The sequence below is a fragment of the Brevibacillus sp. FIR094 genome, from assembly GCF_050477165.1.
Lineage (GTDB): Bacteria > Bacillota > Bacilli > Brevibacillales > Brevibacillaceae > Brevibacillus.
In genome coordinates this window covers 1-57,671 of the sequence record NZ_JBEAES010000027.1, presented here as the reverse complement: position 1 = coordinate 57,671, position 57,671 = coordinate 1, and the positions used below count along the sequence as shown (strand labels likewise).

General features: G+C 45.7%; 56 protein-coding genes, 2 pseudogenes and 1 riboswitch (1 of these 59 running past the window's edge). Of the genes and pseudogenes, 42 read left to right on the top strand and 16 right to left on the bottom strand.

Annotated elements, in window-relative coordinates; translation table 11 throughout:
* On the top strand, positions 1-407 hold the 3' end of the coding sequence (locus ACQ5DJ_RS21695) for a LysR family transcriptional regulator (RefSeq protein ID WP_429844269.1). It extends 472 nt beyond the left edge of the window; 407 of the gene's 879 nt are visible here — the last part of the coding sequence; its start codon lies off the left edge, out of view; the stop codon is at positions 405-407.
* 1 nt (position 408) lies between these two features.
* Here the strand turns inward: ACQ5DJ_RS21695 and ACQ5DJ_RS21690 are convergent, their stop codons facing one another.
* Both ACQ5DJ_RS21690 and ACQ5DJ_RS21685 read right to left on the bottom strand, forming a co-directional pair.
* Positions 409-1,155: a TIGR02206 family membrane protein gene (locus tag ACQ5DJ_RS21690; protein WP_429844268.1), complete on the bottom strand. Its 747-nt coding sequence runs from the start codon at positions 1,153-1,155 to the stop codon at positions 409-411.
* A 362-nt stretch (positions 1,156-1,517) separates the two neighbouring features.
* On the bottom strand, positions 1,518-2,027 hold the full coding sequence (locus ACQ5DJ_RS21685; protein WP_429844267.1) for a Gmad2 immunoglobulin-like domain-containing protein: 510 nt from the start codon (positions 2,025-2,027) through the stop codon (positions 1,518-1,520).
* Positions 2,028-2,186: 159 nt separating this feature from the next.
* Here ACQ5DJ_RS21685 and aspA point away from each other — a divergent pair, with 159 nt between their 5' ends.
* A complete protein-coding gene (aspA, locus tag ACQ5DJ_RS21680) occupies positions 2,187-3,611 on the top strand; it encodes an aspartate ammonia-lyase (RefSeq protein ID WP_429844266.1) in 1,425 nt (474 codons plus the stop codon).
* A gap of 70 nt (positions 3,612-3,681) precedes the next feature.
* Here the strand turns inward: aspA and pdaA are convergent, their stop codons facing one another.
* Positions 3,682-4,467, bottom strand: coding sequence for a delta-lactam-biosynthetic de-N-acetylase (gene pdaA, locus ACQ5DJ_RS21675; RefSeq protein WP_429844265.1), 786 nt, complete (start codon positions 4,465-4,467; stop codon positions 3,682-3,684).
* Positions 4,468-4,746: 279 nt separating this feature from the next.
* Between pdaA and ACQ5DJ_RS21670 the strand changes: the two genes are divergently transcribed.
* From ACQ5DJ_RS21670 to ACQ5DJ_RS21655, 4 genes are all read left to right on the top strand, one after another.
* Complete coding sequence (locus ACQ5DJ_RS21670) at positions 4,747-4,998, top strand: DNA primase (RefSeq protein ID WP_429844264.1); 252 nt, start codon at positions 4,747-4,749, stop codon at positions 4,996-4,998.
* A 100-nt stretch (positions 4,999-5,098) separates the two neighbouring features.
* Positions 5,099-8,371: an SNF2 helicase associated domain-containing protein gene (locus tag ACQ5DJ_RS21665; protein ID WP_429844263.1), complete on the top strand. Its 3,273-nt coding sequence runs from the start codon at positions 5,099-5,101 to the stop codon at positions 8,369-8,371.
* Between the two features lie 183 nt (positions 8,372-8,554).
* Positions 8,555-10,354 carry a CotS family spore coat protein gene (locus tag ACQ5DJ_RS21660; RefSeq protein ID WP_429844262.1) on the top strand — a complete coding sequence of 600 codons (1,800 nt, stop codon included), beginning with the start codon at positions 8,555-8,557 and terminating at the stop codon, positions 10,352-10,354.
* A 33-nt stretch (positions 10,355-10,387) separates the two neighbouring features.
* Positions 10,388-11,536 (top strand): glycosyltransferase family 4 protein, encoded by a 1,149-nt coding sequence (locus ACQ5DJ_RS21655; RefSeq protein ID WP_429844261.1) that lies wholly within the window; start codon positions 10,388-10,390, stop codon positions 11,534-11,536.
* A 244-nt stretch (positions 11,537-11,780) separates the two neighbouring features.
* Here the strand turns inward: ACQ5DJ_RS21655 and ACQ5DJ_RS21650 are convergent, their stop codons facing one another.
* Positions 11,781-12,383 carry a hypothetical protein gene (locus ACQ5DJ_RS21650; protein WP_429844260.1) on the bottom strand — a complete coding sequence of 201 codons (603 nt, stop codon included), beginning with the start codon at positions 12,381-12,383 and terminating at the stop codon, positions 11,781-11,783.
* Positions 12,384-12,556: 173 nt separating this feature from the next.
* Between ACQ5DJ_RS21650 and ACQ5DJ_RS21645 the strand changes: the two genes are divergently transcribed.
* The 5 genes from ACQ5DJ_RS21645 to ACQ5DJ_RS21625 are packed head-to-tail and all read left to right on the top strand — an operon-like array spanning position 12,557 to position 17,580.
* Positions 12,557-13,594, top strand: a complete 1,038-nt coding sequence (locus tag ACQ5DJ_RS21645) for an ABC transporter ATP-binding protein (RefSeq protein WP_429844259.1) — start codon at positions 12,557-12,559, stop codon at positions 13,592-13,594.
* Positions 13,587-14,213, top strand: a complete 627-nt coding sequence (locus ACQ5DJ_RS21640) for a DUF4129 domain-containing protein (RefSeq protein WP_429844258.1) — start codon at positions 13,587-13,589, stop codon at positions 14,211-14,213. Before ACQ5DJ_RS21645 ends, ACQ5DJ_RS21640 begins: the two co-directional genes overlap by 8 nt.
* Entirely contained in the window at positions 14,206-15,330 is a 1,125-nt protein-coding gene (locus ACQ5DJ_RS21635; protein WP_429844257.1) for a DUF4350 domain-containing protein, read from the top strand. The genes ACQ5DJ_RS21640 and ACQ5DJ_RS21635 overlap by 8 nt, the downstream gene beginning before the upstream one ends.
* Positions 15,331-15,338: 8 nt before the next feature.
* On the top strand, positions 15,339-16,259 hold the full coding sequence (locus tag ACQ5DJ_RS21630; protein WP_429844256.1) for an AAA family ATPase: 921 nt from the start codon (positions 15,339-15,341) through the stop codon (positions 16,257-16,259).
* The gene (locus ACQ5DJ_RS21625; RefSeq protein ID WP_429844255.1) at positions 16,210-17,580 is read left to right on the top strand and encodes a DUF58 domain-containing protein; all 1,371 of its coding nucleotides are present in this window, start codon (positions 16,210-16,212) and stop codon (positions 17,578-17,580) included. The genes ACQ5DJ_RS21630 and ACQ5DJ_RS21625 overlap by 50 nt, the downstream gene beginning before the upstream one ends.
* Here ACQ5DJ_RS21625 and ACQ5DJ_RS21620 read toward each other — a convergent pair.
* A complete protein-coding gene (locus ACQ5DJ_RS21620; RefSeq protein ID WP_429844254.1) occupies positions 17,547-18,527 on the bottom strand; it encodes a stage II sporulation protein M in 981 nt (326 codons plus the stop codon). The two genes, ACQ5DJ_RS21625 and ACQ5DJ_RS21620, sit on opposite strands and share 34 nt — an antisense overlap.
* A gap of 80 nt (positions 18,528-18,607) precedes the next feature.
* Between ACQ5DJ_RS21620 and ACQ5DJ_RS21615 the strand changes: the two genes are divergently transcribed.
* From ACQ5DJ_RS21615 to ACQ5DJ_RS21585, 7 genes are all read left to right on the top strand, one after another.
* Positions 18,608-19,177: an RDD family protein gene (locus ACQ5DJ_RS21615; RefSeq protein WP_429844253.1), complete on the top strand. Its 570-nt coding sequence runs from the start codon at positions 18,608-18,610 to the stop codon at positions 19,175-19,177.
* Positions 19,174-19,431, top strand: coding sequence for a hypothetical protein (locus tag ACQ5DJ_RS21610; RefSeq protein WP_429844252.1), 258 nt, complete (start codon positions 19,174-19,176; stop codon positions 19,429-19,431). The genes ACQ5DJ_RS21615 and ACQ5DJ_RS21610 overlap by 4 nt, the downstream gene beginning before the upstream one ends.
* Positions 19,432-19,568: 137 nt before the next feature.
* Entirely contained in the window at positions 19,569-20,075 is a 507-nt protein-coding gene (locus ACQ5DJ_RS21605; RefSeq protein WP_429844251.1) for a hypothetical protein, read from the top strand.
* The gene (locus ACQ5DJ_RS21600; protein ID WP_429844250.1) at positions 20,056-21,135 is read left to right on the top strand and encodes a phosphodiester glycosidase family protein; all 1,080 of its coding nucleotides are present in this window, start codon (positions 20,056-20,058) and stop codon (positions 21,133-21,135) included. Before ACQ5DJ_RS21605 ends, ACQ5DJ_RS21600 begins: the two co-directional genes overlap by 20 nt.
* Positions 21,136-21,303: 168 nt before the next feature.
* Entirely contained in the window at positions 21,304-23,337 is a 2,034-nt protein-coding gene (gene ggt, locus ACQ5DJ_RS21595; protein ID WP_429844249.1) for a gamma-glutamyltransferase, read from the top strand.
* Positions 23,338-23,364: 27 nt separating this feature from the next.
* Complete coding sequence (locus ACQ5DJ_RS21590; RefSeq protein WP_429844248.1) at positions 23,365-24,255, top strand: NAD-dependent epimerase/dehydratase family protein; 891 nt, start codon at positions 23,365-23,367, stop codon at positions 24,253-24,255.
* A gap of 82 nt (positions 24,256-24,337) precedes the next feature.
* Entirely contained in the window at positions 24,338-25,159 is an 822-nt protein-coding gene (locus ACQ5DJ_RS21585; protein ID WP_429844247.1) for a M15 family metallopeptidase, read from the top strand.
* A gap of 62 nt (positions 25,160-25,221) precedes the next feature.
* Here ACQ5DJ_RS21585 and lepB read toward each other — a convergent pair whose 3' ends face one another.
* Complete coding sequence (lepB, locus tag ACQ5DJ_RS21580; protein ID WP_429844246.1) at positions 25,222-25,782, bottom strand: signal peptidase I; 561 nt, start codon at positions 25,780-25,782, stop codon at positions 25,222-25,224.
* Positions 25,783-26,171: 389 nt separating this feature from the next.
* On the opposite strand from lepB, the gene ACQ5DJ_RS21575 reads away from it, so the two are divergent.
* The 4 genes from ACQ5DJ_RS21575 (at position 26,172) to ACQ5DJ_RS21560 (ending at position 28,721) form a co-directional block, all read left to right on the top strand.
* The gene (locus ACQ5DJ_RS21575) at positions 26,172-26,597 is read left to right on the top strand and encodes a MarR family winged helix-turn-helix transcriptional regulator (protein ID WP_137028269.1); all 426 of its coding nucleotides are present in this window, start codon (positions 26,172-26,174) and stop codon (positions 26,595-26,597) included.
* Between the two features lie 75 nt (positions 26,598-26,672).
* Positions 26,673-27,155 (top strand): hypothetical protein, encoded by a 483-nt coding sequence (locus ACQ5DJ_RS21570; RefSeq protein ID WP_429844245.1) that lies wholly within the window; start codon positions 26,673-26,675, stop codon positions 27,153-27,155.
* 122 nt (positions 27,156-27,277) lie between these two features.
* Positions 27,278-27,460 carry a DUF4025 domain-containing protein gene (locus tag ACQ5DJ_RS21565; RefSeq protein WP_429844244.1) on the top strand — a complete coding sequence of 61 codons (183 nt, stop codon included), beginning with the start codon at positions 27,278-27,280 and terminating at the stop codon, positions 27,458-27,460.
* Between the two features lie 145 nt (positions 27,461-27,605).
* Positions 27,606-28,721, top strand: a complete 1,116-nt coding sequence (locus ACQ5DJ_RS21560; RefSeq protein WP_429844243.1) for an aminopeptidase — start codon at positions 27,606-27,608, stop codon at positions 28,719-28,721.
* 17 nt (positions 28,722-28,738) lie between these two features.
* On the opposite strand, the gene ACQ5DJ_RS21555 is transcribed toward ACQ5DJ_RS21560, so the two are convergent.
* The 3 genes from ACQ5DJ_RS21555 to ACQ5DJ_RS21545 all read right to left on the bottom strand — a co-directional run bounded on the left by ACQ5DJ_RS21555 (position 28,739) and on the right by ACQ5DJ_RS21545 (position 30,774).
* Entirely contained in the window at positions 28,739-29,059 is a 321-nt protein-coding gene (locus tag ACQ5DJ_RS21555) for a hypothetical protein (protein ID WP_429844242.1), read from the bottom strand.
* 120 nt (positions 29,060-29,179) lie between these two features.
* Positions 29,180-29,707: an isoprenylcysteine carboxyl methyltransferase family protein gene (locus ACQ5DJ_RS21550; RefSeq protein WP_429844241.1), complete on the bottom strand. Its 528-nt coding sequence runs from the start codon at positions 29,705-29,707 to the stop codon at positions 29,180-29,182.
* Positions 29,708-29,709: 2 nt separating this feature from the next.
* Positions 29,710-30,774 carry a type III polyketide synthase gene (locus ACQ5DJ_RS21545; RefSeq protein WP_429844240.1) on the bottom strand — a complete coding sequence of 355 codons (1,065 nt, stop codon included), beginning with the start codon at positions 30,772-30,774 and terminating at the stop codon, positions 29,710-29,712.
* A gap of 218 nt (positions 30,775-30,992) precedes the next feature.
* Here ACQ5DJ_RS21545 and ACQ5DJ_RS21540 point away from each other — a divergent pair, with 218 nt between their 5' ends.
* From ACQ5DJ_RS21540 to ACQ5DJ_RS21530, 3 genes are all read left to right on the top strand, one after another.
* The gene (locus tag ACQ5DJ_RS21540; RefSeq protein ID WP_429844239.1) at positions 30,993-31,679 is read left to right on the top strand and encodes a GGDEF domain-containing protein; all 687 of its coding nucleotides are present in this window, start codon (positions 30,993-30,995) and stop codon (positions 31,677-31,679) included.
* Positions 31,680-31,838: 159 nt separating this feature from the next.
* Positions 31,839-32,456, top strand: a complete 618-nt coding sequence (locus ACQ5DJ_RS21535) for a DUF47 domain-containing protein (RefSeq protein ID WP_144614368.1) — start codon at positions 31,839-31,841, stop codon at positions 32,454-32,456.
* Positions 32,449-33,468 (top strand): inorganic phosphate transporter, encoded by a 1,020-nt coding sequence (locus tag ACQ5DJ_RS21530; RefSeq protein WP_429844238.1) that lies wholly within the window; start codon positions 32,449-32,451, stop codon positions 33,466-33,468. Before ACQ5DJ_RS21535 ends, ACQ5DJ_RS21530 begins: the two co-directional genes overlap by 8 nt.
* Positions 33,469-33,537: 69 nt before the next feature.
* Here the strand turns inward: ACQ5DJ_RS21530 and ACQ5DJ_RS21525 are convergent, their stop codons facing one another.
* The 3 genes from ACQ5DJ_RS21525 to ligD form a co-directional block, all read right to left on the bottom strand.
* Complete coding sequence (locus ACQ5DJ_RS21525) at positions 33,538-33,777, bottom strand: hypothetical protein (protein ID WP_088908244.1); 240 nt, start codon at positions 33,775-33,777, stop codon at positions 33,538-33,540.
* Between the two features lie 125 nt (positions 33,778-33,902).
* Entirely contained in the window at positions 33,903-34,700 is a 798-nt protein-coding gene (lgt, locus tag ACQ5DJ_RS21520; RefSeq protein ID WP_429844237.1) for a prolipoprotein diacylglyceryl transferase, read from the bottom strand.
* A gap of 73 nt (positions 34,701-34,773) precedes the next feature.
* Positions 34,774-35,676 carry a non-homologous end-joining DNA ligase gene (gene ligD / locus ACQ5DJ_RS21515; RefSeq protein ID WP_429844236.1) on the bottom strand — a complete coding sequence of 301 codons (903 nt, stop codon included), beginning with the start codon at positions 35,674-35,676 and terminating at the stop codon, positions 34,774-34,776.
* A 149-nt stretch (positions 35,677-35,825) separates the two neighbouring features.
* Between ligD and ACQ5DJ_RS21510 the strand changes: the two genes are divergently transcribed.
* The 4 genes from ACQ5DJ_RS21510 to ACQ5DJ_RS21495 are packed head-to-tail and all read left to right on the top strand — an operon-like array spanning position 35,826 to position 40,193.
* Complete coding sequence (locus ACQ5DJ_RS21510) at positions 35,826-37,430, top strand: spore germination protein (RefSeq protein ID WP_429844235.1); 1,605 nt, start codon at positions 35,826-35,828, stop codon at positions 37,428-37,430.
* Positions 37,427-38,593 carry a Ger(x)C family spore germination protein gene (locus ACQ5DJ_RS21505; RefSeq protein ID WP_429844234.1) on the top strand — a complete coding sequence of 389 codons (1,167 nt, stop codon included), beginning with the start codon at positions 37,427-37,429 and terminating at the stop codon, positions 38,591-38,593. Before ACQ5DJ_RS21510 ends, ACQ5DJ_RS21505 begins: the two co-directional genes overlap by 4 nt.
* Before the next feature lie 55 nt (positions 38,594-38,648).
* Positions 38,649-38,822 carry a hypothetical protein gene (locus ACQ5DJ_RS21500; protein WP_429844233.1) on the top strand — a complete coding sequence of 58 codons (174 nt, stop codon included), beginning with the start codon at positions 38,649-38,651 and terminating at the stop codon, positions 38,820-38,822.
* A 12-nt stretch (positions 38,823-38,834) separates the two neighbouring features.
* The gene (locus tag ACQ5DJ_RS21495; protein WP_429844232.1) at positions 38,835-40,193 is read left to right on the top strand and encodes a GerAB/ArcD/ProY family transporter; all 1,359 of its coding nucleotides are present in this window, start codon (positions 38,835-38,837) and stop codon (positions 40,191-40,193) included.
* A 19-nt stretch (positions 40,194-40,212) separates the two neighbouring features.
* Here ACQ5DJ_RS21495 and ACQ5DJ_RS21490 read toward each other — a convergent pair.
* Both ACQ5DJ_RS21490 and ACQ5DJ_RS21485 read right to left on the bottom strand, forming a co-directional pair.
* Positions 40,213-40,347 (bottom strand): annotated as a pseudogene (locus tag ACQ5DJ_RS21490) (DNA ligase); the annotation flags it as partial.
* 303 nt (positions 40,348-40,650) lie between these two features.
* Positions 40,651-41,112 (bottom strand): GNAT family N-acetyltransferase, encoded by a 462-nt coding sequence (locus ACQ5DJ_RS21485; RefSeq protein ID WP_429844231.1) that lies wholly within the window; start codon positions 41,110-41,112, stop codon positions 40,651-40,653.
* Positions 41,113-41,380: 268 nt separating this feature from the next.
* Between ACQ5DJ_RS21485 and ACQ5DJ_RS21480 the strand changes: the two genes are divergently transcribed.
* From ACQ5DJ_RS21480 to ACQ5DJ_RS21425, 12 genes and pseudogenes are all read left to right on the top strand, one after another.
* On the top strand, positions 41,381-41,872 hold the full coding sequence (locus tag ACQ5DJ_RS21480; protein ID WP_429844230.1) for a hypothetical protein: 492 nt from the start codon (positions 41,381-41,383) through the stop codon (positions 41,870-41,872).
* Between the two features lie 474 nt (positions 41,873-42,346).
* The gene (locus tag ACQ5DJ_RS21475) at positions 42,347-43,054 is read left to right on the top strand and encodes a response regulator transcription factor (protein ID WP_429844229.1); all 708 of its coding nucleotides are present in this window, start codon (positions 42,347-42,349) and stop codon (positions 43,052-43,054) included.
* Between the two features lies 1 nt (position 43,055).
* Positions 43,056-43,991 (top strand): sensor histidine kinase, encoded by a 936-nt coding sequence (locus tag ACQ5DJ_RS21470; RefSeq protein WP_429844228.1) that lies wholly within the window; start codon positions 43,056-43,058, stop codon positions 43,989-43,991.
* Positions 43,992-44,146: 155 nt separating this feature from the next.
* Positions 44,147-45,070, top strand: a complete 924-nt coding sequence (locus ACQ5DJ_RS21465; RefSeq protein WP_429844227.1) for an ABC transporter ATP-binding protein — start codon at positions 44,147-44,149, stop codon at positions 45,068-45,070.
* Positions 45,063-45,755, top strand: a complete 693-nt coding sequence (locus ACQ5DJ_RS21460; protein WP_429844226.1) for an ABC transporter permease — start codon at positions 45,063-45,065, stop codon at positions 45,753-45,755. The genes ACQ5DJ_RS21465 and ACQ5DJ_RS21460 overlap by 8 nt, the downstream gene beginning before the upstream one ends.
* 111 nt (positions 45,756-45,866) lie before the next feature.
* Positions 45,867-46,091: pseudogene (locus ACQ5DJ_RS21455) on the top strand (DUF4097 family beta strand repeat-containing protein); the annotation flags it as partial.
* A 34-nt stretch (positions 46,092-46,125) separates the two neighbouring features.
* Positions 46,126-48,465, top strand: coding sequence for a prolyl oligopeptidase family serine peptidase (locus tag ACQ5DJ_RS21450; RefSeq protein ID WP_429844225.1), 2,340 nt, complete (start codon positions 46,126-46,128; stop codon positions 48,463-48,465).
* Positions 48,466-48,533: 68 nt separating this feature from the next.
* Positions 48,534-49,268: a DUF4097 family beta strand repeat-containing protein gene (locus ACQ5DJ_RS21445; RefSeq protein WP_429844224.1), complete on the top strand. Its 735-nt coding sequence runs from the start codon at positions 48,534-48,536 to the stop codon at positions 49,266-49,268.
* Positions 49,269-49,501: 233 nt separating this feature from the next.
* Positions 49,502-50,410 (top strand): VanZ family protein, encoded by a 909-nt coding sequence (locus ACQ5DJ_RS21440; RefSeq protein ID WP_429844223.1) that lies wholly within the window; start codon positions 49,502-49,504, stop codon positions 50,408-50,410.
* A 396-nt stretch (positions 50,411-50,806) separates the two neighbouring features.
* Complete coding sequence (locus tag ACQ5DJ_RS21435; protein ID WP_429844222.1) at positions 50,807-51,979, top strand: serine hydrolase domain-containing protein; 1,173 nt, start codon at positions 50,807-50,809, stop codon at positions 51,977-51,979.
* Positions 51,980-52,456: 477 nt separating this feature from the next.
* Positions 52,457-53,392, top strand: coding sequence for a DNA ligase (locus ACQ5DJ_RS21430; RefSeq protein WP_429844221.1), 936 nt, complete (start codon positions 52,457-52,459; stop codon positions 53,390-53,392).
* A 473-nt stretch (positions 53,393-53,865) separates the two neighbouring features.
* Entirely contained in the window at positions 53,866-54,195 is a 330-nt protein-coding gene (locus ACQ5DJ_RS21425) for a DUF1904 family protein (protein WP_429844220.1), read from the top strand.
* Between the two features lie 48 nt (positions 54,196-54,243).
* Here ACQ5DJ_RS21425 and ACQ5DJ_RS21420 read toward each other — a convergent pair whose 3' ends face one another.
* Both ACQ5DJ_RS21420 and thiC read right to left on the bottom strand, forming a co-directional pair.
* Positions 54,244-54,414, bottom strand: coding sequence for a hypothetical protein (locus ACQ5DJ_RS21420; RefSeq protein WP_429844219.1), 171 nt, complete (start codon positions 54,412-54,414; stop codon positions 54,244-54,246).
* A gap of 15 nt (positions 54,415-54,429) precedes the next feature.
* The gene (thiC, locus tag ACQ5DJ_RS21415) at positions 54,430-56,184 is read right to left on the bottom strand and encodes a phosphomethylpyrimidine synthase ThiC (RefSeq protein ID WP_429844218.1); all 1,755 of its coding nucleotides are present in this window, start codon (positions 56,182-56,184) and stop codon (positions 54,430-54,432) included.
* Between the two features lie 152 nt (positions 56,185-56,336).
* Positions 56,337-56,449, bottom strand: a riboswitch (TPP riboswitch).
* 250 nt (positions 56,450-56,699) lie between these two features.
* On the opposite strand from thiC, the gene ACQ5DJ_RS21410 reads away from it, so the two are divergent.
* Positions 56,700-57,581, top strand: a complete 882-nt coding sequence (locus ACQ5DJ_RS21410; protein ID WP_429844217.1) for a cation diffusion facilitator family transporter — start codon at positions 56,700-56,702, stop codon at positions 57,579-57,581.
* Positions 57,582-57,671 lie beyond the last annotated feature (90 nt).

Below are 57,671 nucleotides of genomic sequence, written 5' to 3'. Positions count from 1 at the left end.
CTTTGAAAAAGGATCAGATGTATTTGCTGGTGACAGAGGAGCACCCGCTCTACGGAGAGGAGCGGGTGCATGTGAGCCGATTGGCCGAAGAGACGTTTATCATGCCGAAGACGGGCTGTGACAATGATATACAGCGCTTGCTGGCCCAGTATCAGATCGAGCCGCGAATCAAATATGAAGTGGGAGATGATCACGCGATTATTGCCATGGTGCAAAATGGGCTCGGGATCAGCATCCTTCCGGAAATGATTTTGTTCCGCTTGCCTGCAAATATCCGGATGATCCCGCTTGAAGGGGAGCATTACCGTTCGCTGGGGGTGGCAGCAACCTCTTTTTCCAAGCAGTCACCGGCTGCCAAACGCTTCTTGCAATTTGTAACCGATTGGGTAAACGAGCAGCAGGTGTAATTCAGACAGACAAATCGCTCCTGACTTCCTTCGCCAACGACTGCTTTCGGATGAAGGGCAGGTACAACAAGAAAAACAATGCGAGCGCTACTCCTTCCAACGAAACAATGTACCACGGATACGGGCCCAAGAAATCAATCAGACTGGGATTGTCCGGTTTGCGCGAGACAAATAAGTAATTTCCGCCGGTCCAATGGTTGACGAAGGTTGCGACGAGCAAAAGCAGGTTTAAAAAGCCCATCGTTTTCCAAATCGAACGGATAGTCGGACGGTAGCCTTCTATCCACGTCATGTACAGACAAGCAAGGACGATTCCCGCATGGGCTACAAAAAAATGCACAAAGCGAAAATGCGGAAATGGATAAAACAACTCGGGTGTAAGCAATGCCTGCATGGCTCCGCCAATCCCGGCAAAAAACGTAATCTCATACAGCCCGTAGCTTCTCGTCATCAGCATCATGGCAGAAAGGAGGAGGGTCACGCTACACAACTGCAAGGGCAATGTATAAGCAGCCGTCCAGCTCTCGGTATAAACATGCCAAAGCTGATAACAAACCTCTGACAAGAGCAAGACACCCGCAAGTACGTAACGTGTGGTGAGTCGATTTGTCGGGGCTCGGAGCTTTTGCCGAAATAAATAGGTGAGCACGACCAGACAGAGTACTAGAATCAAGGTGATAACGTGAGAAGTGGAAAATAGCTGAAACGGCTCGCCTGGCAGAAAAAGTGAAAAATAGGGTGAGGTCATGATGATCTCCTCTTTGTTTATTATTTTTTATATTTGAAAATTCACGAAATTTTAACAGATAGCTATTTGTCTGATATAAATCTTTGGTTATAATATAAATAGACTACGTTACATCATTGAGAGGAGTTATAGTCTTGAACTTAGTGCTCACGGAAAAACAATGCAAGTCTTGCCAGGCTCGCTTAACAGAGTATGAAATCGAGAACAATGGTGCGCTCTGCATGGAATGCTTCAAGGAAGAACAAGGCGAGTAAAAGTAACAGCAAGGCATACGGCAACTGACTGTCTACTGCTACCTAATAATAGACCCTTTCAATCAGGCCCTCTCTTTTCATAGAGAGGGTCTGATTTTTTTTTAGGCCTTATTCCGGGAGCGGAATGATGAGTTCCATTCTTCGGCTGCCGTCTTTCATGCTTGTTTCAAACAAGATGAGTGTCAGTGTGCTGTTCGGCTCCGCTTTTTTCACTTTTAGTGTATGGGTAAAATCTCCCCAATCCGGAGCAGCGGTCGTAGCCTGCACGGAACCTTGCGTCAGCTCGTTATGTCCATCTTCTACGACATAATTGAATACTGCTTCGAACACACTCGCCTGTCCTTTGATTTCAAACGTGTCTTGGGCGGTTTTCTTTACAGTGACATTGCGGAAAATGTCATTGGCATACACAGTCTCCTGTTGAGCTGGTTGTTCCGTTGGTGGCTTCTCAGGCGTTGTAGGTGGTTGTGTAGTTGCAGGTGTCTCAGAAGCAGGTGTCTCGGGCTCTGCTGCAACGGGTGGCTTCTGTTGTTCTGTTGGAGTGGAAGGGCTATCTGTGCCACTCGTGCATCCGTGTAGCAAGCCAATCGTCAACAGCAGCAAAAGCAGTTTTTTCATGGTATCCCTCGATTCTGTCTGGTATGAAATGGTACCTACAAATAGTAAGACGTAAAAACAAATAATAGTGTTTCAGGTGGATGAGTCTTCCTGCATCAAACTATGATAGAATGGAGAGGAAGTAGCAACCATTATTCCTAGAAGGCTGGTCTGATAAGAATGGAACAACAGACGTTTCGAGTGGAAAAAGACTTTCTTGGCGAGAAGCAAATTCCAGTAAATGCTTATTATGGCGTGCAAACGATGCGAGCAACGGAAAACTTCCCAATCACCGGGTATCGTCTTCATTTTTCCCTCATCAATGCAATGGCAATGGTAAAAAAAGCAGCTGCGATGGCCAATATGGAAGTTTCCAGATTGAATCCGCGGTTAGGAAATGCGATTGTCGCTGCGGCGGAAGAAATCATGCAAGGAAAATGGCATGACCAATTTATCGTCGATCCGATCCAGGGTGGAGCAGGTACTTCGATCAATATGAATGCCAACGAAGTGATCGCAAACCGCGGTCTTGAGATGCTTGGTGAGAAAAAAGGAGATTATTTCCACCTAAGCCCAAATACACATGTCAACATGTCTCAGTCTACCAATGATGCTTTCCCGACAGCGATTCATATTTCAACACTCACCCTGTTGGAAAAGCTGCTCGTGACGATGGATAAGATGCATGATGCATTTGACCAAAAAGCAAAAGAATTCGATGATGTCATTAAAATGGGCAGAACGCATTTGCAGGATGCGGTTCCGATTCGCTTGGGCCAAGAATTCGAAGCATACCGTCGAGTGCTTGAGCGCGACATCAAGCGTATCAAGCAATCTCGTCAGCATTTGTACGAAGTGAATATGGGAGCGACTGCGGTAGGAACAGGTTTGAATGCTGACCCTCGCTACATTACAACAGTCGTCAAGCATCTTGCCGATATCACAGGCTTCCCGCTGACAGGTGCAGAGCATCTCGTGGATGCTACACAAAACACAGATGCGTACACAGAAGTATCAGCAGCACTGAAAGTTTGCATGATGAATATGTCTAAAATTGCGAATGACTTACGTTTGATGGCATCAGGACCTCGAGCTGGACTGGGAGAAATCTCCTTGCCAGCACGTCAGCCAGGTTCCTCGATTATGCCAGGAAAAGTCAATCCTGTTATGGCAGAGCTCATCAACCAAGTAGCGTTTCAGGTCATCGGAAATGACCATACGATTTGTTTGGCATCTGAGGCAGGTCAGCTAGAACTGAACGTTATGGAGCCTGTGCTTGTCTTCAACTTGCTGCAATCGATCAGCATTATGGACAATGCGTTCGATGTCTTTACGCGTCACTGCTTGGAAGGAATCGAAGCAAACCGCGAGCGCATGAAAGAATACGTGGAAAAAAGCGTAGGCGTCATCACTGCGGTGAATCCTCATCTTGGATATGAGACTGCTGCACGCATTGCCCGCGAAGCTATTTTGACAGGAAAGTCTGTACGTGAGCTATGCTTGCAACACAATGTCCTGACAGAAGAGGAACTGGATCTGATTCTCGATCCATTTGAAATGACTCATCCAGGTATTGCTGGAGCATCCTTGCTGGATCGCGATTAAACCAAAAAACTCCCGCGCTTTGCACATGCGAAGCAGCGGGAGTTTTTGCTTGCAAAAGGAAGGGCTTGCACTACTTTTTCGGAAGTTGATCCAAGCTCTTGAATTCATAGCCTTGCTTGCGTGCTTCATCGATCACCATCCCGAGTGCCTCTGCATTGTCTTTGGAGACAGAATGGAGCAGAATAACAGCGCCGGGATGCAATTGGGCCATCACGCTATCATAGGCATATTTTGCCCCACGCTGAACTTTGGTATCCCAATCCTTATAGGCGACCGACCAAAAGACATTGATATAGCCTAAATCTTTGGTTACAGCAAGTGTGCGATCGCTGAAAATTCCTCTTGGAGGTCGCAGGTAACGCATGTTAGCTTGTCCGGTCACTTGCTTGACTGCATCGTTTACTTTCGTCAGTTCGTCTTTGATTTTCTGATTCGATACGGTTGTCATATCGGGATGGCTCCAGGAATGGTTGCCGATCAGATGTCCCTCTTGCGCCATTCGCTTTATCAATTCGGGCTGTTCCTTCACAAAGTGCCCTGTCACAAAGAAAATGGCAGGGACTTTTTTCGCGACAAGTGTATCTAAAATCTTAGGCGTAAATCCATTTTCATAACCGTTATCAAACGTCAAGTAAACCTCTTTTTTCGTAGTATCCCCTAAAAAAACCGCACCGTGACGATCCACAATGCCTTTAAAGCCTTCCTCGTTGATAGAGGGTAATTGACCATTCTTGCTCTTTTTAAATCCAAAATGGTACGGGTGATCTGGTGAGGCCATAATCGAGTCAACTGGCAAGGCACTTGTAAGCAACAAGCTAATTCCGATCAACAAGCTTTTGATCAATCGTCTTTTCAATAATGAGTTCTCCCTTCTGTAGCGAAGTCATGATGTATTTAAGTCGATTCCATCAAAAGTTTGTCCAGTCTACTTCCAAATATGTAAATGGACATTTGCAACAGCAACTACGTAGAAGGGCAAGTGAAGCGGTATTCCAAGTTGTGTAAAAATCTTCTCAGGGTAAGGAGACAACTGTCCATACAAGAAAAAGGAACTCGTCATATAGTATCAAAGTCGACAGAAAACTGTTGGCGAATGCTACCAGATAATCATCTATAGCCAGGAGGTGTGTTTAACATGGAAGAATGGTTGGAGCAATTACGTGAAGCCATCGGTGAAGGTGCAGAAGAATTAGAAGTAAAAATCGAATACGAAGATGGTACCACGAAAAAATTGTATTTCGGCAATAATGATGAAGAAGATGAAGATGAAGATGACGACGAAGAATCTGATGACGAAGAATCCGATGAGGAAGAATCCGATGACGAGGAATCTGATGACGAAGAATCCGATGACGAGGAATCTGAAGAGGAAGACGAAGACGACTAATCGTTTATATTTGTTGAAAAAAGATACGCGTACATGCGTATCTTTTTTCTGTTGCATTCTGTAATATTAAACATATTTCATGATGAGGATGGAACAGAAAATGAGCTTTCAAGTGAGTCATCAAACGATAAAAGAATGGTGCGGTCGCCTTTCTTATGAAAGAGGAAAGACGTTTTACCGTTCTGGGAACGTGCTTGTGGAGCATTTTCAACAGGAGCCTGCTTGGATCAAAACGACAGTGAACGCAGGAAAAAATAATTATCAGGTCACCATTGAACTGGACGAGTCAGGTATGGCAGCAGTGTGTAGTTGTCCTACTTTAGCGTCGTACGATCATTACTGCCAACATATCGCAGCCTCGTTGTTAACCATGCGCGATCTGCAAGTAGACGAGCTTTCTGGCAGCTACTCCACTTCCTTTACAGCCAGACAAGCAGGCATGACAACCCAGCCTGATTCCCAACTAACAGAGGGACTGTTCGGTTTGTTCGTGGACCGGCCGATTCGGACAAGCCATAATCGCGTGTTGCTGGATTCGCGATCAACGCTTGCCTTGGAAATCATCTGTAAAATCGTACCGTACAGCTTTCGCAAGAGCATGATCGGAATAGAGCTGAAGCTAGGGCCAAAGAGGTTGTACATCGTAAAGGACATTCGCGCGTTTTTAGATCGGGTGGATAAGCAGCAAGTGTATCGTTTCTCTAGCCAATTTACCTATGATCCGAATTTGCATCGCTTTTTTCCAGAGCATGAAGCCATCCTCCGTGAACTCCTGCAAATTTATCGCACAGAAAAAATATATCGAGAGACAGCAAGCTACCATTATCAGGAACAGAAGCATGTGGGTGGGGAACGGGTTCTTCTTGTTCCACCATTTACCTGGGAGCGATTATTTGCTTTGCTACTTACCGCACCGTCTGTTCACATTCAGCATCATGACCAAATGTATCCAACGTTTGCATGTATAGATGAGCCGCCGCCACTTCACTTTGAATTCGACCAGACCAAAACCGAGCAATATCAGTTGGAAGTCCAAGGATTCAAGCAAATCACGGTCTTGGAAGCTTACGGATTGTTGCTCGTAGATGGCATATGGCACAGACTGCCAAAGGAACAATGCCACAGTTTGGCAGAGCTAAAGCACTTGTTAGAATCTCATAGCAGTGAGCGGATTCACATTCCCGCGGAAAAAATCGAGCTATTCATGGTGCAGGTTGTCCCGGCCTTGATGAAGCTGGGGAACGTGCAAATTGCAAAGGCCGTCTCGGATCGAGTCGTGCAATTCCAGTTAAAAGCTAAGCTGTATTTGGACAGGGTAAGAGACCGGCTGCTGGGGGGACTTGAGTTTCAATATGGCGATATTGTCATCAATCCGCTGGAAGGGTATGAAGGAGAAGGGCAACGTGGCAGTGAGCTGATTTTGATGCGTGACGGGGAGAAGGAGCGGCAGATTTTAGAGCTAATGGAGGAAAGTGCCTTTACCCGTACGGAAGGAGGGTATTTTCTAGATGACGAGGAAGCTGAGTACGACTTCCTTTACCACGTCGTCCCTAAGCTGGAAAAGCTGTTAAAGGTATACGCGACAACTTCCGTAAAAATCAGGATTCAACCTCTCCACCTACCACCAAAAGTAAAAGTGGATGTCGATGAGCGAACAAATTGGCTGGATTTTCGCTTTGATATGGATGGGATACCTGAGTCCGAAATCCGAAGTGTTATCCAATCGGTAGATGAAAAGCGCAGATATCATCGGCTGTCGAATGGAGCGCTTCTACCGCTTGAGACAAAGGAATTTGAGCAAATCAATCGTTTCCTGGATGAGATGGGCATGCAATATGCTGAGCAAATGGGGAGTGGTTTTCAACTGCCTGCATTTCGCGGGCTGCGCTTGCTCGATATACCGATCCAGGGACAGTCTGTTCAGCTAGGCAAATCGTTGCGCCAGTTTTTGGAGAATATGCGTAACCCTGATAATCTGGACTTTCCAGTACCCGAATCTTTGCAGGCGACACTTCGAGATTATCAGAAGTTTGGCTATCAATGGATGAAAACACTGGCACACTACGGCTTTGGGGGGATTCTAGCAGACGATATGGGCCTAGGGAAGACCTTGCAAAGTATTACCTTTCTTCTCTCTGTACTGCCCGAAATCCGAGAACAAAAGCTCCCGGCGATTATCGTGGCTCCTGCCTCTCTTTTATACAATTGGCACAATGAAATCAAAAAGTTCGCGCCAAATATCCGTAGCGTTATTGTGGATGGAACGAAGGAAGAGCGGTATCAAATCGTAAACGAGATGTCAGAAATGGATGTGCTCATTACTTCTTATCCGCTCTTGCGTCGTGATCATGCCCAGTTCGAGGAGCATTCCTTCCACACCTTGATCTTGGATGAAGCGCAAACCTTCAAAAACTATGTGACCCAAACAGCTCAGACAGTAAAACGAATAAAAGCTAAGCAGCGCTTTGCTCTTACGGGAACGCCTGTGGAAAACAGGATAGAGGAGCTGTGGTCCATCTACGATGCTGTTTTCCCTGAGCTTTTTCCGGCGCGAAAGGAATTCCTCGACTTGCCGCGAGATACGATTGCGAAGCGGACGCGTCCATTTTTATTACGCAGGCTCAAGACTGAGGTACTGAAGGAATTACCGGCCAAAATTGAAACACTGCAAAGCGCAAGGCTGTTGCCAGAACAGAAAAAGCTGTATGTCGCTTATTTGGCGCAGCTCCAACAGGAAACGGTGAAGCATCTGTACAATAAAGGCTTTCAAAAAAATCGGATCAAAATCCTCGCAGGCTTGACGAGACTCCGTCAGATATGTTGTCATCCCGCGTTGTTCGTCAAAGAGTATGACGGAGGGTCAGCAAAGCTCGAACAGCTATTCGAGATCATTGGTGAATGCAAAAACGCTGGGAAGCGCGTTTTGCTCTTTTCTCAATTTACGGAGATGCTAGGGATAATCGGACGCGAGCTGGGGTATCATGGTGTCCCGTTTTTTTATCTGGATGGGCAGACACCAGTAGCAGAGAGACTAGATTTGTGCAACCGATTTAACGAGGGAGAGCGGGATTTGTTTCTCATGTCATTGAAAGCTGGGGGAACCGGATTGAATGTGACGGGTGCGGACACCGTAATCTTGTATGATCTGTGGTGGAATCCCGCCGTAGAACAACAGGCAGCCGATCGCGCCCATCGTATCGGGCAAAAGAAAGTCGTTCAAGTGATCAGGCTTGTTGCAGAGGGAACGGTCGAAGAGAGGATGTACGAGCTGCAACAAAAAAAGAAAAACTTGATCGAGGAAATCATTATACCGGGGCAAGCGGCTATCTCTTCTTTAACCGAGCAAGAAATACGCGAATTGCTAATGATTTAACATGAACAGCTTGACTATCGCTACCATGCGAAGGGTCAAGTTGTTTTTTTGCGAGACTTTATCCCTGTGCGAATAACGAATTGGCAGACTCCCAATGATATTTGTCCGGTTCGAGATAAGAACATAGCGAATAGCTTATGGAGAAGGACGAAGGCATCACCACAGTAGTGTGGGGGGAATGGAATGGAACAATATGTGATTAAGCCATGGGATACCCGAGAAGGGAATGTGGAAACGCCGGCTAACTGGGATTTGACAGTGCCACCGGAAGTAGATGCGATCGCAGATGAAGTGATCAAAGAGTATGACATGTCGGTGAAGAGTCGTACGCTCATTACTTCCAAGCCAGATAAAGGCGGGGCTATTTGGCGCATCGAAACAGATAAAGGTCCGCGTAGCCTAAAGGTACTGCACCGTACGCCTGAACGCAGTCTCTATAGTGTGGCTTTCCAAGAATACGTCGTCAAACAGGGGGCAAGAGTACCAGCACTGATTCCTGCCCGAAATGGCAGTCTTTTTGTAGAAAAAGGCGGGAAGCTCTGGATTGTTACCGATTGGATTGCTTTGCAACCGGCAACAAAAGTAGATTTGGTAGGCGCGCAAGAGCTTTGTTATGGTCTTGGTGAATTCCATCGTCATTCGAAAGGCTATATTCCGCCCGCAGGAGCCAAAAACTCTTCCCGTTTATATCGTTGGCCCAATCATTATCAAAAGATTGCCAAAAAAATCGGGTGGATGCGGGAAGTAGCTAAAGCCTACAGTGAAATCCCAACAAGTAACTCCATTTTGGCCGTCGTTGATCACTATGAACAGCAAGCATGGGCAGCCTTAGAGAAACTAAAAACATCTGCCTATCCGAAAATGATCAAAATGGGAGAGGCGCATTGGGGATTGGTGCACCAAGATTACGGCTGGTCAAATGGTCAAAATGGTCCGGGGGGGCTTTGGGTCATCGACCTGGATGGCGTGTCGTACGATTTGCCATTTCGGGATTTGCGCAAGCTCATTACCAGTACGATGGATGATATGGGCGTCTGGGATGTTACCTGGATGCGCGGCATGATCGAAGCCTATCATAAGGCGAATCCACTGGATCGCGAATCGTTTGAAGTGCTCTTAAATGACATGGCAGTGCCAAACGAATTTTATAAGCACCTCAAAGAGATGTTTTATGATCCCGAAATCTTTCTGTCGACGGAAGCGGAAGGCATTCTGCAGCGAGTTTTGACGGGGGATACAACGAAAGATGCGGCATTGGCAGAACTCGCAAAAGACATTAGCAACTACGAACCGGGCAACTATGACCAAATAACGGAAGTAGTTGAACCGCAAAGGGTAGCATCAGGTATCAAGGAATTCATACCTGTTGCGGTATCCATTCCAACGACAGAGACTTTGGTAGAGGAGCCGAAAGACAAAGAGTCCAAGGTCAAGGTGTCTAAGGATAAAGAGTCTAAGGTCAAGGGATCCAAAGACAAAGCGTCCAAAGTCAAGGAGCCTGCAAGGGATCAGGTAGCCAGTTCGCTTCCGACTTCCGAACAAACGCCAGTTTTACCGGAAGAAGGCCAGCAGGAAGGGGGAGAGGTAGGACAAAGCAGCACTCCCCGAAAAACTGCAATCTCATTTTCGGGAAATGTTCCTTTTACGCCATCAGCCCCACACGATACAAGCGAAGTAAGAAAACTCGTTCGTCGAAACAAAAAGCGGGGAATGAGCTCTGTTGTTTCAAAAAGCAGCAGCAAAAAGTCAAGCAAGCCTCAAAGGAGAGTAAAGGTCTCTATCGATGTAAAAGGCAAATCAAAACCCACAAGTCAAGCAGGGAAAAACAAAAAAAGAACTGTGTGGACATCTAAACAGCAGTCCCGGACCGTCACTTCCAACAAGAGCAAGAAGGTTGCCAAGACGGCGAAACCAAGCCGTAAATTCATCAATAATCAGATGAAGAAACAGCGACATAAATCAAAGAAGACGAGAGGCAACTAATGTAAGAAGTCGGAACGGGAAAGGAGAATACGGATGAAAGTTATCATGGTCTGTACAGAGAAATTGCCAGTCCCTCCTATACGAGGGGGAGCGATTCAGACTTATATTGCAGGGATTGCAGATATTCTAGGGAGGCATCACGAGTTGACTATCCTGGGAACGTCGGATCCCACGCTACCGATGGATGAAAAAGTTCGCAATGCGCGTTATGTGCGAGTAAATGGTCAAGGTGTTTTCGAGATCTATGCACGCGAAGTAGCCGCTTTCCTGAGTGCGAACAACTATGATGTCATCCATGTTTTTAACCGACCGCGGATGGTTCCTATCATTCGTGAAGTATGCCCGAACGCACGTATTATTCTAAGTATGCACAATGATATGTTTGATCCGGTAAAAATAGGGCAGGTAGACGCTGCTAGAGCTGTTGCTGAAACAGAACGCATCATCACCATCAGTGATTATGTCGGCCGAGTCATTGCCTCGCTGTATCCAGAAGCAGCAAATAAACTCCGCACGATTTATTCAGGTGTGAACTTGGAAACATTCGTTCCGGTGGAAGGATCCAATATGGCGCAAAAGATTCGTCAGGAACTACGGGCGACGCACAATCTTGGCAACAAACAAGTGATCTTGTTTGTTGGACGATTGACGCCGAAAAAAGGGGCCGACATTCTAGTTCGCGCGATGAATGAACTCCGCTCCTACCATTCCAATATCGCTCTCGTCTTGGTTGGAGGGTCCTGGTACGGAGAAAATAAAATCAGTGACTATGCAGCATATGTACGCTCACTAGCGAATCGTTCGCCTGTTCCGGTTATTACAACGGGATTTGTTCCGGCAGATCAGATTCACCACTGGTTCTGGGCGGGAGACGTTTTTGTCTGTCCTTCGCAATGGGAGGAACCACTGGCACGTGTTCATTATGAAGCGATGGCTGCTGGTCTTCCATTTGTCACGACAAAGCGGGGTGGAAATGCTGAGGTGATCATTGGAGGCAATGGACTGTTGGTCGAGCAGCCCGAGGACCCTCAAGCGTTTGCTGTACAGCTGAAACAACTATTGTCCAGCCGCGATCTCCAACGTCAAATGGGGAGAAGCGGACGCCAGCTTGCTGAACAAAGATTTACATGGGATCGAGTCGCAAGAGATGTGTTAGACGTATGGAACAACAGGGGTAGGTAAAACCAAAAAGTGAATGCTATCAGCCCACTTCTCTGAGAAAGAGCGGAGAAGTGGGCGTTTATTCATACCTTCGGGACGAAAGAGTCGTGCAATGCCCTGCTAGAGTGGACAGGCTAGTCTGAACAAAAGGGCTTGTCCCACATGAGTTTGTACAAAATGGAGGGAAGAAGATGCGGGGAATCTACTACGCACAGACTCCCCGCATCACCAGATAATCCTGAAGCTTTGCAAAATATCAGCTTGTTCAATTCGGTTCTGCATTTGGAATAATTGCGACGATGTGGGTGATAGGAATAAGAATAGAGGCTCCGTTTGTACGTGAGGAGATTAAGGTCTGTAATTCAATGATTCCTTCGTCTACTCTAAGAAGCTTTCCGACTCGGTAAGAACGACTCTCAGGTCCCCAATCCGTCGTCAGTAAGACCTCCACAAGTTGATCCCTTCTCATGCAATTGCTGAGTTCTTGACGAAGCCCTTCTATACATGCTTGATCCGCTGATTCTTCCGTTTCGACATCTACCTTCACTAATGGTGCAGGGATGACGATTGGCTTCGGAGCTTCTACTTGTACATAAGGTGCATCTACTTGTACAACAGGCCGTTCTACTTGTACAACAGGCGCTTCTACATGTACAACAGGTGCTTCTACATGTACAACAGGTGCTTCTACTTGTGGAATGGGGGTGGTCACATTCACTTGAGGTGCGCGAACGTGGATACGGACAAAACGGCGTAGTTGCCTGAGCAGACTTTTGGATTTGCGTTTGGTAGATCGCTTCTTGCAGCGGCATAAGCGGGCTTGCTTTGCTTTTAGCTTCTTCTTTCTCAATGCTTTCAAAGGCAACACTCTCCTTACTATGCATGCAATATCATATTCAGCAGGATGGCAACGGCATTGGACTAACACCTGATTTGACAAAATCAGGCAGGAAAACATTAGCAAAATTAGATGATTTTTTAAAAATAGGAAAATCGTGTATACTTATCAGGTAATCTCAAAAAGAAAGATGGAGGTTTCTCATGAATCGTACGCCGATTGCCCCCATGGGAGTGGGGAAGCTGTTGGACAAGAGCTTTTCTGTGTATCGCCAGCATTTTGGAGCATTCTTTTTGTTGGCTTTAATTTGGTTCGGTCCATTGTTACTCCTGCAGCAACTGCTTTTGGTTGATCTGACCAGAGTGCCTTTGCTCGCACAAGATACAGAAGGTATGGACTTTGCAGAATCGTTAGGCGCAAGATTTGCCGGACAAGAAGAATTTATGACACAAAGCCTTCCGATGCTGCTCATATTCATATTCCTTGTCGCACCAATCCTTTTGATCATCGCCTATCCGCAAATGATTTCCGGTTCGATTTTGCTGACGAAGGCTGCTCTCGAGGGAGAGACCTTGAGCTTAAAAGATGCCTTGAAGGGGGCACTTCGTCGATTTTGGCCGCTCGCGGGCAGTACTTTCCTATATGGAGTAATCGCGTTTGCAGTGTCGACAGCATTTGTCATCGTATATGGATTGATTTTCGTCATGATCGCCTTCGCCGGTGGAATGACATTAGAAACCATATTTGATCCGTCAGATGAAGGCAGCATTGTTCTTATGATCGTTTTAGTTTTATTTGGCTATTTATTCTTAATTGCTGGGATGATGCTCGTACCAGGCTTTTTCTTAATTCGTTGGGGTTTCTATATGCCGCTCGTTCTGTTCGAACGCGATGGTGTCGGAATCGGTCAGAGCTGGAATATGACAAAAGGAAACTTTTGGCGTTTATTTGGTCTTTTTGTTGTTCTCAGTGTGATCTACTCGATGTTCTCTAGCGGCATGCAATTAGTACTCACTAGCGTCTTAGGTACATCTATCCTCGCGCAAATGATTCTGGTTGCACTTACCTGCCTCTTGACCCCTTGGATGGCCATTGTTTACGCGTTGGCTTACTTTGATCTCCGCGTGAGAAAAGAAGGGACAGATTTACAAGAGCTAGTAAGCCGTCAGCTTGCCACATCTGCACCAGTAGAACCAGCAACTCCTACCCCTGCACAAGAGCCGGGAGTTACTCATGATTAGCACGAGTCCTTGGGTAGATGACAAGGAGCATTTACAAGAGATTCTAGCCAGAGACGAGTTCAATTTGCCCCAAGGCAGTGGCGAGAACTGGATTCAAAGAGCGGTGGAGTTTCTGATCGAGTTGATCGCTGATCTTTTTCAGTGGACCCATATTCCAACTGGTGCGGCTAATACCGTATCTACACTCGTGCTCATTATGGCAGTGCTGGGACTGGTCGGCATCATTTACTGGTTATTCCGCAGAATGATTTGGGAACAGAAGAAGCATCGACCGCTGTTTATGGACGGTGAAAAAATACGTTCTCATGCAGACTATTTGCGTGATGCGAAAGAAAAAGCAGCGCGAGGAGAATGGCGGGAAGGAGAACGCTCGTTGTTTTTGGCGTTGTTGGTTTATTTGCAAATGAAGTCATGGGTTCGTGTGGAGAAATGGAAAACGAATTGGGAATACGCAGAAGAAATTGAGGCAAATCAACCGAGCTTACGTGATGTGTTCGGCAGCTTCGCACGAGAATTCGACGCTGTTTGGTACGGGCAAGCACTGGTTGATGAAGGGTCGTTCTGGCAGCGTGTAAACGAACTGGAAGGCATCTGGCGCGAGGAGGGACAGCATGGATAGTTTGCGCACCTATCGTGTCGGAATAGTTGTGGCTACCTTGTTGCTCGTCATCGTGGGCTGGTTGATTGTCAAGCCTACAGCTGAGCCTCTCCCTCCGTACTTGGCTTCGTCTGCACAGCCGAGCGGAATCAAGGCTGTGCTCGTACTACTGGAGGAAAAAGGCAAGCAGGTAAAGGAATGGCGGCAGCCTATGCGTTTTTTACCAACAGCAACTGGGCAGGCCATGCTCGTAGTAGAGCCGGAAAGACTGATGCCAGAGGAACAGATAGACACTCTGGATTGGGTCAGTGAAGGCAATGACCTGATTCTCTTTCAGTCGAGTCCAGCGTGGGAAGACCTTCCCTTTTATACGGAGTACATCCGGGATAAGGAAAATCAGGAGCGAAACATTCAGGGACCGCTCGTCCAGGGCAGGTTCATAGGCAAAGCAGAGACCTCATTTAGATTTTTAGAAGATGAGGACATGGAGCCACTTCTCTACGACGATCAGGGGATACTCGGAGGAAGAACAGAAGTGGGAGATGGCAGTGTCACGTTTTTTCTCGTACCTGAATGGCTAACCAATCAAAAAATTGATCGACTGTCCCACTTTGAAGCGATCTGGCCGTATGTACAAGGAGATTGGTCTGTCCTTTGGGTAGACGAATACCATCACGGCTTGCAGGAAAAACCAGGTTTTTTGGCGATCTACCCGGGCTGGCTCATAGTTGCCTGCATTCAACTTGGTATCCTGCTTTTGCTATATGTGTGGTGGAGAGGAAAACGTTTCGGACCAGTCTATACGCTTAGGGAATGGACGGTGCGACGTGGTGATGAGACGTTGCTCGCCGTGTCTAGCTGGTATGAGCGAAGAGGGCTGGCACAGGATGCGTTGCGCCATCGAGAAGCGTACATGCGACAGCTGTTGTACGATCGGTGGGGAGTGCACCAACGGGCTGATCGTTTGGAAATCATGCGATATGCCAAAACAAGATGGACAAATCAAGAGGTAGAGAAATTTGCTCATCTGCTGGAACGATTGGAACAGGCAAAAAACGAAGGGCGATACTCGCCGAAGAGCTTGCTTGCAGACAGTCTCTTGTTGGATGAGATTACGAAGCGTCTGGAGAAGGAGTGACAACTACCGTGGAGCAATTGTTGCAACAAATGGAAAAAGAGCTGGTTGGTCAGCGGCAAAATGTTCGGCTACTGCTAACAGCTTTGGTTGCCGGCGGACACGTTTTGCTAGAAGGTGTACCCGGTATCGGAAAGACGAAAATGGTTAGGACCTTATCAGAGCTGATGGGGGGCGTGAGCAAGCGCGTCCAGTTTACGCCTGACATGATGCCATCAGACATCATTGGTCATGTGGTGTTCAATATGCAGCAGAACCAGTTTGAGACAATCAGAGGTCCTGTTTTCGCTAACTTATTGCTGGCGGACGAGATCAACCGGACTCCTCCGAAAACCCAGGCGGCCCTTTTAGAAGCAATGGAGGAAGGGCAAGTGACGATTCATGGTGTCACCTATCCTTTGCCAGATCCGTTTTTCGTCGTCGCTACGCAAAACCCTGTGGAGTACGAGGGAACGTATGTGTTGCCGGAGGCTCAACTTGATCGCTTTTTGTTCAAGCTGACAATGTCGTATCCTTCCCATGAAAATGAAAAGCAAATCCTCGCCAAACATATTCCCAACAAGCGCAGCCACGAGCGTAATCAAGAGCCGCTCTTTACATGGGAGGCGATTTTGGAGAAGCGACGCCAATTAGAAGAAGTGGTTGTGGATGATTCGATTCTGGAGTACATAACGACACTGATTCGCAATACTCGCGAAACGAAACGATTGCTCTTAGGTGCCAGCTCTCGTGCCGGAATCGCCGTGTTGATGGCGAGTAAAGCCTGGGCACTTTTGGACAATCGCAAGTTTGTGACGCCTGATGACGTGAAGATGGTGGCCCGCCCTGCATTGCGGCACCGACTCATTCTGTCACCGCAGGTAGAATTGGAGGGGGGTACCGGTGACCACATCATCGAAGAGACGCTGGCGGCTATTCCAGTTCCTCGCTGATTTTTTGGCAGACCGTTTTGTCTTGCCATCCAAGCGACTGCTTGTGGCAGTTTTGCTAGGCACACCCATCGCGATCGTCGGATTTCTACTGGGGATTGGCTATTCGACATTCTTTTTGTACAACGGTTTACTCCTGATAGCTAGTGCCTTGGATTGGGTTACCATCCCTAAACGCCGAGACTTGTCGATCCAGCGAATCTTGCCTGAGCAGACGGATATCGGACAATCGTTTTCGATCGAGCTTGAGTTGGCGAACAGAAGCGGGCAATCCGTTGCGTACTCTATCGTAGATGATCTACCGCTGCCATTTGAAGAAGCTGGACCGATCACAGGTGTGATGGAGCAACCCTACACCAACATAAGTTTTGAAACAAGAGGAAAAGAACGCGGAGAGTACGTGTTCCGCTGGCTTTACATGCGGTGGCATGGCAAGTTCGGCTTGTGGTATCGCCAAAGCCGCTTTGCGTGTGAACAAACGATCAAGGTATACCCTGACCTTTCAGCCGTTCGTGGCTATTTGGCTTCATTGCAGGAGAGCTTGATCGTCGACGGGAAAAAAATCATGCGCAGGGCGAAAGCGGGTACGGAATTCCATGCGATCCGCGATTACGTGCCTGACGATGATCCTCGAATGATTAACTGGTCTGCTTCAGCACGCTCACGACGTCTGATGACGAATCAATATCGACCAGAGCATGGCAAGGTGATAACCATTTTGATCGATTGCGGCAGGTTGATGGGCGTCGAGCTGGATAACCAGACGAGACTGGATCGATCGCTGGAGTCTGCCCTCACGTTAGCGGCAGTGGCATTGCGTCAAGGAGATCAGGTAGCTTTACTAGCTTACTCGCATGAGATCAAGACGTACATACCTCCAGGCAGAGGGCTGCGCCACTTGCACACCCTTTTGGAGGCAACCTACAACCTGACGAGTGATTTTGTAGAGGCCGATCCGGCGAAGGCGCTTGAATTTTTGAATCGCCAGCAGAAGAGAAGGAGCTTGGTGGTTCTTTTTTCAGATATGGAAAACTACCTCGTCGAAGATCAGTTGAGCAATTATTTGTGGCGGATGCGCCGTTCGCATTTGATCTTGCTGCTGTCTTTGGCAGATCCGCTTCTGCATGAATGGAGTCATATAGACACGAGCAACAGCAGCTTGGCGTTTACGAAGGCGGTAGCTCAGCGGTTCCAGCTCGATCGCAGGGCGTTTCAACAAAAAATGATCGGCGCGGGTATCCAGGTACTGGACGTTCCGGCCGATCAATTGACGCTGACGGTTATCAATACTTATTTGGACATCAAATCAAGAGAAGCTTTGTGAGAATCGGGTTTGTATCCGAGGAGGTACCAGGCAATTAGCAAAAGCAATGTGCCGACAGCTACGATGTACTTGGCTTCGAGAGAGAGACTCGATGGAGTAATATAGCCCTCGATGATTCCCGCGATGAACAAGAGTGGGATAGTCGCCAAGAGTAGATGCGCAGATTCTTTTGCCGCCTCCAAAAATTGATGTTTTCGAGCGTAGCGGCCGGGCACAAGTAGGCGGTACCCCATGTGAAGACCTGCTCCACCAGCAATGAAGATGGCAGTCAGCTCGATCACGCCGTGTGGCAAAATGTAGGCCCAAAACGCATAGCTGCTATCTGCTTGATAGTAGACGGCTGCCAAAGCTCCAACCAGAAGGCCATTGAACAAGAGTAGGTAGATGGGGACGATTCCGAATGTAATTCCACTGACAAAGGCCAGCATCGCAACTTTGATGTTGTTGGTCATGATCATCGTGGAGATGACCGGACTGTCGAGGGATTCGTGCCCTTCTCCCAGCCTGGATGGATCGATCTGCTCAGCCATCCCTTGTGGCAATACATAATACAGGTTGAGTGGATCGACCATAACGGCGGCAAAGCCAGAAATACCACCAATGATGAAGAGAAGCGCTGCCACACCAATAAAGCTCATTCGCTTATGTACGAGACCCATCAGGTAGCTGCCGAAGAAATGCTTGAGCTGCTGCCAGCTGCCTATTCGCTGCTTGTAAGCTAAATTATGTGCACGTAAAACGAGTTGATTTAAATAGAGTGTGATCTCGTCTGCAGGATGGTAGGAGCGCACATAGGCCAAATGAGCAGATGTTTTCTTATATAGTTGTGTCAGGCGATCAATATCGGTAGCACTGATGTGCCGAGGTTGTCGGGTAAAACGCTCCACTAATTGTTCCAGTTCGGCCCAAGAGGCTTTATGCTTGTGCCAAAACGAGGTAATATCCATGTATAATGCCTCCTTACATTAACGCGTGTTTCAAAAACTCGAAAAAACCTCAAAGTTTCGAGGGGGGGAAGAAAACCATCATGAATGAACCGACATACGTCAGTGGGTCAAATCGAGAAGCTTCTGTCGTGACACCCGAGCATGTTATGCTACGATTTCAGACGGCAGGTCTAGGCAGTCGAGCCACTGCGATGCTGATTGATACAGGAATCTTGCTCCTGGTTAATCTTACTGTATTTATTTTGTTTGGTATAGTTTTATTTGGAAATGAAGATGATTTTTTCCTGGATTCTGGCAACTACACGTTGGCCATCGTCCTCCTGGTTATCTTCGTAGCGAATTTTGGTTACTTTTGGTTACAGGAAGCATTCTGGGGCGGACAGACCGTTGGCAAAAGGCTGGTCGGAATCCGGGTCATCCGTGATAATGGACAGCCTGCGACGTTTGTTTCCTCGACGATCCGGAATCTGTTTCGAATCATTGACGCAATGCCAACTGGTTATTTTCTCGGGGCGCTCGTATGCTTTTTCCACCCCCGTGATAAGCGAATTGGCGATTTGGTAGCGGGCACAATTGTCGTGGTAGAGTCAGGACAGCGATCGCCTCTTTTTCAGAAAAGAAAGACAAACAGCCAAACGGCTTTGATTTGAATCATGCGCTACTCGTGCTTGAAGAGCGCCAAAAACAGGCGATTACCCGAGAGGACTGGCAGTTGCTGTCCTCCTTCATCAGCAGATCATCTTCTTTATCTCAAGCGAAAAAATATGAACTCGGGAATCAAATTGCCAGCATCATGCGCAAAAAATTAGAGCTTGTTGAAGAACAGACCAACAAGGAAGACCCAATCCTGTTTTTGCAAAGACTGCACAATCAGCTGCAAAGCGAATTTCAACTCCGAAAATAAAGCGAGATACCGCCAAATAAATGGCGGTATTTTCTTTTTTTTACTTGTTTTTCCATTATTCAGCAAAATGCTGCTTCAAAAACTTTCTATGTTATAATGAAACCTCACTCTATGTCACAGAAAGGAGGAGGGAGCCGATGGACGACAAATACATGGGAGCGTCATCGACTTCGTCACCAACACTGCCACTCCCGGCAAACGGGAAGCAGAAAGGAAGACGCAGAAGAGGCAGCCTTTTTCAGGCATTGAATCCCTCCCAGACAGAAGGTAAGCGTCCTTTACTACCGATCGTTTTGGCCGTTCTGGTCTGGGTAGGACTCGCCTACGCTGGATATGCCTTTGCTGTTTATACGTTGGACAAGCAACAGCAATTTGTGAACCAACGAATTGATCAAATTCAAGAAGATAATCAAAAGCAGATGAAGGCATTGGGAGATCAAATGACTCTGGTGCAGGAAGAAATGCAAAATGTCCAGAAGGGTCTGGGAAATCTGGAAGAAGATTTGGCATTGACGGGTGAAACCATTGGTGGCACGAACAAAACCAAAGAAGCTCTGCAGGATCGGGTTGACCAGCTCAACAAACAGCTGGTTGATTTGAAAGCATCTCTGAAAAAATTGGAGGATGCTGCCCGTGCTTGGTAAGATAAACCGTTTCTTTCTCTTTCTGTTGGCGCCTGCTCTTGGTTTTTTGGTCGCTTTTGCGCTGGACAATCCAGTGGACAAGCTCCAGACAGAAGGCCTGAAGCTTCCTTCTGCCGCAGCGAAGAGCCAAGCAGATGAGCTGGGGGAACGGCTCAACGACACCAAGGTGCAGCTTCGAAATGTAGAAGTCGTCATCGAAGACATCCAGGATCGCTCGAAAAAGGAACAGAAAGAATACGAGCAACAAAACAAGAACATCAGCAGCGCACTTGAAGCGAGCAAATCCCAGACGCAAAAATCTGCGGATGTATTGGACACGATTTTGTCCAACATGCTTGGCAAGCCTATCGGTCAACACTTCGGGAAAAACTCGACAGTGAAAGTCTATTCCCTGCAAGAAGGCGGATACCGCGGTTATATGGCCAAAGTTCGCCTCAATGATCCGAACGCGTTGAAAATGGTGTTGGCCAGTAACTCCGTGAAAAGTAAGGGAGAAACGACGAGTCAAGCAGGTAAACGAACAGGAGCCATTCTTGCGATCAATGCAGGTGGCTTTATGGCGGACAAGCAGGGCAATCTGACTCCGTTAGGTATTACTGTTGTTGACGGCAAGATTCGAACCTTTTCCAATAATGCGAAGCTGAGCTTTGTCGGCTTTAACAACAAAGGTCATCTGGTCGGAACAAACATCAAGACGCAGGCGCAAATTACGCAACAAGGGATATTGCAGGGAGCGAGCTTTTTGCCGCGTCTCTTGCAGGACGGAAAGCGATTGCCTATCCCTCATGAATGGGCGAATGCGCGTCAACCGCGAACACTGATCGGCCATTTCGACAACGGCGATTTGCTGCTGATTGTCATTGATGGAAGACGAGATGGCTGGAGTAATGGTGTTACGCTGGAGGAAGCACAAAGAAAGCTGCAAGAGTGGCATGTCGTGGATGCGTATAACCTCGACGGCGGCGGCTCCAGTGCGTTTTATTACAATGGCAAGCTGTTGAACAAGCCATCTGGCGGCAAAGAACGACGCGTGGTGAGCAATTTGGTCATCATGCCATAAACAAAAATCGCAACACTCTTCTGTGAAGACGACAAGTCTTGCTGCAGAAGAGTGTTTTTTTCTGTAGAGAAATGTTTGCCTAAGCAACTGTGAATGTGGGTTGACCTGAAAAAATGCTGAAAATTATAATAAAAGATAGAAGTAATGAAATGGAATAGGAGGGATCGCATGAAAAAAGGGATGTTGGTTGCCCTCTCAATTGTTTCCGTGCTTTCGTTTCCTCATTTTGCTGTAGGAAAAGTCCCAGGTGTGCCAGCAGGTGTGCAAGGAGCTACAAAAGGAATTGTCGCGGTCTCACATCCAGCAGCGGCTCAGGTCGGTAGAGATATCTTGGCAAAGGGCGGTAATGCGATTGACGCTGCGGCTGGGATCCAATTTGCTCTGAATGTGGCAGAACCGTATATGTCCGGTATCGGCGGCGGTGGATTCATGATGATTTATGTGAAGGATCAGAACAAAGTGACGGTGATAGATAGTCGGGAAGTGGCGCCTGCTAAGGTGACTCCCACTATGTTTTTGCGGGCAGATGGTACGCCGATCCCATTTGAGGAGCGACATACGAGCGGTCAGGCTGTAGGTGTCCCAGGGACATTGCTGGGTGTAGAGCAGGCGCTGGAATCGTATGGGACATGGGACTTGGGAAAAGTGATAGAACCGTCGATTGAACTGGCGGAAAAAGGAGTTCGCGTCAACTGGGTGTCCGCACAATTTATTGCCAATTCCATGGAAAAGCTGAAAAAGCACGGTACTGCTGCACAGGTGTTTGCGCCAAATGGTGTTCCACTCAAAGAAGGTGAGATGCTGCTTCAGCCCCAATTGGCGAAAACGTTGAAGATCATCCGCGACAAAGGCTCAGATGCCCTGTATGAAGGTGAAATTGGCAAGGCCCTCGTTGAAGAGATACAAAGAACGGGTGGCACCATGACACTCGATGATTTGCAGGCGTATCAAGTAAAAGAGCGTGAACCGGTCCACGGCATGTATCGCGGATATGAAGTGATTTCGATGGCACCACCCAGCTCTGGCGGCTTGACACTCATTCAGATTTTGAAGCTGATGGAAGGTTACGATAACCAAAAAGACGGAATCGGGTCGGTAGCTTATTTGCATCATCTGATCGAAGCCAACCATCTCGCCTACGCAGATCGGGCGGCTTACATGGCGGACGAAGACGTTTATCCGGTACCGAAAAAGGGGCTGATTGCAGATGAATACATCAAGGAACGGCGTCAGCTCATTCGTGAAGAGACAGCGAATGCCACTGTAGTGGCAGGAGACCCGTGGAAGTACGATCCTGGGAAAAAGCCAGAGGTGTCCATGACACTGAGAGATCAATCTCCGGTCAAGCAGACCACGCACTTCTCTGTGATGGATAAATGGGGGAATATCGTTGCGTATACGACCACCATTGAAGATATTTTTGGCAGCGGTGTGATGGTTCCTGGTTACGGCTTCATGCTCAATAATGAGCTTACAGATTTTGACGCGATTCCTGGCGGTGTCAATCAGGTCGAGCCCGGCAAGCGTCCACGTTCGAGCATGACGCCAACCATGGTGTTAAAAGACGGGAAGCCTTTTTTAGCAATTGGCTCACCTGGTGGCTCCACGATTATCGCCTCCGTATCGCAGACGATTCTCAATGTGATCGATCATGGAATGGAAATTGAGGATGCGATCCGTGCACCACGCATTTTTTCTAGCAGCTATCCGAAAGTGACGTGGGAAGCGGGCATTGACCAAGATGTCATCCTGCAATTGGTGGCAAAAGGTCACGTCTTTGCTGAGGAACCGACGAACATTGGCAACGTCCAAGCGATTGTGTACGATTTTGAAACGGGAAAAATGTACGGCGGAGCGGATAACACACGCGAGGGTACTGTACTCGGGGTCGATGCCATTGCGTATACGGCTGCTCAGCCAATCCAGTCGCCAAAAGATAAAGAAGGCCCCTTTGATTTACGAGTAAATGGCAATGTCTACCCATATACAGCAGAGCAAAAAGTGATGATAGATGGAGTAGCGTATGTTCACGCCAAAAAGTTGCTGTTAGGGTTGGGACAAAAAGTGACGTCCTTCCAGTCTGATGTAGTCATGGTGAAGGGAATTCCTTACTTGCCAGTCAAAAAAGTTGGCGAGAAGCTGGGCTATACGGTCATGTGGAAGGAAGGAGAGCGCTCCATCGAGTTGAATAGCAAAAAGTAGGCTGATCAAGGAAAGGATGTAGAAAAAATGAAGAAAGTACTTGTACTCGGAGGAACGCGATTTTTTGGAAAGCGATTGGTCCAGCTTCTCGTTGAAGCTGGAGCAGACGTTACGGTGGCAACAAGGGGCCTGACCCAAGTGGAGTTGCCTGCCTCTGTCAAAAGAATGACGATTGATCGCGATGACGTCCATTCACTAGCGATTGCAGGAGAAGAGCAGTGGGACGTGGTTTACGATAACATCTGTTATTCCTCCCAAAATGCAATGGATGCGTGTAAGGTCTTTCGCGGGAAAGTGGGTACGTACGTTTTGACCTCTACCTTGTCCGTCTACGATTTTGCAGAGGAACCACTACAGGAAGAAGCATTTGATCCATACACGTATGAAATCAACCGAAAAACGAGAGACGAGACAACGTATCAAGAGGGGAAGCGTCAAGCGGAAGCGGTCTTTTTTCAGGAAAAGGCGTTCCCTGTCGTAGCCGTTCGTTTTCCAATCGTACTGGCGGAAGACGATTACACACGTCGGCTATGGTTTCATATGGAGCATGTGCAAGAGGAGCGGCCGATTGGTATCACGAATCCCGCTGCCCGGATGTGCTTCATACATGCACAGGAAGCAGCTCAATTTTTGGCATGGGTGGCGAGAACATCTATCACAGGGCCAGTGAATGCGTGCTCGGATGGGACTGTTTCGCTTGCTGACCTGATGGAGATGATTGCGCAAACAGTCGGAAAATCTGCCCGAATCGAGCCAACGACAGATGCTTCTGATGCGTCTCCCTATGGATTTGTAGCATCCTTTTACATGGATAACGGTAAGGCTAAGGCTGTGGGCTTCCCATTTTGGTCGCTGGATGAATGGTTGCCGACGCTTGTCAAAAACCTTAACGAGGAATATACCTCCGAAAAAGCGTGACCTATCTACCTTTTCTTTCGTAGTACTCCATGGTAAGGTAGAGCAGAACATATGTGTCTGTAAGGAACCAGGAGGATCGATCATGAACAAAAATCGCACCAGCAGCCTTGCGATCGTCGCAGCACTATCAGTAGCACTACTCAGTGGATGCGAACCTCCCTCATTAAGTGGAATGTTATCCAGCGAGTCGAATGGACAGTCCACGGGTGAGGGAACGCAGTCAACGACAGTTGAACCAAATAAAGAGGAGACAGCACGTCTCCAACGGGCATCTCTTACAGAGACGATAAAAGATGTGGATGGAGTGCCAACCGTTACGAACGCAACAGATCTCTCGGTTGTCGTAAATAAACAGCGGGCATTGCCAGGAGATTATATTCCACCGGATTTGGTAGAGCCGAATGTGCCGTTTCCTTTTGATGAAAAAGTGGAGAAGCGATTGCTGAGAGCAGAAGCCGCGCAAGCATTAGAAGAACTGTTTGCCAAAGCAAAGACAGAAGGTATTGAACTGTATGCGGTTTCTGGCTACCGCTCGTATAAGACCCAAAAATCGCTGTACGAAACGTATGTAAGGACACAAGGTGCTGAACATGCTGCTGCCTACAGTGCCGTACCTGGAAAGAGCGAGCATCAGACTGGCTTGGCTATGGATGTGTCCGGATATGATGCAAGTACACGCTTGGAAGAGTCATTTAGTGAGACACCTGAAGGAATATGGCTGGCAGCCAACTGTGCAGACTTTGGGTTCGTCATTCGTTATTTAAAGGGCAAGGAAGATACGACTGGATATGCGTATGAGCCTTGGCATTTGCGTTATGTAGGGAAGGAGATGGCGAAAGAAATTATGGCAGGTGGCCTTACTTTGGAGGATTATTTTTCTGAAGCGGCAATTGCCCACAAATAACGCCATCGAAAACGAAAAGAGCCGCCCCGATAAGGAGCGGCTTTTTACTGTCTGGATAAATGTTAACGTGGGAGACGGACTTGGGACAGCGGCCAGTATACGGCTTCTGCACGACCTACTACATGATCCAGTTGAACAGGACCAATGACGCGGCTATCCATACTGTTGTTGCGATTATCCCCCATGACAAACACGCTGCCCTCAGGAATCTTCACAGGATCAAAATCTTCGGTTAACGTCACACCTGCTGTAGAGGTTTTAAGCTTGTTTTCGACTAAATACTCTTCGCTGAGCGGTTGGCCATTGACATACACTTGATCATTTTTGGCTTCAACGGTGTCTCCAGCTACTGCTACCACGCGCTTGATCCAGTTGTCGCCAGTTGCATCTGGATGAACGATGACGATATCGCCAGGCTGCGGTTCTTTGAGGTAGTAAATCGCTTTGTTAACGATGACACGCTCGCGGTCATGCAACGTACTTTCCATGGAACGCCCTTGGACGACGTAGGGAGCCATGACAAATACGTAGATAAACGCAGTCAATCCGCCAATCAAGGCAAACGATTTTAACCAATCGAGCAATTCCGCTTTCCATTTTGGTGTAGGGTTGGTTTGTTCCATTGAAATTCTCCTATGTATGTGGTTTCTGTGGCAAATATGCCTGAGTCAAATGGCCTCGTGTGTGAAAGGCTGTCTTCCCATTATACATGCTTTACGAATAGATACGAAAGATGATTCAAGGAAATAATTGGCTTCGTGGATGAAGCTGGAAAAAGTCGTAACATTATTTTGCAAGCTTACCTATTGTCAGTTTTTCCTGTTTGAGTTAAGATGTTCTTGAAATAAGTTTTACAATAAAAATATTAAGTGGTAAACACTTTGTCTGGCTCATACATATCTTTCGTGAAAAGAAATAATTTCGGGAGTCCTCTTGATCTTCCGGTACTTAGGCTATATAGTTTTATAGTAAAAGTACTTATATTATTAATTTTCCGAAAATGGGTGATGTTGTGAGCAATATGTCCCGTGCCAGTAAACTTGAGGAACTGGATCGAGTATTTGTCGAGATTGCTCGTTTCTTTATTAACAATTGGCTAGAGGAAGAGTCAATCAGTCCGAAGCAGTTTATCTTGCTGCGTGTGCTACATCAAAAAGGACGAAGCACAGTTTCTGAGCTGGCGACTATTTTGAAGTTATCCAATAGTGCCACCACAATCGCACTCAATCGGTTGGTCAAGGCCGGTTTTATTGACCGAGTTCGAGATGAACAGGATCGACGTGTCGTGTGGGTCACTTTGTCACAACAAGCCGTTCCGACTCTGGAAGGACTTTTGTGCCACAGGAGAGCACTAGTAGGAAAGCTGCTGGAGAATCTGTCTGACGACGAGTTAGAGCAGTTTACGTATTTTCTCAGGAAAATGCAGCAGTGCATATAGCATACCTTCAAGTTCGGGTTTGGGGACATTCGTGTAAGACAAAAGTGTGTACCGCGGGAATGGGAGTGTACACATATGAAAAAGAAAAGCACACTGATCATGAGTTCTTGTATCTTAGGAGCGGCTCTCTTCACACAAGCTGCATTTGCAGAAGAGGCAGTAAAAGCTACTGAAACGACTACTGCAACAGAAGCAAAAACAACTGCAACGGAAGAAAAACCAGCAACTACAGAAGAAAAGCCTGCAACTACAGAAGAAAAACCAGCAACTGAAACCACAACAACTGCACCAACAACGAAACCTGAAGTAAAACCTGCGACTCCAGAAACAGTTACCCCAATTCAAGGTTTGAATCAACAAGGTGGTTGGGTTATCATGCCAGGTAAAGATGAGTTTGTATGGGTGAGTGGTCAATATGCTCCAGTGATCTCTAATGTAGCTGGCTGGGCTATCATGCCAGGAGTAGATCAATTTGTTACAACTGGTCGCGTAACAGCTGTGAGTGCTCCAGCAGCTGGTTGGGCGACGATCGCTCCAGAATCCGATAACGAAAAATAAGCATAGATGATGATAAAGACGCTTTGTCCCTCGATTGGGCAAGGCGTCTTTTTTTTCGGCTAAATCTGGAGATTCCCGTACAAACTATAGCGAATAGAAACCAAAAGGAGGGAGGAACGAAAATGGCAGGTTATGATAAGAATCAGGCTCAATCCAGGGCGAGAGAATTGGGCACTGAGGATGCAGGCGGAGCCGTCTACTATCAAGAGGCAGACGAACATACAGCTGGTCTGGCTACGACGCAGGAGCTGGTCAGTGACATGTACAAGATGGGAACCATTGAGGACAAGGAACAGACGATGTAAAAACACAGGAAAAGAACAAGGCCAGCCTGGATGCAAGGAGGCTGGCCACTTTTTATTCCGTTGATAAAAATTTTTTATTGACTTAGTAGATTGTATCGGTAAAAATACAAGAGGAATCAGAAAATTTAAAAAGGGTGTGCCACGAATGAGAGACTCACGATTAGATCAATTAGCGTACAATCTGGTTAACTATTCTGTACGAGTACAGCCAGGGGAAAACATTTTGATCAACGCGAAAGGGGACACACCGGATTTGGTGAAAGCCCTCGTGCGTGAGATTTATAAAGCAGGCGGCAGTCCTTATGTTCAATTGATTGATCCCGCCGTAAGCCGAGAAATCGCAATGAATTGCAATGAAGAACAGTTGAAGACCATGGCTCAACATGAAGTTGAACTCATGGAGAAAATGCAAGGTTACATCGGGATTCGTGCGGCGAACAATATCAATGAGATGGCTGATGTTCCTAGCGATAAGCTCGGCATCTATTCTCGCCTGTATGAGCTGCCAGTGATGAACGTGCGCGTGCCTAAAACGAAGTGGGTTGTCCTTCGTTATCCGAATCCTTCCATGGCACAGCTTGCGAACATGTCTACAGCAGCTTTTGAAGATTTTTACTTCCAAGTATGTAACCTGGATTACGCAAAAATGGACAAAGCAATGGACAGTCTAGTTGACTTGATGAATCGCACAGACAAAGTACGATTGGTAGGACCTGAAACGGATCTCACCTTCTCCATCAAGGACATTCCTGCTGTGAAATGCGCTGGTCTACGCAATATTCCAGATGGTGAAGTGTATACAGCGCCTGTGAAGGATTCCGTAAATGGCGTTATGACTCATAATGCGCCAACACCATACCACGGCTTCACTTTCGAAAATGTTCGACTTACCTTCAAGGACGGCAAAATTGTGGAAGCCACAGCGAACGATACCGAACGCTTGAATCACATTTTGGATACAGACGAGGGAGCGCGCTTCGTTGGGGAATTCGCTATTGGTGTGAATCCTTACATTCGCAACCCGATGAAAGATATCTTGTTTGATGAAAAAATAGACGGAAGCTTCCACTTCACGCCTGGTCAATGCTATGACGAAGCATACAATGGCAACAAATCGTCCGTGCACTGGGACATGGTTTCCATCCAGCGTCCGGATTGGGGCGGCGGGGAAATCTGGTTTGATGACGTCCTGATTCGCAAAGATGGTCGTTTTGTCATTGCAGAGCTTGAATGTCTGAATCCAGAAAACTTGAAAGGGTAAGGCAAAGCCTACCCAAATCATTTGTCGTACTGACGGAGCCTTTCGTGGGCAAGCATAATATCCATTTCTAGCTGAAATAGCATGTGCAGATTGCTTGAAGGAAGAGTAACTCTGCGTGCGGCGTGGTAGAGTAGTGGCTTGTTTTGTTTGATGACCGTCATGATTTCCACAACCGGAGGAACGACTTGCTTGATTCTTAGCAAACTTTGCAAATAGCGAAGAAAGATTTGAATACTAGCCTGGTCATCCTTGTTCGGTATCGTTTCAATCAAAGCGAAAAAGTCTCGGACGATGATACGCTTCGTCTCCTGAGGCTCCACTATCGTTGTACGATTCACTTGATCCACCTCACGGGAAAGAGTAACAGCTTCTTTTCTTTTCCCGCTGAATGACTAGTGATAAACCTTTTGCTCGATAAAAAGTCTTTGGCATGTGCATGTGCCAAAGACTTTTCGTTTTTATGGCTCACGATGACCATCGTAGACGCTTGCTTCTTCCAAGGGAATCCGTATTCGCAGGAGCAGCCAGGCATTCAAGAGAGAAAATGTCAGAGCAGTTGCCACAGCGGAAAATGTCAGGGGGAGTAGGAGCAGCTCAAGCGTTACGACCAAGTAGTTGGGGTGACGAATAAATCGATAAGGACCTCGCTTAATCGGAGCCTCGTCTGGGAGTATGAAGATGCGGGTATTCCATCGCTTGCCCAAGCTGCGAATACACCAGTAACGAAGCCCTTGCGCGATCAAAAACAGGCTGAACGGAATCGCCCACCAAGAGGGAAGAACCATGGCGTTGCCTTTTCCCACCACTTCGAAAATAAGCGAGAGAAAAAAGAGAAGATGAAGAAGGACGATGTATTTGTAATGACTCGCCCCAATCTCGTAGCCACCTTTAGACCGGATATAGCGGGCGTTCCTCACGGCAACGAGAAGCTCGACCAGCCGCTGCAACACGACTGCAACCATGACGAATCCAAAGAAGAGCAACATGACTATCTCGCCTCCAGAAGTAAGAGCTCGGAGCTAAATCCAGGTCCAAGCGCAGCGACCAAACCGCGATCTCCTGGCTCCCACGCCCTCTCCATGCTTTTTTCCAAGACGAACAGAACCGTAGGGGAAGACATGTTCCCAAAATTAGTTAAGACATCTTCAGAAAAACGAGTGGCTTCTGTGCCAATGCCTAGAGATCGCTGATAAGCCGTTAATACCTTGGCTCCACCAGGATGGAAAATGAAATGACGCAGATGATTAATAGACATCCCATGCGGTGATAAAAAGCTCTCGACGTTTTCTCGCATCGAAGAACGAATGAGAGTAGGAATGTCGCGGGAGAAAATGACTTTTAACCCTGGATCGGTCAATTCCCATCCCATGACATCTACGGTGTCCGGCCATGTTGTCGTTCGCGCATCACAAAATTGGACCTTGGGTGCGTCAGAAGAGGACAAGACTTGGTCTCCTTCTATTAATACGGATGCAGCTCCGTCTCCAAATAGGCACGTTGCGACCAAGTTGCTTTTGGACAAATCTTGTCGGATGAAGGTCAAGCCGCACAGTTCTACGCTCACAAGCAATACTCGCCGCGAGGGATAAGCCTGGGTGTATTCACATGCCCGCGACAATCCCATCGCTCCACCGGCACAGCCAAGGCCCCACAACGGGACACGGGTTGCTTGTGGACGGAGTCCTAAACGATGGAGCAAGCGGGAATCAAGGCTTGGGGTCGCAATGCCAGTGCTAGAGACAAACATCAGACAATCGATGGATGATGGCTCGACACCAGCTTTTTTCAAACACTTTCGGGCTGCTTCCTCGGCCAAGGCTTCCGCATGTTCGATATACAATTGATTTTTCTCTGCAAACGGCCGGTCCTCCAAAAACCAATCCATCGGCATACTAAAATGCCGCTTCTGAATGTGACTGTGTGCAAAGACGTGTAACAAACGGTCTATGTCGGGATAAGCATCTTGAAAAAATAGGCGTGCCAGCTTCATGGAATCCTCTTGTGTAATCTCGTGGGAAGGTACTGCTGTAGCCACTGCTTCAATACGGGGCATAGATTCATTCACTCCCGTCTGTTTTTATTAGCCATTAGCTTATCCCTTCCAATTGGTTCCAATTCATCGCCGGTTTCGTTGTTTTGCTTGAACTTACAAAAAAAGATAGGTAAAATATTCCTGATTATATGAAAAAAGACCTACTGAGCATTTTGTTAGATAGGTCTAATGTATGAATTGATAGAGGGTTACATCGGATAGATCGGGGGTAGTGTACTTTGGGCTCACGCTGGATTAGTTTGGGTATGTCCTGTGTGATCATCTCGGTTTGGCTGACCGGATACGGATTGCCGACGGATGAGAGTATGATTGTCTTTCTTATACTTGTGGCTGTCATTCAGACGCTTGCTGCCTATCAAATAGGGAAGTATGTAGATCAATTGCGGCAGATGGCTTATCACGATTCACTTACAGGCGTTCTCGTCAATCGCAGATTTTTGGACAAGCTGGTCGAAGAAGTGGAGTTGGCAAAAAGCAATCATCAATCTGTTACCTTATTGTTTATCGATTTGGATAATTTCAAAATATTCAATGATTCATATGGTCATTTGGAAGGTGACCGACTCCTTTGCCAATTCGCAAGGATTTTGCAGGCAAGTGTACGAAAACAAGATACGGTTGGAAGATGGGGTGGGGAAGAATTCGTCGTTTTGTTAACGCATACCGACACAATTAGAGGACTGGCAATCGGAGAACGAATTCAAAATCAAGTTCGACACGCTCTTTCAGGTGTCACGGTCAGTATCGGAGTAGCCTCGTATCCACACCATGCTTCAACAGCGGAAGAGTTAGCGAAAAAAGCAGATATGCTTATGTATGAAGCGAAAAAACGGAAAGATTGCATGATGGTCGCATCGAATGAAAAGATAAATATTGGCAAAACTAACACTCGTCAGCTCTCTTGACACGGGTGTTTTTTTGAATTGTAAAGAGCATTTACAAAAACTTAATAATTCCTTAAAGAAAAATATACACACTTGACCTTGATTTTAAATTTACGGAAACAATAACTTTCGATATAATCTGTTAGGTGTCATTTATTCAAAGGAGTGAAGAAGTCTAGTATGTTGAAATCAAACAAGTATATCTTCTTTGATCTGTTCGAGCAGCAGATTGCCACTGTGCACAAAGGAACTCATCTTTTCTATGAAATGATAGGAAACTATCAAGATCTAGAAACAAAGGTTAAGGCAATCAAGGCTGTCGAGAAAGAAGGAGACGAAATCGTTCGTCGTATCATGAACGAGTTGAACTCTACTTTTATCACTCCGCTTGAGCGTGAAGACATTCACCAGCTCGCTCATACGATGGACTCAATGATCGACTACATTGACGGTGTCGCTGATCGTATGTATCTGTACCAAGTGACTCAACCAGATCCACGTGTATTGGCACAAGCCAATATTTTGGTGAAATGCTCGGCTAAGCTGATCGAGCTGATTCGCACACTGCGCAAGCTGGATCATAAAGTTGTTACAAAAATCGCTGGGGAAATCAAAGATTTGGAGCATGAATCTGACTCCAACTACCGTAAAATGGTATCTGATTTGTTGAATTCTCCTGATACCAACCCAATGGAAGCGATCAAACTCAAAGAGATTTACGATAAGCTCGAAGACTGTGCTGACTTCGCTGAGGACGTCTCCAACCTGGTAGAAGGGATCGTGTTAAAGAATGCCTGATCTTTCGCCAGAGGTGATTATTCTCGTACTCGTCGTCATCATGGCGCTAGCTTTTGACTTTATCAATGGTTTTCATGATACGGCGAACGCGATTGCGACTTCTGTTTCGACGCGTGCATTAAGTCCGAAAACCGCGATTATTATTGCATCCGTGTGTAACTTGATTGGTGCACTCTCGTATACGGGGGTAGCGAAGACAATCGGGGGAGGCATTACCGATCCATTCAAGCTGGAAAATGGATTGGTCGTTGTTTTGGCCGCGTTGACATCTGCGATTTTGTGGAACCTAATCACCTGGTGGTTCGGAATTCCTAGCTCGTCCTCGCACGCGATTATTGGCGGCGTTGCAGGTGCTGCTTTTGGTGCCGCAGGAAGTGGTGCCATTAACTGGTCAGGCTTCATTAGCATTATCCAAGCGTTGATCGTATCCCCGCTTGTTGCGTTTGCTATTGGTTTTGTCGTGATCAAGCTTGTGTCTTGGCTTGTCCGTAACTCAGCGTACCACAAAACCAATCGAGGTTTCCGTACGATGCAAGTAGTGTCAGCATCTTGGCAGGCCTTCAGCCATGGAGCCAACGATGCGCAAAAAACAATGGGCGTAATCACCCTTGCTCTGATTTCTGGTGGATTCTTGATTCAAGAACCGGGCGAATTCGTCATTCCACTGTGGGTAAAACTATCAGCTGCTATTGCAATGGCTTTAGGTACAGCCTTTGGTGGATGGCGTATCATCAAGACCTTGGGTGGTAAGATTATGAAAATCAAGCCAATTTCCGGTTTCTCAGCAGACCTGTCTTCTGCCTTGATTATCACAATCTTTACAGCTTTGAAACTGCCAGTGAGCACAACGCACGTGATCACATCCGCCATCTTGGGGGTTGGGGCATCGCAAAAGCTGAACGCAGTAAAATGGGGCTTGGCTGGCCGAATCTTGGTCACTTGGGTCATTACCCTTCCGATTACAGGACTATTGGCTGCTGCATGCTACGTCGTGTTTGACGTATTCCTGTAGAGCTACATCTTTATACAACAAACAACAGACACCTTTCCGTGTAGAGTACGCGGGGAGGTGTCTTTTTCGTTAACTTGATCCAGTTAAACGTTCCCATAAACCGGGCTTGGGTTTAATTTGTACGAGGCGTACGGCAGAGAATGGGATATAGTCCAGCGAGCCATCCCGCTCTTCAATTAAAATCCCATTTGGGCTGTAATCATACAATTTGCCTTCTGCGTATGCAGATAATCCTTGACCGATCATATCAGGAGCAAAATGAATACGTACATAGCGATCGAGATACTCTTCCAAAATTCCATCATCCATCTGATTCCCCTCCTTTTTTCATTCTTTCTCCTAGTTATTGCCTGCATTGCGACAATTCAGACAAGGTAAAGAAAAAACCACCCAGTCGAATTGACCTGAGTGGTAATGGATATGGCATGTTGGGGCTATTCGATCGAGTTTTGGGAATGTCCTGTCTGCTTGTTTTTGCGTGCAAACACGAGCATCAAGATGACACCGGCAGCAATTAAGCAGAGACTGACTAATTGAGCGACACGCAGGGTATCTGCTATTAACAAACTGTCTGTACGCATTCCTTCAATGTAAAAGCGACCGAGTGAATACAGGATCATGTAGCTGAACAAGACCTGACCATCGAATTTTTTGAATCGGTACAGCATGAACATCAGAACGGCGAAAACGAAAAGGTTCCAGATCGATTCATACAAAAACGTTGGGTGGTAATATTGTCCGCCGATAAACATTTGTTCACGGATGAAAGCAGGGAACTTTTCCATAAACTCAGCAGAGACGGGACCACCATGCGCTTCCTGGTTGATAAAGTTACCCCAACGTCCGATGGCTTGACCCAAGATAACACTCGGCATGAAAATGTCAGCCAAACGCAGGAACGGTAGATTATGTTTTCGAATATACCAGCTTCCTGCCAGTACACCACCGATTAATCCACCGTGAATAGCCAAGCCGCCTTGCCAAACTGCGAAGATGTCCAGTGGATTGTCTTTGTACTGCTGCCATTCAAACGTAACATAATACAATCTTGCACAAACGATGGCTGCTGGAATGATCAGAACCACCATGTTCAAGACGTGATCAGGATCAATGCCAGAACGTTTGGAATTGTAGCGAGCGAGATAAGTACCCAAGAAAAACGCCAGCCCCATAATAATGCCATACCAGTGTATCTTTAAGGGGCCGATTGCAATTGCGATCGGATCAATCATGAATGTGCCTCCTTGCCTCAAAACATCTTTGCCAAGTATAGCACAAATGGGCTGCTGGATTCCAACTAATGGCTTACTGGGACTGCAAAAAGCCAAGGATGGCATCAAGGGAGGCTCGTTTCGCCGGAGCAGATACGGATGAGAATAAATCGCCGAAGGTTTCTAGCCGTTTGGGTACCGTATAAACGGTGAAGTCTGTGGGATGAGAATGGGGAACTTCCTCCCACTGAAGTGGTGTTGATACGGTTGCCTGTTCTTTTGCACGAGTTGAATAAGGGGCAGGCAAAGTTTTTCCTCGCCAATGTTGCAAATAGTCAATGTACAGCTTATCTCCCCGATTCTTCACCAAGCGCTCGATGGTTAATAGTGAGGGATGCTTGCTGACTAGATAGGATGCGATGAAATGTCCGACCTGGCGCGTCTGTTCAAACGTATAGCGGAGTTCAATCGGAACGTATACTTGCAAGCCGCTAGAACCAGATGTTTTGACCCATGAAGGCAGCTGTAATTCATCGAGCAGCTGTTTCAACAAGAGGGCAGACTCTATCACAACGGCAAAATCATCTGTGGAAGGGTCGAGGTCAAAAACGAGCTCTGTCGGAGTCTCATCCGTAGCGAGGTGAAAGGAGACGTGCCACTCCAATGCTGCTTGATTTGCCATCCACACGAGTGTCGCCCGGTCATTGCACAGTACGTAACGAACATTGTCCCATGTATGCGTTTGTATCCATTCAGGCGCATAGTCAGGGGCGTTTTTTTGATAGAAGTGCTTGTCGCCAACTCCGTGAGGGTAGCGAATGACGGTTAAGAGCCGATCCTTGCTATACCGTAGGAGTGGGGCTGAGACAATCAGCAAATAACGCAAGTAATCTAGCTTGGTTACCTTGGCCTGTGGCCATAGAGGCTTGTCAGGATTTGTAATGGACAAAGTGTGATTATCAATCGTCAGCTCGTACTCTTTTGTTGCAGGACACAATGATGGTTTCACCTTCTTTTTAAAAGGGATAGGTGTTCCTACTATCTCCCATCCGAGTATCTCTATGTAAAAGGAATACCTCTTTGCATATATTTCCTGTCAATTAACCATAATACGGGTAGCTTTCCAGTGGTTGGGTTGGTGATGACATGAAATTCAAGAAGAAAGATAAAATGAAAGAACTGATTGAGACAATGAATTCCTGTAGCTTAATCGAGCTGGAGGGTATACCGATTTCGCCTCAATTGGAAGAGAACATTGAACTGTTGAAAAAAATGTTCTCTGATTGCTCCGATTTTGTCATACGAGAATTCCGTCTAAAAAACAGTGTCCGTGCGATTGCTGTCTTCGTAGATGGACTGATTGATACCAAAGAGGTCAATTCTGCACTGAGATCGTTAATGGTACTTGAAGACGGCGATGAAGATATAAAAGTGATAGAAGAGTCACTTTTGCCCGTTTCCCAGATGGGAAGAATAGACGATTATAAAAAGCTGCTACAAGCTGTGCTTTCAGGTGATACAGGCATTCTTGTTGAGGGAAATACAGAAGCGCTCACGCTCGGCATTCGTGGAGCAGAAAAACGTTCCGTTAACGAACCAGAAGGAGAAGCGGTCGTAAGGGGGCCGCGTGAGGGCTTTATCGAAAATATTCGCACGAACACGTCGATGCTGCGTCGCAAATTGCGAACACCTCGATTGAAAATGAAGTCCTTGGTAGTTGGACGTGAGACGAACACCAATCTGGTGGTTGCCTTTCTTGATGGGATTGCTGATCCAGAGATCGTACAGGAGGTCACTGGTCGAATCAGCAAGATCAATATGGATGCTGTGCTGGAAAGCGGATATATCGAAGAGATGATCCAGGATAACACGTACTCGCCTTTCCCTCAGGTTATGTATTCCGAGCGCCCGGACACGGTTGCTGCGGCATTGCTGGAGGGACGCGTCGCGATTTTTGTGGATGGGACACCGATGGTTTTGATCGTGCCTGTTACGTTTTGGATGATGATGCAGGCCAGCGAGGATTATTACGAGCGATTTCAAATGGCTACCCTTGTTCGACTGCTGCGCTATGTATTTCTCGTTATTTCGCTCATTACCCCTGCTTTATATGTGGCCATTACGACTTATCACCAACAGATGCTACCGACCACGCTCCTTTTAAGTATTGCGGCTGCGCGCGAGTCTATTCCTTTTCCTGCTATTGTGGAGGCTTTTATCATGGAAATTTCTTTTGAAGCCTTGCGAGAAGCGGGGATTCGTCTCCCGAAAACGGTCGGGCAGGCCGTCAGTATTTTAGGTGCGCTGGTCGTTGGTCAGGCAGCGGTGCAGGCTGGGATTGTTTCTGCCCCCATGGTTATCGTCGTATCGCTCACAGGGATTGCCTCATTTACCATCCCGCATTTTAATGCATCGATTTCATTGCGAATACTGCGTTTTCCGATTATGATTGCGGCTTCGATCCTCGGCATCTATGGAATGCTAGTAGCGTTATTGCTCATCCTCGGTCATATGGCCAACCTGCGCTCTTTTGGTGTCCCTTATTTATCACCGCTAGGACCGATGTCGATCGGCGATCTCAAAGACGTACTGATGAGGGCTCCATGGTCGATGATGGAAAAACGCCCAAGTTTTTTGGGCGTTCAAAATGCAAGGCGTATGAACGATGGTTTGGCTAATTCTATTCAACAAAGAGGAGGGCAATCAGGGGTGACAGGCAACCGTCATCCAAACGAGGAGGGACAATCGTGAAGGCTGTGACCCGCATATTGGTGGTGTCGCTCTGCATGTTCCTAGTATCTGGATGTTGGGATCGCCGTGAAGTAAATGATATGGCCATCGTCATTGCAATGGCGATGGATAAGGAACCAGACGGCAGGTATCGCCTATCCATTCAGGTCCCCTTGGTCAGTAGCCTAGGCGCACAGTCCGGAGGTGGTGGTGGGACGAGTGGTGATAAGAGTTATTACGTTGATTCCGCCGTAGGCAGGACAATTCGGGAAGCGAATGGATTGATCCAAGCAAGAATGTCTCGAGAAATTTACTACTCCCATCACCGAATGATCGTCATAGGCGAAGAACTGGCGAAGGATGGGATGTCAGAAGTACTGGATATCGTGGCGCGCTTTCCGGAAAATAGACTGACAGCTTACATTGTCATGACAAAAGGCAAAGGAATCGAATTACTAACCGCACAGCCGCAATTTGAACGTTTTTCGGGAGAAGCGATGCGTGAGTTGGTCAAGATGGGCGGCATTACGGTAACATTGAAGGATGTGGCCCAAATGCTCGGTACACCAGGGGTTGATGCCATTTTACCCGTTCTGGCAGCAGTGGATTCTCATCCGAAAGGAAAGTCAAAAGAAATAGAGGCGACGGGGGTAGGCATATTTCGACAGGACAAGCTCGTAGCGATCGCGAAGCCCAAAGACCTGCTCGGATTGCGATTGTTCCAACGCGATTTTACACCGTTTTCTGTTGTAGTGTCCCTCAACAAGCACGATCGGCTTACGATAACTCTTTCGAAAGGAAGAGCGAATATCAAGCCTGTGATCAGGAAAGGCCACATCCATTTCAAAATTGACCTCTACGCTTCTGCTGTTGTGGTGGAGAATCTGTCAAACCTCGATCTCGAGGAAGAGAAAAATATTAGCATGCTGCAAGCAAAGCTCGCCGAGCAAATCAATAGCGGTGTGAAACAGATGATGCAAACGATCCAACAAAAACAATCAGACTTCATTGGGTTAGGAATCGCATTGTCAAGGAATTATCCGCGAGAGTGGCGAGACCGATATCGGAACAGGTGGAATGCGGAGCTTCCGAAAATCACATATGAAATCCGATCCAAAGTGCACATGGCCAATTTCGGGCAGACAACGAAAAATATTACCCAGGGTGAAGATGATCATGAATAGAATATTTTTGATCTTTTTTATCTCTATGTTGTTACTTTCGTTTGGAGAATTCATCATGAAGCGAAAAGGAATGGACGGGAGACAGCAGCGAGTCATTGCTATTTTCTACGTTTTAACCATTCTTTGTCTGATTGCTTTGCAATTCCAGTATTATCAAGTGTTACCCACGAGTAATTTGATGAACTTTCTATCTCCTCATGTGAAGTGGTGGGTGGATCAGTTCGTATAAGGAGGCCCAAGTATGATTCACAAGCAAGTTGTCAATCATCGACAAATTGCCTGGCTGGTCGGCAGTGTCTTGATGACAGGAATGATGATCAGTTTCTTGCGGTCTGTCGTTCAGGTAGCAAGGATGGATGCTTGGTTCTCTCAAATTTTACCCATCTTTTATGCGCTTTTTATCGCTTACGTTTTGAGTGGGCTGGTTGAAGCATACCCCGGGAAAAATATCTTTGAAATCTTGTTTATCATTGGCGGGAAGTGGATTGGTGGAGCTATCAATCTACTCATTTTGTTTTACATTTGGATCATCCTGGCGATCGATATTAAAGGGGCAGCTGATTTTTTACATATCTCCTTATTGCCAACCACGCCATTGGAGGTCATCTTACTCGTCTTCGTTCTGTTAATGATGTACTATGGCAAAACGAGTCTTGAGGTGGCGGCACGGGTAAATGAGTTTTATTTTCCCCTTTATTTCATCATGTGCATTTCGCTATATTTCCTGCTGGTTAATGAATACAACGTAGAGCGATTAGAACCTATCTTGACCAGTAACTTGGATCGGATCGTGGTCAGCAACTTTTTACCAGTGGGTGTATATGGTGATATTTTTCTCATTGGGGCATTCTTACATGCCATTGTAGAGCCGCGACTATTTTATGCTGCGATGAAGCACGGGGTCATCATTGTTGGCTTTGGAACGACGATTATGTTGCTCGTCTTGCTCGGGGTGATGGGTTTCATGATCGCCAGTCGACTGAATTTCCCTATCTATATTCTCGTCCAGCAAATCCACGTGACAGATTTCCTAGACAGGGTCGAAATGATCCTCTTTAGCGTGTGGTTCCCCGCTTTCACAATTAAGGTCATTGTCGCTTACTTGGCATTTTTAGTGGGGGTTGGATCATTTGGGGGACAACGGCATTACAATACATTTAATGCTCCATGTGGATGGTTTGTCGTTGTATCGTCCATATTCGGGTTTCCAAATGTAGCGCATATCGATCAATTTATTAGTTATAGCTTGCCGTTGATCGTGCTCGTCTTTCAATTGCCGTTGGCGATCTTTTTGCTCATTCACGTAAGGGGAAAGAACAAAGGAAGAGAGCAAAGCCTCATTCCCGAAGGAACGAAGCTTTATCGATTTTACCGGTCGATGGTGTGGATCACGACAGTCTGTTTGAGTGGTTGTGTGATCGTGATTTTAATTGGAGACTTTTTTAAGGACAAATCAGCAGTCGGAGGGGTCACGACAGCCATTGTGTACATTGCCCTCTTACTGATAGCTCTGTTGACGAGCTACGGGGAAATGCAGGCTCTTAATCATGGCAAGCAAAAGCTGGGGAGGGCAAAACAGGCTGGATCGTTTCGACAATGAGATCGAACAAATTGGTTCCTTACTCCAAAACACACTGGTGGGGAGGGACATCCACAAAGCCTTGTATACTTGGCTGTCGTAAGGAATGCCCTTCCTTCCACTCCGCAAATTTGATTTTGACGGTGATTTCCGGTTGTATCCATAAAGTATCGGATAGTGGGTAGGAAGTAACCCATTCATGATTCCAGTACAGTACAACGAGAATGATTTGTACATTGTCAACTGTATGGGCAAAAATACGAAGAAAATAAAATATTTCTATAGTTCTTTATAACAATTTTAAAGAATTACATGTTTATCGCAAATGTGCTTAAAAATCTAATTGGAAATAAAAAAAGGTATTCAGGAGAAAATAAAAAATATCATTCCTGAATACCTCTTTTTATTCAACTATCGAACCCGTTACTTTCATTACCGAGTATTAATAAGCGGAATTCGCATACTCCGGTATACCCAATCACCAATGCTTCTCCATAGCTTCTTCGCATTGAGAGAAACCGTTTCTTGCATAAAACTTTACACTATCACTACTTGGCCAAAGGATAAGGAACTCAACATTATTCTCTTTTGACCATTGTTCCATAGCAATATGAATCATCGTGCCAATACCTTGACTTCTAAAACTGGGCCGAGTAGAGACATTTGTTACATATCCGAAATAAGGATCTGGAGATTTACCCGGCCTAGGCACTTTATGTATGAATTGCAGGTACATATGTGATACTAATCTTCCTTCAACCTCTGCTATCCAAATGTACCAATCTCCGCTTTTAATTGCTTTCATCAAAAACTCACTACAAATCGGCTTAAAATCCTCAAAGCTGACAGAATTAATTGTTTTCTCTTCTTCTGAGAAGTCCCAACGCATTTGAACAAGTTCATCAACATCGTCTAATGTTGCCAAACGAATAATTACCATAATCCACCTCCCTAACCTGCTGTATGAGCTAATCTTCATTGTTACATTTGTAGGTATTCACCTTTCTCGGTAATTTCACATAAATTAGTTTAGAAGTAAGGGTCTATATCCTGTATTCCATTTTTAATTTTTCGGAGGAACCATTAATCAACTTGACTATAAAATGTGCAAAAGTATGAAGATTTAATTTGACCACCATTAAGGGAAAGAGGGCTATCTCCAATAACAATGGGCTCACTACCTGCCTTTAAGCAATGGAGGTATTTGTATGATTAATTTCTATTCTTTTCAGGGGAACGTTACAATGATAAGTGATTTCATTACTGGACAAAATGGTGAAGGGGAAGGTTGTTATAAATTAATATCTGTAGATAACGCTTTAGGAGCATTCGTTAATTTCGTAGTATCACCTACAACTTACTTTGTAGACCATGTAAAGGTGGCAATAGGCGATCGCGTAACTGGATATTATGATGGGAATGCGCCTGTTCCTTTTATTTACCCTCCACAATATCGAGCACTTGTCATGGTAAAAAATAGCTCATTTCAGAATATAAAAGTAGATTATTTTAATAGTCAGTTGGTGAGTAGTGACGGGCAATTACAATTACATATTTCTCCATATACCCAAATCGTGTTAACAAATGGGCAACCCTTTTCTAGAACCCCCGTGAACCGAGATCTAATTGTTATTTATGGACCTTCCACAAAAAGTATTCCCGCCCAAACCACACCATATAGAATAATAGTTTTTTGTTAGAAGTTATTCTAATTTGCTTTTTGCCATAATATTAGGTATAAAAAACTCGTACATTTTGGGCGAGTTTTTTGTGCTGGAATCAGAAAACTTCATCCGCAACTAACCTCCCCGTAAGCTTAGTAATCCCTCCGTCTCCCCATATGAACTACCACTTAATAGCTTTAACGCTTGAGTTTAAAGCCTTTAACATGATCTTATGTATATTGGTTAAAAGCACTGATAACGCACGTATAACCTGTCTTTGTTCTCGCCATGTCGATCACTCTTTCCATAAGTAATCTCTACCTAATCGAAAGAAATGGTTGTTAACGGTGTAAATTCCTTGTATGAATTGATAGGTTATTTTCAGCCGTCTATATCGTATTATTACGCGAACGGCTGTTATCTCGATTTGGGATGATCGGATTATAATAATCTTACGGTTTTTTGTTATACTACGAATGAAATGAAAAGTCATAGCAAGCGTGGAGAGGATTGATTGTTATTAATCATTCGATATTCATTATAGAGGATGATCAAGCCATTGTAGAAATGGTTGAGACTTATTTAACGAAAGAAGGATATGCGGTGACCGTTGCCGGGGATGGCGACGAGGGACTTCGGAAATTCGAGCAGGCGCAGGGGCGATTTGATCTGTTACTCGTCGATCTTATGATGCCCAAGATAGATGGAATGGAAGTTATCCGCCGCATTCGGGCTTACAGCCATGTGCCGATCTTGATTATGTCCGCGAAGGACAGCGACATCGACAAGGCGTTAGGCCTCGGGTTCGGTGCAGACGATTACATTGAGAAACCTTTCTCGATGATCGAATTGTCTGCGAGACTGAAGGCGATCATCCGGCGGGCGACGCAATACGCGAGCGTTGAGACGAAGCATAACATCCTGAACATGGGCGATTTACGGATCGATTTCGATAGTTTCGCTGTCTTCAAGCAAGAGGAGCCGATAAAATTGACATCCAAAGAGTTCGAGATTCTGCGACTATTCGCAGAGCATCCCAATCGCGTCTTTACGAAAGCACAAATTTACGCGAAGGTATGGAACGATGACTATTACGGCGACGAGAACGTCATTAATGTTCATATGAGCAGGCTGCGGGACAAAATAGAAGATAACCCGTCAGAGCCGCGGTATATTAAGACGCTATGGGGCATTGGCTACAAGTGGGAAGGTCGCTAAGATGACGTTCATTCTATTGATGATAATCGCGATTCTTATCTGTTTAGTCATGTATCAGGCTGTTAATCGCGTGGGCCACCGCAAGCAATTGCGTCGGTTGCGATCAGAGATCGAACGCATATCATCCCTCGCTACCCATGAGAAGTTATTGCTCATGACGAACGACCGGGAGTTCAAAGCGCTACTGATAGAGATCAATCGGCTCTTGGAGGCGCAACATCAGGTGTACTCAGACTATGCCAAAATGGAAATATCGATGAAAAAGATGGTATCGAATATTTCGCACGATCTGAAGACCCCCTTGACCGTCGTACTGGGTTATATTGAGATGCTCCATCTCGATCCGGCGATGCATGCAGAGGAGCGCGAACGTATGCTAGGCAAAGTGTATGTCAAAACCCAAGAGACGTTGATGCTCATTCATGATTTCTTCGATTTGGCTAAGCTGGAGTCCGGGGATCAAGATATGCCGATGACCCGAATTCTCATGAATGAACGTTGCGGCACGACGATTCTGGCTTATTACGACATTCTTGCGGAGCAAGACTACCTCATCCATATCGAGATCCCGGATCATCCGATTTATGGCTTCGGTAATGATGAGGCGCTGCACCGCGTGCTGAACAATCTGATCTCGAACAGCATTCAATATGGCAATCACGGCAAGCAACTCGGTTTGACTCTCCGGGAAGATGAATCTTCTGTCTATGTGGATATATGGGACCGGGGAAAGGGCATTGATGCGATGCATATCGATCATGTGTTTGAACGGATGTATACGCTGGAAGATTCGCGGAATAAGTTCTACCAAGGCAGCGGACTGGGTCTTACCATTACGAAGCGGTTGGTGGAGAGTATGGGCGGGTCTATCCACCTCCGTAGCAAGCCTTATGAGTTAACGGTGTTTACCGTTCAATTGAAAAAAGTACAATACTAGCTCATGAATTGAAGAAGGTTAACTCATTTCATGAGTTTTTTCATGAGTATCATCGCATCTGGAGTCAGCTTAAGAATTTCGTAAGAGTGAAGTAAGAAAAAAGAAGATTACGTCCTGTAAGATGCAGTTATGAGAGAGCGAGAGGAGAAAAGAGTATGGAGCATATAGTACGAACGAATCGATTGACCAAGGCTTTTCAAGGGCAGGAAGTCGTCTCGAATGTAAATATGAATATGAAGAGAGGCGAAATCTACGGATTCTTGGGTCCCAACGGCGCAGGAAAAACGACAGTGATGAAGATGATTACGAATCTCGTCAAGCCGACGAGTGGGGAGATCGAGATATTTGGAGAGAAGCTCATGCCGAATTCCTATCATCTTCTGGGACGCATGGGAACAATTATTGAATACCCGGTGTTCTATGATAAGCTGACAGCCCGCGAGAATCTGGAACTGCATTGCGATTATATGGGGTACTACAACAAGAAGGCCATTGATGAAGCGCTGGAACTTGTGAGTCTGGTCGATACCAGCAAAAAGAAAGTAAAGACCTTCTCGCTCGGGATGAAACAGCGCCTGGGGATCGCCCGCGCTATTACGACCAAACCGGAGCTGCTTATTTTCGATGAACCGACAAACGGACTCGATCCGCTAGGGATCAAAGAGTTAAGAGACGTATTCCGCATATTGTGCAAGGAATATGGCACGACGTTATTGATCTCCAGCCACATTCTAGGCGAGATCGAGCAAATTGCGGATACAATTGGCGTCATTCAAGGCGGTCGGTTACTGCAAGAGATTGCGATGGACGAAATTCGCGGCGAGACGACGAATTACATCGAGATTATGACGACGGATTGCAGTCGTGCTGCTTATGTCTTAACGGATAAACTTCAATTGAGCAATATCCGAGTCATCGACAATCAATTCATACGAATCTATGACCAGCATGTGGCGCAAAGCGAAATTACTAAAACCTTGATCATGAATGAAGTGGTTATTGATTCGATTCATAAACGAAGCGGCTCGTTAGAGGATTATTTTTTGCAAGTGTTGAATGGAGGCGGAGTACATGCTTAATTTGATGAAGCTGGAGCTAAGAAAATTTAAGATCATGGGGTATATTCGCAGTGCTGTGATCGCTACTCTGATCATTTTCGGATTCATGATGTTGATTAGCTATTCGCCAGAGATGCACGGCATAAACGTATTTGAAAATTATAGCAGGGTGCTTTCTATGATAGATGTATTTGTGAGAGGGACATTTATTATTTTCGCGGCCGTCTTACTGGGGCGATTCGTCATCGATGAGTTCAACCATAAGACGATTACCGTCTTGTTCATGTACCCGATCAAACGTCATAAAATCATTGCGGCTAAGCTTATGGTCGTGATCGCGTTCACCTTTCTATGTATCGTGGCTTCCACGATTATATTGAGTACGTTGTATTTTTTCATCAACTCATTCACACATTTCGTACCGGGTGAACTGACGCTGACGCTCGTGTTGCAGCACGCTGCGAAATTAGGCTTTCATGCGCTGGCGGCAAGCTTCATGGCGCTGATTCCGCTCTACTTCGGGATGCGCAAATATTCTGTTCCGACGACCATTGTATCTTCCATCATCATCGTATTGCTGACCTGCTCGGACAGTGGCGGATTCAGCTTGAATGACGTTATTATCGTTCCAATTCTGCTAGCCGCGATTGGCATAGCGGTCGGATACATGGCGATTCGCAAAATTGATCAAATCGATATTCGTTAACTTGGTAGAGTATATTTGATATTTTTACGCGATACCAATGATTATTCCCAATAACTAGTTAACCAGCGCATCTAATACAAAAGAAAGGAAGATAAACATTGGAATAACAACATGAAGTTAGCTATGATTCTCCTATTCGCTTCCAGTATCGTACTCGCTGGATGTACGAAAGAATCCTCTGTCACTAGTACACCAAGTTCGTTCCAGCAAAACTTTTCTATACCGACGAACACAAATGTAAATTCAGAAACATCGGAGATTAGAAATGTCTCGAATGCAGTAAAAGGGGATATTTCTCAAATAGATGTAAATAACATTCATTCCCAAAAATTCAGGGTAACGCTTCCAGCAGAGAGGGGAAACTTAAAGCATGAATGCAAGAAAACGACTAGTCTCCGCAGCGATTGCGGCTATTATGGCCGTATCCGTTCCCGTGTCAGTCATGGCACAAGATGGAGCGAAAAAAGCAGCACCATTGTATCAAGATGGAGTACAGGCACTCGTAACGAAGGGAATAGTTGACAAAGGGGTAAAACAAAATCAAGAGATTTCTGTTAAAGACTTTATCCGCTATGCGGTAATGTCGCTTACATATCAACATGGCATCGATCCGATGAAGGTTGCTTCCGAGAAGGGTTGGTTGAAGGAAGGAGAATTCACTTCCGTTGACGCTCCGATCAAACGCGGCGAGATGGCACGCATGATGGTGCGGGCACTCGGCAAGGAACAGGGAGAAACGAGCTTAGCCGAATATGCGGCAAGCGCCAAGGCACTTGGACTCGTTCAAGGGGATGCAGATGGAAGCTTGCACGAAGATCAGCCAGTGACTGTAGCTCAAGCGGCTGTTGTGCTTAAAAATTACAGCAATAAAATGCTATCAACGATGGACGAGAGAGGTGTGTCACAAATTTCCGTGGAAGATTTCATGCGGAGTCCGGGCAGCTTTGGGTATGAGCTTTCTCCAGATGGCAAGTATCTTTCTTATGCGGGTACTTGGGAGAACCGTTCCAATGTGTTTGTAGAGAAAATCGGTGAGAAAAGCGAGCCTATTCGGGTGACAAGCTCGAAAGATCGCGATATCGCTGGCTTCTTCTGGAAAGGCGATAACATTCTATATCGCAAAGATAAGGGCGGAGACGAGAATTTCCATGTGTATTCGTCCACTTTTAATGGCAATAAGGAAGTGGATTTGACGCCTTACGATAAGGTCAGTGTTCAACTCGTGAGCGGTTTATCTGGTGTGAAAGACGAAATTTTGATTTCGATGAATAAAGAAGATGCTACCGTCTTCGATGTATATAAATTGAATGTAAAGACAGGGGAAACGAAGCTGATCGCCAAAAACCCAGGGAACATTATGTCATGGGTAGCTGATCGCCAAGGTAAAATTCGGCTCGCTTCTGAAAGCGACGGTATCGGAAGTACAATGTTGTACCGCGATACGGAGGAAGAGGCGTTTAAACCGCTGGTTACGTTAAATTACGGGGATGCCATGAATCCGCTTGGTTTCTCGGCAGACGGTAAATCGATTTATGCGGTCTCCAATAACGGTCGGGACAAGACGGCGCTCGTCAAGCTGAATTTAAAGGGTGAGGAAGAAGTTCTGTATCAGCATCCGGAAGTTGACGTAACTGGAGCATATTACGACAAAAATCAAGATAAAATGCTGGCGGCTGTCTATGTGACAGATAAAACGCATTTGGAGTTTTTCGATGATAAATTCGAGGCTATGTACCGCAAGCTGCAGCAGAAACTTGGCGTCAGTGAAAGTGAAATCGGGCTAAACGATTATAACGAGGATATGACGAAGCTGATCGTTAGTGTTTCGAATGACAAGACTTACGGGATGTATTATTTTTACGATAGCGTATCCGGAGAGTTAAAAACTTTAAGTAATCTGAGTCCGTGGCTTAAACCAGATCAGATGGCTGATATGTATCCGATCTCTTACAAGAGCAGCGACGGATTAACGATTCACGGTTACTTAACATTACCGAAAAATAAAAAGCCTCAAAACCTGCCGATGATCGTTAATCCGCATGGTGGGCCGTGGACACGTGATATGTGGGGCTTCAACCCGGAAGCGCAATTGCTCGCAAACCGCGGGTATGCCGTACTTCAAATGAATTTCCGTGCATCAATGGGGTATGGGAAGTCCTTTAGGGATGCAGGGAATAAACAATGGGGATTGAAAATTCAAGATGATATTACTGACGGTGTGAAGTGGGCGATTCAGCAAGGGATTGCTGATCCGAAACGAGTTGGTATTTATGGCGGATCGTTTGGCGGATACGCAACCTTGACGGGCATTACGAAAACGCCGGAATTGTATGCTGCTGCTGTTGATTATGTAGGTATATCGAATATGTTCTCGTTCTTGGGAACGATCCCACCGTATTGGGAGACCATGAGAAATCTCTTAAACGAACGTGTCGGCGATGTCGAAAAGGACAAAGAAATGCTGAAGCAAGTTTCGCCGGTGTTCCACGTCGATAAAATTGTAACTCCATTATTCGTGGCTCAAGGGGCGAATGATCCGCGGGTGAACAAAGCAGAATCCGACCAAATTGTCGAAGCACTCAAAAAACGCGGCGTGCAAGTGGAGTATATGGTCAAGGATGATGAAGGACATGGCTTCACCAACGAAGAGAACTTGATCGATTTCTTCAATACAATGATCAAGTTTTTGGATAAAAATTTGAAGCCGTAGAGCTAATAAGGTAAGAGTTGCTAGGGAATAGGTAGCACAACTAATGCAGAAGAAAGGAAGATAAACGTTTGAACAACAAGATGAAGTTAGCTATGATTCTCCTGGCCGCTGCCAGTATCGGACTCGCTGTAAATTTAGAAACATCGGACATTAGAAATGTCTCGAATGAAGCAAAAGGGGATATTTCTCAAATAGATGTAACTAACATTCATTCCCTAAAAATTCAGAGTGACGCTGCTATAGTTACAGTCATAGGAGACAAACAAATCAATCAAGCAGAATGTGAATTATCCAAGGGCAATTCACATGGAATGGATACCAACGTGACTAAGTCGATCCAAGATGGAACATTACAGATTATACTTAAAAATAAACTAAAGATCATAAATACGGGGCCATTGCCATCTTTAACGATTCGTCTTCCGTATAAAGAATTCAAATCCCTTGAGATAGATAATAAATTAGGCAATATATCCGTTGAGCCAGAATTGTCGGTCCAACACTTAAATGTGAGCAGCAGTGCCGGTGACATTACAGTAACGGATGTAATTGGTATAGAAAGCAGTAACATATCTACTAGCGTTGGTAACGTCGAATTCGCTCTACCTGATCAATCGGCACCTCTATATGTAAATCTATCAACAAAACTAGGAAAAATCGATAATCAGGTTCCTCTTGAAAAAGCAACAAATACCACAACGGTTGTTCCCAAAGAACTCCATGGATATGTGGGTGAGGCTCAATCCGAGAGTGCAACGCTCAACATTTCCACACTGACGGGCGAAATTCTTTTCAAAAATTAAATGTCATCATCGTACCAGGCTTGCCATAATCATGATCAGGCCTGGTATTGTTAGCAATCATTTTTAGTTCAACGGACAGCATACAAAAAGTAAAATCAAGCATTCTAGACGAATGTTGTCAGGTTTATGATCCTACATTTGTTAAATGATGGATGTGACTAACAGCTAATCACTAACGTATTATTTCAGAGTAAAATCATTCAGATACAAAAAGCTTTAAGGAGATTGAAATTATGGAACTGAAATCACGGAAAATCATTTTAGCTGGCACGATATGCTATACGATTTTAATTTTATTTTTTATGTTCTTAGCGTTTAACAGGCTCGACGGTGCAACTAGTGTAGATGGATACACCTTTATCCTTGTTCCAGAAGGAGTGCCACTTAAATTTCCAGAACTGAATTATTCATGGATTGTTGATTTTGGAAACATTGCTGCTTTTATCCCTTTTGGAATATTGTTTCCCCTGTTGTATCGTGTCAGACTTGGGAAGTTCATATCCTTGTTTGTCTTAGCGATACTCGTTCTAGAAACCATTCAGGCCCTAACATATCTTGGTAGCTTTGATATAAATGATGTGATATCCAATACAATAGGGGCAGCAATTGGTTATGTTGGCTATCGAGTTGGATTTTCTTCAAATATTTCTTATAAAAAGCTCATGGCATCGGCTCTAACTATTGTTGTACTTGTATTTGGAGTCATGGTTGTCTCGGAAATCCTCCAAAAAAGGGAAGGCCCTATTCAATCATTAACTGTTATGAAAGAAATGACAGGAACTACACCTATGACTGAGAAGCTCCCAAGTTTCACCGTAGCAGGTGAGCAAATAGAGCCGAAAATGAACGTGTATAGCAGTGAAGGTGAATCAACCAAAACATACAACTATATACTTGGGAACAAAGAAAATGTCTGGCTTTCTTTCTATTTCGGTATTCCCGACAATGTAGACTTTAAGGGTGAAGCCAAAATAATCGTTGATGGACAAGAATTATATCAGTTAAACGAACAATCTCCTCAAGGAGCAGAGTCTTTACGGGAGTTGCCTATTAACAAGGTAAACGAGCTGACCATTATCGTTTCCGGAAACGCTAAGCTGTGGGATGTTGGAATCCGCGGAATGCAACATTGGTGGGAGTAAGGAACAGTACAACCTGTATCATCATGAAGTCACTAAGTAATGGGAAAATTACAGAAAATAAACGTAAAAACGGACTGTCATTCAGGTGGCAGTCCTTAATTTCATTGGAGGGGGTGAGCGCAGAGTGAGTAATTCTGGATTCCCACATACGAAGAGTAAGCACCGGACGCGAGAAACGCGTCTTTTTTTATGCTGCGAAGTTACAATTCTACTATCCTATTATAGAAGCTATTTTGAACGTAAGAATTTTGTAAGGTATGGATAAGAAAAAAGAAAGGGGGATTAGATAAGATATTTTTATGTGAAAAACAAATTACGAATTCCATGTTGCCCTTTTGTCTTTGGTGGAGATGATCCACCCACCCATACAATATGAATAGAGGAGAGGAATGCCTTATGAAAACACGTAGTCAAATTACATTTGCAAGTCTTGCCCTTTTAATAGCTGGAAGTTCCCTGTTATACACAACACCAACCTCAATTGTAAAAGCAGAGTCCACGGAAAATGTATCTAGTTCGTCACACACAAGCACTCAACGAGATCGTAATTCCGTCAAACAAGCAATGCGAGATACATTGCAACTTGGATTCCCGGGGATACTTGCTCAAACTTCTGAGGGTGGAAAAACGTGGAGTTATGCCGCTGGGGTAGCGAATCTGAGCACCAAGAAACCAATGAAAACAGATTTTCGCTTTCGTATTGCCAGCGTGACGAAAACGTTCACCGCAACGGTTGTACTTCAATTAGCTGCAGAGAACCGCCTGAATCTAGACGACTCCATCGAAAAATGGTTGCCTGGTGTCATTCAAGGAAACGGATATGATGCTAAACAGATTACTATCCGGCAGATATTGAACCATACAAGTGGTATCGCTGAATACTCAAGGACAAAAGAAGCTAATTTTTTTAAGAATACAAAAAAATCATTTACTGCTGAAGAACTAGTGAAGCTGGGACTTTCGCTGCCCCCAGACTTTGCCCCAGGAAAAGGCTGGTCTTATTCAAACACAGGATACGTATTACTGGGTATCCTTATCGAAAAAGTAACCGGAAACAGCTATGCGGAAGAGATTGAAAATCGGATTATTGAACCACTTGAATTGTCGAATACATTTCTACCTGGCAATTCAAGCGTTATTCCAGGCACCAACCATGCCCGTGGATATTTCCAACCTGACGGAGCAAGTGAGCTAAAAGACGTTACTTATTATAACCCAAGTATAGGTAGCTCGGCTGGAGATATGATTTCTACTGCTGACGACTTAAACAAATTCTTCTCTTACTTACTTAGTGGCAAATTACTGAAGGAACAGCAACTAAAACAAATGCTTACTACAGTTCCTACAGGAAGTGCTGAAATCAGCGGATATGGCCTTGGAATCTATGAAACGAAGCTTCCAAACGGTGTATCGATATGGGGACACTCAGGTGGCATTCCAGGGTTTAGTACTTTTGCTGGAGGTACACTTGGAGGTAAGCATACGCTAGCGGTCAATTTGAACAGCTTAGGAAAAGCTGACAATCCTGATCCTTTTAAAAATATTTTACTTGCTGAATTTAGCAAGTAGGCAAAAAGGAAAACCGGATAATTTTTGTCATAGTTTTTATCGTTAAACAAATACCTTTCTGGTTCAAAATCCAAATTACTCTAAAAAATGATTTTGTTGTTTTTGGAAAATGCTATTAAGCTATTAAAACAAAACCCTCTCTAAAATGAAAAAACACGCTATTCTTTCTATAGAATCATAGGAAAGGATGGCGGTTTTTTGTCTTTCTGTATCCGATGAACTACAACTATTTGCTCAAGAAATACAAAGATGGTTTCATACAACGAACCAGTAAATACCAAGCAAAAGAGCAGGAAGAACTCTGGAATTGGAATTATGGCAAATGCATCAACTACAAAGAGGTAAGGGGCTGTTTACGGTTGTACCGGTAATTCCGAACGTAAATTTTTGAAATCGAATTTGGTATGAAGAACAACAAAAACTCCCATAAAGAAGAGTATAAGATTAATACTACATTTCCCTTTTCTGAGGTGAAAAATGAATCCAATCATACCTATGGAGCCAATTAGATGTGAGGAAATACCCCAAGGGGCCGACTGGATTGCCCAAGTTAAATGGGATGGAGTTCGAATCCTAACTTACTTTGATGGTCAGGGGACTCGTTTATACAATCGGAGAATAAATGAGCGGACTCACCAATACCCAGAGTTAGCTGAAATACAGACATATTGCAATGCTCGCTCAGTGATCTTAGATGGAGAAGTGATTGCATTAGGAACTGACGGAAAACCGTCATTTCACAAAGTGATGCGGCGGGATGGGATTAGACGATTGGAGAATGTCAGCCAGGCACAGAAGACTGTCCCCATTACCTACATGATATTTGATGTCATATTTATAAATAATGAGTCGACAATCGATCTTACATTGAGAGAGCGCGTCAACCTATTACAAGAAATCATTATTCCAAATGAGCATGTACAATTGGTTGATAGTCATGATAATGGAAATGCGATGTATGAGGTCATCAAGCAGCATGGTTTGGAAGGCATAGTTATGAAGGATCTAAACAGCAAATATGTCATTGGTGGGAAAGAGAAACAGTGGCAAAAGAAAAAATATTATCGGGACACCATAGCTGTCGTTGGGGGAGTTACGCTGCGTGATAACGTTGTGAATTCCCTCTTGTTAGGGCTGTATGATCAGGAAGGGCGCTTACTTTATATTGGCCACGCTGGCACTGGCAAATTAACTCGTAATGACTGGTTGGCCCTGACGGAAAAGATTGTACCATTGGTAAAAAATGATATGCCATTTGTGAATACCCCAGCGAGGCTCAAGGGTGCTGTGTGGCTGAAACCAGAGGTCACGGTTAAGGTACAATTTGCGGAATGGACAGAGGGATATACGTTACGGCAACCGAGTATTCAAGCAGTTGTTGATACACCTGTTGATTACTGTGTATTGGAGTAGAGTCTCTTGGTGCAAGACAGAACATAAAAAAACATCCCTCGTAAATGGTGGGATGTTTTTTTATTACTTCGTTGCTTTGTCAACAACACTAAAAATATCCCTTGCTATCCTATGTACCATTTTTACTTCTAGATTACTAAAGTATTTCACTTGGCCTATCCATTGTGGTCTTTCTGTGAGAATTTTACGATACTTTTTCATTGATTAAGTATTGAATTCGAGCTATACTACTTGTATTAAGTAACTGATGGGTTAACGGATTGGGCTGTATCTGGTTGAACTGCTTCCTCCTTCCGTGGTACGTCCACCACACCTCATGGGAAGGGAGCTGTTCTCTGATATGGCCCTCTTTGTGTCTCGTTCGGGTTGGGAAAGTTTGTTGTTCACTTTCTTTAATCCTTTTTTCATTGATATATAATTAGAGACTTGTTTATAATGACTGTGCGAACTCATTTACGAAAGAAGGAATTGACTTGCCGTTTCTTCGGTTTAAAGGCTTTGCGAAGCAAGAAATAGAGCCCATTTCTCAGATTCTTATAGAAGAGTTTTCTAAAATTGCGGAGGTAGCTCAGGAAAAGGTGAAATTGGAGCTGCTTCAGGTAGAGCAATTGACGAATAGTCCTTTGTCTGTAGAGATCATGATGTTTCCTCGTGAACAAAAGCAACATGACGCGATTGCTAATGCCATACACGGCATTTTGAAGAAGCAAGGCTTTCTGCATGTCCATATTTTCTTCATTCTGTTATCGCCCACTCTCTATTATAAAGAAGGACTTCCGCTGCAAGTCGGAATGACGAAATAAGTAAGAAAAAAGGTCGAGATCCTCCAAAGGGATTTCGACCTTTTTCTATTAATAATAGAGGCTTTCGGTTTGCAGGCACTTGGAGCATGTTCGCGTAAGTGGAGTCTCGATATAGACGTGGCTGCAGTCTTGTTGTATCAGCCGCAATTGTTGTTTCGATTGCTCTAGCTCAGTCTCTAGTCGAATGATCTTTTCGCGTAAACGACTGGCTTCCTCCATGTGCATCCCCCTTTATTACGACTGATACAAACGGCTTCCCTGTTCGCGGAACTCACGCGATTTTTCCTGCATTCCTGTAAGAATGGCGGGATCTTGGGCAGCTCCTTGTTCATTGGCGATGTGACGAATGTCGTGCGAAATTTTCATGCTGCAAAATTTAGGTCCGCACATGGAACAAAAATGGGCGGATTTGGCGGCTTCTGCTGGCAATGTTTCGTCGTGATATTCGCGGGCGCGCTCTGGGTCCAGAGACAAATTAAATTGATCGTTCCAGCGAAAATCAAAACGAGCTTTGGATAAGGCGTCGTCTCGCTGTTTTGCCCGCGGATGTCCTTTTGCGAGATCAGCGGCATGCGCTGCGATTTTGTATGCGATTAAACCGTTGCGTACATCCTCTTTATTGGGTAGGCCGAGATGCTCCTTGGGTGTTACGTAGCAGAGCATTGCTGTTCCGAACCACCCAATCATGGCGGCGCCAATCGCTGAAGTAATGTGATCATAGCCGGGAGCGATGTCGGTCGTGAGTGGCCCAAGTGTGTAAAAAGGAGCCTCATGGCAAATGGACAACTGTTTATCCATATTTTCGCGAATGAGATGCATGGGGACGTGACCAGGGCCCTCAATCATGACTTGTACGTCGTGTTCCCATGCAATTTTTGTGAGTTCTCCCAATGTTTCAAGCTCCGCGAACTGCGCCTCGTCATTCGCATCCGCGATGGAGCCAGGACGTAGTCCATCTCCGAGCGATGCACAAATATCATAGGCCTTCAGAATTTCACAAATTTCAGCAAAATGCGTATACAAAAAGTTTTCCTCATGATGGGCCAGGCACCATGCGGCCAAAATCGATCCGCCGCGTGAGACGATACCCGTAACACGGTTAGCAGTCATAGGAATGTAGCGCAATAGAACACCAGCATGAATCGTGAAGTAATCGACGCCTTGTTCTGCTTGCTCTATCAAGGTGTCTCGGTAAACCTCCCATGTCAAATCCTCGGCTTTCCCATTTACTTTTTCAAGTGCTTGATAAATCGGGACAGTACCGACTGGAACGGGACTGTTGCGAATGATCCACTCCCGCGTGGTGTGTATATGTTTTCCCGTCGAGAGGTCCATAATGGTGTCGGCACCCCAACGAACCGACCAAATCATTTTTTCGACTTCTTCTTCCATCGAAGAGCTGACAGCTGACGTTCCGATGTTGGCATTGATTTTGACATGAAAGTTACGACCAATGATCATTGGTTCGCTTTCAGGATGATTGACGTTAGAAGGGAGGATCGCGCGTCCAGCCGCGATTTCTGCCCGTACAAACTCAGGGGAGACTCCCTCGCGAATGGCAACGTATTCCATTTCCGGTGTGATGATATTTTTTCGGGCATAATGAAGCTGGGTAACATTTTTTCCTGTCTTTGCCCGTTTTGGTTTGTAGCCCTCTCGAGGGAAAGTGGGGAGGGTGGTTGCCTTTTCTTCGTTTCGGATGCCGTCGTCGACTAGTTGTGGTTCGCGACCGACATACGTTTCCGCATCATTTCGCTCATCGATCCACTCGTGGCGGATAGAGGGAAGTCCTGCTTGAATGTCAGGAACGTAACCCGTTGCGGTATACTCGCCACTCGTATCGTACACGCGAAGTGGGGGATTGGGAGTGGAGCCAGACAATCCTTTGGTAGGATGAAGGGAAATCTCGCGCATCGGGACGCGGATGTCCGCACGACTACCTGTTTCGTATACTTTGCGACTGCCTGGAAAAGAGGACACCAATGACATAAGAAAAACCTCCTTGATTTGGTTGCACGAAAGCGAGAACCGTTAAGGGAGGCGAAAGAAACTGCCCGCGAAAAAGCGCCGCATAAACAATATGCGACGCCAACGCGAGAGTAGAGAAGAAACGGGTATCCTTAAAAAGATACACGCATCTTTTCGTGTCGTATATGACATTCCTCCGCTGGCATTACCCAGTTCAGGTTCAACGGTCGATGGCACAGTACCATCCTCTCAGCCTGGTGATTTCCAAGCTCCCGTGCTTTTTTGTATTTTGGATTGCAAGAATAGGATAACGGGAAGTCCATTTAATTTCAAGGAAAATTTTCCAGTGGAAAAATTGCGGGTGTGCAACACATTTTCCTCCCCCCTATTCTCGTGAATCAGACTAAAACTGTTTCTGTAGACCCACATGAATCCTATCTGTTACGATGAAGTTCGAAAAAAAAGCAACTGCTTCCAACGCTTTGATTTTCCGCGTTGTCGAAGCAGGCTGGAGAAGTATTTTGAGGTGATGAGGTATGGATGTCTATTCGGATCTAAAACAAGGAGAACGTGGAGCATGGGTGAGTATCTTCGCCTACATATTCTGCTCTGTATTAAAAATAGGAGTTGCGTATGTCACTGCGTCGGAAGCTTTAATGGCCGACGGTCTTAATAACTCAACGGATGTCGTCGCATCGATTGCTGTTTTAATCGGGCTGCGTATTGCAAGGAAACCACCTGATAAAGATCACCCGTATGGTCATTTTCGGGCGGAGACGATTTCAGCACTTGTCGCATCATTTATTATGCTATTTGTCGGAGTTCAAGTCGTTACGAATGCCGTACCATCCTTATTGGACCCACATCATACAGCTCCTGACCTGTTGGCAGGGTGGACAGCACTTGCGACTGCAGTCATAATGCTTGGCGTTTATCGCTACAATAAAAAGCTCGCCATCAAAACAAACAGCCAAGCACTAAGTGCAGCGGCAGCTGACAACCGTTCAGACGCATTCGTCAGTATCGGGACGTTTATCGGGGTAGCTGGCGCACAATTTCAATTGCACTGGCTTGATCCTTTAGCTGCTTTTGTTGTTGGTCTCATCATCTTGAAGACTGCTTGGGACATCTTCAGAGAAGCGACGCACCGTTTGACAGATGGCTTTGATGAGAGCGAGCTTGCGGACCTGCGGGCTACCATTTCCTCGATTTCGGGAGTTAAGGATATCAGTGACATCAAAGCCCGTTACCATGGAAGCAGCGTGCTGGTTGATGTTGTGATCCATGTAGATCCAGGTTTGAATGTGGTGGAGAGCCACACAATCACCGAGAAAATTGAAGAACAGATGCGCAAGATTCACCGCATTAACGCTGTTCATATCCATATTGAACCATGCAGGAAGATGGCGCCAAATTAGATGTCTATATGTGAATACAAAAAAAACTGTCCGGAGTAAACTGTCCCCTATAGAGTAGACACTTAAAAAAGTCTGCCTATAGGGGACTTT

Coding starts and splice junctions, on each gene's coding strand:
- ACQ5DJ_RS21690 (WP_429844268.1), bottom strand. CDS start 1,155: ATGACCTCACCCTATTTTTCACTTTTTCTGCCAGGCGAGCCGTTTCAG.
- ACQ5DJ_RS21685 (WP_429844267.1), bottom strand. CDS start 2,027: ATGAAAAAACTGCTTTTGCTGCTGTTGACGATTGGCTTGCTACACGGA.
- aspA (WP_429844266.1), top strand. CDS start 2,187: ATGGAACAACAGACGTTTCGAGTGGAAAAAGACTTTCTTGGCGAGAAG.
- ACQ5DJ_RS21670 (WP_429844264.1), top strand. CDS start 4,747: ATGGAAGAATGGTTGGAGCAATTACGTGAAGCCATCGGTGAAGGTGCA.
- ACQ5DJ_RS21665 (WP_429844263.1), top strand. CDS start 5,099: ATGAGCTTTCAAGTGAGTCATCAAACGATAAAAGAATGGTGCGGTCGC.
- ACQ5DJ_RS21660 (WP_429844262.1), top strand. CDS start 8,555: ATGGAACAATATGTGATTAAGCCATGGGATACCCGAGAAGGGAATGTG.
- ACQ5DJ_RS21655 (WP_429844261.1), top strand. CDS start 10,388: ATGAAAGTTATCATGGTCTGTACAGAGAAATTGCCAGTCCCTCCTATA.
- ACQ5DJ_RS21645 (WP_429844259.1), top strand. CDS start 12,557: ATGAATCGTACGCCGATTGCCCCCATGGGAGTGGGGAAGCTGTTGGAC.
- ACQ5DJ_RS21640 (WP_429844258.1), top strand. CDS start 13,587: ATGATTAGCACGAGTCCTTGGGTAGATGACAAGGAGCATTTACAAGAG.
- ACQ5DJ_RS21635 (WP_429844257.1), top strand. CDS start 14,206: ATGGATAGTTTGCGCACCTATCGTGTCGGAATAGTTGTGGCTACCTTG.
- ACQ5DJ_RS21620 (WP_429844254.1), bottom strand. CDS start 18,527: ATGGATATTACCTCGTTTTGGCACAAGCATAAAGCCTCTTGGGCCGAA.
- ACQ5DJ_RS21615 (WP_429844253.1), top strand. CDS start 18,608: ATGAATGAACCGACATACGTCAGTGGGTCAAATCGAGAAGCTTCTGTC.
- ACQ5DJ_RS21605 (WP_429844251.1), top strand. CDS start 19,569: ATGGACGACAAATACATGGGAGCGTCATCGACTTCGTCACCAACACTG.
- ACQ5DJ_RS21600 (WP_429844250.1), top strand. CDS start 20,056: ATGCTGCCCGTGCTTGGTAAGATAAACCGTTTCTTTCTCTTTCTGTTG.
- ggt (WP_429844249.1), top strand. CDS start 21,304: ATGAAAAAAGGGATGTTGGTTGCCCTCTCAATTGTTTCCGTGCTTTCG.
- ACQ5DJ_RS21590 (WP_429844248.1), top strand. CDS start 23,365: ATGAAGAAAGTACTTGTACTCGGAGGAACGCGATTTTTTGGAAAGCGA.
- ACQ5DJ_RS21585 (WP_429844247.1), top strand. CDS start 24,338: ATGAACAAAAATCGCACCAGCAGCCTTGCGATCGTCGCAGCACTATCA.
- lepB (WP_429844246.1), bottom strand. CDS start 25,782: ATGGAACAAACCAACCCTACACCAAAATGGAAAGCGGAATTGCTCGAT.
- ACQ5DJ_RS21570 (WP_429844245.1), top strand. CDS start 26,673: ATGAAAAAGAAAAGCACACTGATCATGAGTTCTTGTATCTTAGGAGCG.
- ACQ5DJ_RS21565 (WP_429844244.1), top strand. CDS start 27,278: ATGGCAGGTTATGATAAGAATCAGGCTCAATCCAGGGCGAGAGAATTG.
- ACQ5DJ_RS21560 (WP_429844243.1), top strand. CDS start 27,606: ATGAGAGACTCACGATTAGATCAATTAGCGTACAATCTGGTTAACTAT.
- ACQ5DJ_RS21550 (WP_429844241.1), bottom strand. CDS start 29,707: ATGTTGCTCTTCTTTGGATTCGTCATGGTTGCAGTCGTGTTGCAGCGG.
- ACQ5DJ_RS21545 (WP_429844240.1), bottom strand. CDS start 30,774: ATGCCCCGTATTGAAGCAGTGGCTACAGCAGTACCTTCCCACGAGATT.
- ACQ5DJ_RS21535 (WP_144614368.1), top strand. CDS start 31,839: ATGTTGAAATCAAACAAGTATATCTTCTTTGATCTGTTCGAGCAGCAG.
- ACQ5DJ_RS21530 (WP_429844238.1), top strand. CDS start 32,449: ATGCCTGATCTTTCGCCAGAGGTGATTATTCTCGTACTCGTCGTCATC.
- ACQ5DJ_RS21525 (WP_088908244.1), bottom strand. CDS start 33,777: ATGGATGATGGAATTTTGGAAGAGTATCTCGATCGCTATGTACGTATT.
- lgt (WP_429844237.1), bottom strand. CDS start 34,700: ATGATTGATCCGATCGCAATTGCAATCGGCCCCTTAAAGATACACTGG.
- ACQ5DJ_RS21510 (WP_429844235.1), top strand. CDS start 35,826: ATGAAATTCAAGAAGAAAGATAAAATGAAAGAACTGATTGAGACAATG.
- ACQ5DJ_RS21500 (WP_429844233.1), top strand. CDS start 38,649: ATGAAGCGAAAAGGAATGGACGGGAGACAGCAGCGAGTCATTGCTATT.
- ACQ5DJ_RS21495 (WP_429844232.1), top strand. CDS start 38,835: ATGATTCACAAGCAAGTTGTCAATCATCGACAAATTGCCTGGCTGGTC.
- ACQ5DJ_RS21485 (WP_429844231.1), bottom strand. CDS start 41,112: ATGGTAATTATTCGTTTGGCAACATTAGACGATGTTGATGAACTTGTT.
- ACQ5DJ_RS21480 (WP_429844230.1), top strand. CDS start 41,381: ATGATTAATTTCTATTCTTTTCAGGGGAACGTTACAATGATAAGTGAT.
- ACQ5DJ_RS21470 (WP_429844228.1), top strand. CDS start 43,056: ATGACGTTCATTCTATTGATGATAATCGCGATTCTTATCTGTTTAGTC.
- ACQ5DJ_RS21465 (WP_429844227.1), top strand. CDS start 44,147: ATGGAGCATATAGTACGAACGAATCGATTGACCAAGGCTTTTCAAGGG.
- ACQ5DJ_RS21460 (WP_429844226.1), top strand. CDS start 45,063: ATGCTTAATTTGATGAAGCTGGAGCTAAGAAAATTTAAGATCATGGGG.
- ACQ5DJ_RS21450 (WP_429844225.1), top strand. CDS start 46,126: ATGAATGCAAGAAAACGACTAGTCTCCGCAGCGATTGCGGCTATTATG.
- ACQ5DJ_RS21440 (WP_429844223.1), top strand. CDS start 49,502: ATGGAACTGAAATCACGGAAAATCATTTTAGCTGGCACGATATGCTAT.
- ACQ5DJ_RS21435 (WP_429844222.1), top strand. CDS start 50,807: ATGAAAACACGTAGTCAAATTACATTTGCAAGTCTTGCCCTTTTAATA.
- ACQ5DJ_RS21430 (WP_429844221.1), top strand. CDS start 52,457: ATGAATCCAATCATACCTATGGAGCCAATTAGATGTGAGGAAATACCC.
- ACQ5DJ_RS21420 (WP_429844219.1), bottom strand. CDS start 54,414: ATGGAGGAAGCCAGTCGTTTACGCGAAAAGATCATTCGACTAGAGACT.
- thiC (WP_429844218.1), bottom strand. CDS start 56,184: ATGTCATTGGTGTCCTCTTTTCCAGGCAGTCGCAAAGTATACGAAACA.
- ACQ5DJ_RS21410 (WP_429844217.1), top strand. CDS start 56,700: ATGGATGTCTATTCGGATCTAAAACAAGGAGAACGTGGAGCATGGGTG.